Source organism: Pseudoalteromonas sp. KG3 (assembly GCF_030436385.1).
Classification (GTDB): Bacteria; Pseudomonadota; Gammaproteobacteria; order Enterobacterales; family Alteromonadaceae; genus Pseudoalteromonas; species Pseudoalteromonas prydzensis.
On record NZ_CP098523.1, the window covers coordinates 1,061,160 to 1,118,830 of the forward strand.

Annotated in this window: 47 protein-coding genes, 1 other RNA gene and 4 pseudogenes (2 of these 52 cut by a window edge); 28 read left to right on the plus strand and 24 right to left on the minus strand. The window is 42.0% G+C overall.

Annotated features, from left to right (window positions below; translation table 11 throughout):
* On the minus strand, positions 1-708 hold the 5' portion of the coding sequence (locus NDQ71_RS05105) for an RDD family protein (RefSeq protein ID WP_192540751.1). 282 nt of this gene lie to the left of the window's left edge; only the first 708 of its 990 coding nucleotides appear in the window; it begins with the start codon at positions 706-708; the stop codon falls past the left edge of the window.
* Between the two features lie 64 nt (positions 709-772).
* A complete protein-coding gene (locus NDQ71_RS05110; protein WP_192540750.1) occupies positions 773-1,489 on the minus strand; it encodes an enoyl-CoA hydratase/isomerase family protein in 717 nt (238 codons plus the stop codon).
* Positions 1,490-1,700: 211 nt separating this feature from the next.
* Here NDQ71_RS05110 and NDQ71_RS05115 point away from each other — a divergent pair, with 211 nt between their 5' ends.
* Positions 1,701-2,351, plus strand: a complete 651-nt coding sequence (locus NDQ71_RS05115) for an NAD(P)H-binding protein (RefSeq protein WP_064667515.1) — start codon at positions 1,701-1,703, stop codon at positions 2,349-2,351.
* Between the two features lie 118 nt (positions 2,352-2,469).
* On the opposite strand, the gene NDQ71_RS05120 is transcribed toward NDQ71_RS05115, so the two are convergent.
* Both NDQ71_RS05120 and NDQ71_RS05125 read right to left on the minus strand, forming a co-directional pair.
* Complete coding sequence (locus tag NDQ71_RS05120) at positions 2,470-5,712, minus strand: S41 family peptidase (RefSeq protein ID WP_301562370.1); 3,243 nt, start codon at positions 5,710-5,712, stop codon at positions 2,470-2,472.
* A gap of 119 nt (positions 5,713-5,831) precedes the next feature.
* Positions 5,832-6,548 (minus strand): hypothetical protein, encoded by a 717-nt coding sequence (locus NDQ71_RS05125; RefSeq protein WP_301562371.1) that lies wholly within the window; start codon positions 6,546-6,548, stop codon positions 5,832-5,834.
* Between the two features lie 84 nt (positions 6,549-6,632).
* Here NDQ71_RS05125 and NDQ71_RS05130 point away from each other — a divergent pair, with 84 nt between their 5' ends.
* Positions 6,633-7,160, plus strand: a complete 528-nt coding sequence (locus NDQ71_RS05130) for a CIA30 family protein (protein WP_283710485.1) — start codon at positions 6,633-6,635, stop codon at positions 7,158-7,160.
* Here the strand turns inward: NDQ71_RS05130 and NDQ71_RS05135 are convergent.
* Positions 7,157-7,672, minus strand: coding sequence for a hypothetical protein (locus tag NDQ71_RS05135; RefSeq protein WP_301562372.1), 516 nt, complete (start codon positions 7,670-7,672; stop codon positions 7,157-7,159). The two genes, NDQ71_RS05130 and NDQ71_RS05135, sit on opposite strands and share 4 nt — an antisense overlap.
* Before the next feature lie 357 nt (positions 7,673-8,029).
* On the opposite strand from NDQ71_RS05135, the gene NDQ71_RS05140 reads away from it, so the two are divergent.
* A complete protein-coding gene (locus tag NDQ71_RS05140) occupies positions 8,030-9,469 on the plus strand; it encodes a sugar porter family MFS transporter (RefSeq protein ID WP_225736486.1) in 1,440 nt (479 codons plus the stop codon).
* A 47-nt stretch (positions 9,470-9,516) separates the two neighbouring features.
* Here NDQ71_RS05140 and NDQ71_RS05145 read toward each other — a convergent pair whose 3' ends face one another.
* The 3 genes from NDQ71_RS05145 to NDQ71_RS05155 all read right to left on the minus strand — a co-directional run bounded on the left by NDQ71_RS05145 (position 9,517) and on the right by NDQ71_RS05155 (position 12,943).
* The gene (locus NDQ71_RS05145) at positions 9,517-9,993 is read right to left on the minus strand and encodes an FKBP-type peptidyl-prolyl cis-trans isomerase (protein ID WP_192540746.1); all 477 of its coding nucleotides are present in this window, start codon (positions 9,991-9,993) and stop codon (positions 9,517-9,519) included.
* A gap of 2 nt (positions 9,994-9,995) precedes the next feature.
* Positions 9,996-12,404 (minus strand): Lon protease family protein, encoded by a 2,409-nt coding sequence (locus NDQ71_RS05150; RefSeq protein WP_064667521.1) that lies wholly within the window; start codon positions 12,402-12,404, stop codon positions 9,996-9,998.
* An 80-nt stretch (positions 12,405-12,484) separates the two neighbouring features.
* Positions 12,485-12,943 carry a zinc ribbon-containing protein gene (locus NDQ71_RS05155; RefSeq protein ID WP_064667522.1) on the minus strand — a complete coding sequence of 153 codons (459 nt, stop codon included), beginning with the start codon at positions 12,941-12,943 and terminating at the stop codon, positions 12,485-12,487.
* A gap of 185 nt (positions 12,944-13,128) precedes the next feature.
* Between NDQ71_RS05155 and leuS the strand changes: the two genes are divergently transcribed.
* The 13 genes from leuS (at position 13,129) to lipA (ending at position 26,226) form a co-directional block, all read left to right on the plus strand.
* Positions 13,129-15,717, plus strand: coding sequence for a leucine--tRNA ligase (leuS, locus tag NDQ71_RS05160; RefSeq protein WP_192540745.1), 2,589 nt, complete (start codon positions 13,129-13,131; stop codon positions 15,715-15,717).
* Between the two features lie 2 nt (positions 15,718-15,719).
* Positions 15,720-16,214, plus strand: coding sequence for an LPS assembly lipoprotein LptE (gene lptE / locus NDQ71_RS05165; protein WP_064667524.1), 495 nt, complete (start codon positions 15,720-15,722; stop codon positions 16,212-16,214).
* The gene (holA, locus tag NDQ71_RS05170) at positions 16,214-17,251 is read left to right on the plus strand and encodes a DNA polymerase III subunit delta (protein ID WP_064667525.1); all 1,038 of its coding nucleotides are present in this window, start codon (positions 16,214-16,216) and stop codon (positions 17,249-17,251) included. The genes lptE and holA overlap by 1 nt, the downstream gene beginning before the upstream one ends.
* Positions 17,252-17,267: 16 nt before the next feature.
* On the plus strand, positions 17,268-17,903 hold the full coding sequence (gene nadD / locus NDQ71_RS05175) for a nicotinate-nucleotide adenylyltransferase (RefSeq protein WP_301562654.1): 636 nt from the start codon (positions 17,268-17,270) through the stop codon (positions 17,901-17,903).
* 53 nt (positions 17,904-17,956) lie between these two features.
* The gene (gene rsfS, locus NDQ71_RS05180) at positions 17,957-18,274 is read left to right on the plus strand and encodes a ribosome silencing factor (protein WP_064667527.1); all 318 of its coding nucleotides are present in this window, start codon (positions 17,957-17,959) and stop codon (positions 18,272-18,274) included.
* A 36-nt stretch (positions 18,275-18,310) separates the two neighbouring features.
* Entirely contained in the window at positions 18,311-18,781 is a 471-nt protein-coding gene (gene rlmH / locus NDQ71_RS05185; RefSeq protein ID WP_182718128.1) for a 23S rRNA (pseudouridine(1915)-N(3))-methyltransferase RlmH, read from the plus strand.
* Between the two features lie 9 nt (positions 18,782-18,790).
* Entirely contained in the window at positions 18,791-20,671 is a 1,881-nt protein-coding gene (gene mrdA / locus NDQ71_RS05190) for a penicillin-binding protein 2 (protein WP_192540744.1), read from the plus strand.
* Positions 20,668-21,774 carry a rod shape-determining protein RodA gene (gene rodA / locus NDQ71_RS05195; protein ID WP_192540798.1) on the plus strand — a complete coding sequence of 369 codons (1,107 nt, stop codon included), beginning with the start codon at positions 20,668-20,670 and terminating at the stop codon, positions 21,772-21,774. Before mrdA ends, rodA begins: the two co-directional genes overlap by 4 nt.
* A complete protein-coding gene (locus tag NDQ71_RS05200) occupies positions 21,774-22,553 on the plus strand; it encodes a septal ring lytic transglycosylase RlpA family protein (RefSeq protein WP_064667531.1) in 780 nt (259 codons plus the stop codon). Before rodA ends, NDQ71_RS05200 begins: the two co-directional genes overlap by 1 nt.
* A gap of 113 nt (positions 22,554-22,666) precedes the next feature.
* Complete coding sequence (locus NDQ71_RS05205) at positions 22,667-23,827, plus strand: serine hydrolase (protein WP_192540743.1); 1,161 nt, start codon at positions 22,667-22,669, stop codon at positions 23,825-23,827.
* Between the two features lie 485 nt (positions 23,828-24,312).
* Positions 24,313-24,591 carry a DUF493 family protein YbeD gene (ybeD, locus tag NDQ71_RS05210; protein ID WP_064667532.1) on the plus strand — a complete coding sequence of 93 codons (279 nt, stop codon included), beginning with the start codon at positions 24,313-24,315 and terminating at the stop codon, positions 24,589-24,591.
* Positions 24,592-24,610: 19 nt separating this feature from the next.
* Entirely contained in the window at positions 24,611-25,264 is a 654-nt protein-coding gene (gene lipB / locus NDQ71_RS05215) for a lipoyl(octanoyl) transferase LipB (RefSeq protein WP_084448221.1), read from the plus strand.
* Positions 25,261-26,226: a lipoyl synthase gene (lipA, locus tag NDQ71_RS05220; protein WP_064667533.1), complete on the plus strand. Its 966-nt coding sequence runs from the start codon at positions 25,261-25,263 to the stop codon at positions 26,224-26,226. Before lipB ends, lipA begins: the two co-directional genes overlap by 4 nt.
* 337 nt (positions 26,227-26,563) lie before the next feature.
* Here lipA and NDQ71_RS05225 read toward each other — a convergent pair whose 3' ends face one another.
* Both NDQ71_RS05225 and NDQ71_RS05230 read right to left on the minus strand, forming a co-directional pair.
* Entirely contained in the window at positions 26,564-27,058 is a 495-nt protein-coding gene (locus NDQ71_RS05225; RefSeq protein WP_192540742.1) for a YdcF family protein, read from the minus strand.
* A 164-nt stretch (positions 27,059-27,222) separates the two neighbouring features.
* A pseudogene (locus tag NDQ71_RS05230) lies at positions 27,223-28,121 on the minus strand (IS982 family transposase).
* Between the two features lie 108 nt (positions 28,122-28,229).
* Between NDQ71_RS05230 and NDQ71_RS05235 the strand changes: the two are divergent.
* Together NDQ71_RS05235 and NDQ71_RS05240 are read left to right on the plus strand one after the other, a co-directional pair.
* Positions 28,230-28,643 carry a copper resistance D family protein gene (locus tag NDQ71_RS05235; protein WP_301562373.1) on the plus strand — a complete coding sequence of 138 codons (414 nt, stop codon included), beginning with the start codon at positions 28,230-28,232 and terminating at the stop codon, positions 28,641-28,643.
* 45 nt (positions 28,644-28,688) lie between these two features.
* Positions 28,689-29,216 carry a DUF411 domain-containing protein gene (locus NDQ71_RS05240; RefSeq protein WP_283710475.1) on the plus strand — a complete coding sequence of 176 codons (528 nt, stop codon included), beginning with the start codon at positions 28,689-28,691 and terminating at the stop codon, positions 29,214-29,216.
* Between the two features lie 273 nt (positions 29,217-29,489).
* Here NDQ71_RS05240 and NDQ71_RS05245 read toward each other — a convergent pair whose 3' ends face one another.
* Both NDQ71_RS05245 and NDQ71_RS05250 read right to left on the minus strand, forming a co-directional pair.
* Complete coding sequence (locus NDQ71_RS05245) at positions 29,490-31,991, minus strand: heavy metal translocating P-type ATPase (protein WP_283710474.1); 2,502 nt, start codon at positions 31,989-31,991, stop codon at positions 29,490-29,492.
* Between the two features lie 49 nt (positions 31,992-32,040).
* A pseudogene (locus NDQ71_RS05250) lies at positions 32,041-32,274 on the minus strand (integrase core domain-containing protein); the annotation flags it as partial.
* Positions 32,275-32,541: 267 nt separating this feature from the next.
* On the opposite strand from NDQ71_RS05250, the gene NDQ71_RS05255 reads away from it, so the two are divergent.
* Positions 32,542-33,722, plus strand: a protein-coding gene (locus NDQ71_RS05255) for an IS3 family transposase (protein WP_192543254.1) whose coding sequence is annotated in 2 segments (ribosomal slippage) — positions 32,542-32,800 and positions 32,800-33,722 — 1,182 coding nt in all. Because the reading frame shifts where the segments join, the coding sequence is not laid out codon by codon here.
* A gap of 6 nt (positions 33,723-33,728) precedes the next feature.
* Positions 33,729-34,940: pseudogene (locus NDQ71_RS05260) on the plus strand (IS66 family transposase); the annotation flags it as partial.
* A 163-nt stretch (positions 34,941-35,103) separates the two neighbouring features.
* Here NDQ71_RS05260 and NDQ71_RS05265 read toward each other — a convergent pair.
* From NDQ71_RS05265 to NDQ71_RS05275, 3 genes are read right to left on the minus strand one after another with little or no spacing between them, the layout of a single operon-like run.
* Positions 35,104-35,523 carry a hypothetical protein gene (locus tag NDQ71_RS05265; protein WP_301562374.1) on the minus strand — a complete coding sequence of 140 codons (420 nt, stop codon included), beginning with the start codon at positions 35,521-35,523 and terminating at the stop codon, positions 35,104-35,106.
* A 42-nt stretch (positions 35,524-35,565) separates the two neighbouring features.
* Positions 35,566-36,060, minus strand: a complete 495-nt coding sequence (locus NDQ71_RS05270) for a Panacea domain-containing protein (protein WP_301562375.1) — start codon at positions 36,058-36,060, stop codon at positions 35,566-35,568.
* On the minus strand, positions 36,041-37,036 hold the full coding sequence (locus NDQ71_RS05275) for a hypothetical protein (RefSeq protein WP_301562376.1): 996 nt from the start codon (positions 37,034-37,036) through the stop codon (positions 36,041-36,043). Before NDQ71_RS05275 ends, NDQ71_RS05270 begins: the two co-directional genes overlap by 20 nt.
* 261 nt (positions 37,037-37,297) lie before the next feature.
* Between NDQ71_RS05275 and NDQ71_RS05280 the strand changes: the two genes are divergently transcribed.
* On the plus strand, positions 37,298-37,756 hold the full coding sequence (locus NDQ71_RS05280) for a phage integrase N-terminal SAM-like domain-containing protein (protein ID WP_301562377.1): 459 nt from the start codon (positions 37,298-37,300) through the stop codon (positions 37,754-37,756).
* 127 nt (positions 37,757-37,883) lie between these two features.
* Here the strand turns inward: NDQ71_RS05280 and ffs are convergent.
* Positions 37,884-37,980: signal recognition particle sRNA small type (gene ffs / locus NDQ71_RS05285), an RNA gene on the minus strand.
* Between the two features lie 131 nt (positions 37,981-38,111).
* Positions 38,112-38,990, minus strand: coding sequence for a DUF3014 domain-containing protein (locus tag NDQ71_RS05290; protein WP_301562378.1), 879 nt, complete (start codon positions 38,988-38,990; stop codon positions 38,112-38,114).
* Positions 38,991-39,161: 171 nt separating this feature from the next.
* Here NDQ71_RS05290 and NDQ71_RS05295 point away from each other — a divergent pair, with 171 nt between their 5' ends.
* Positions 39,162-40,307: a patatin-like phospholipase family protein gene (locus NDQ71_RS05295; RefSeq protein ID WP_301562379.1), complete on the plus strand. Its 1,146-nt coding sequence runs from the start codon at positions 39,162-39,164 to the stop codon at positions 40,305-40,307.
* A 13-nt stretch (positions 40,308-40,320) separates the two neighbouring features.
* Here the strand turns inward: NDQ71_RS05295 and NDQ71_RS05300 are convergent.
* Positions 40,321-42,229 (minus strand): annotated as a pseudogene (locus tag NDQ71_RS05300) (cation:proton antiporter).
* Positions 42,230-42,379: 150 nt separating this feature from the next.
* Between NDQ71_RS05300 and NDQ71_RS05305 the strand changes: the two are divergent.
* A complete protein-coding gene (locus tag NDQ71_RS05305; RefSeq protein WP_064667576.1) occupies positions 42,380-43,276 on the plus strand; it encodes a GGDEF domain-containing protein in 897 nt (298 codons plus the stop codon).
* 48 nt (positions 43,277-43,324) lie between these two features.
* On the opposite strand, the gene NDQ71_RS05310 is transcribed toward NDQ71_RS05305, so the two are convergent.
* From NDQ71_RS05310 to lpxB, 6 genes are all read right to left on the minus strand, one after another.
* Entirely contained in the window at positions 43,325-43,672 is a 348-nt protein-coding gene (locus NDQ71_RS05310; RefSeq protein WP_301562380.1) for a hypothetical protein, read from the minus strand.
* Positions 43,669-44,976 carry a tRNA lysidine(34) synthetase TilS gene (gene tilS, locus NDQ71_RS05315; RefSeq protein WP_301562381.1) on the minus strand — a complete coding sequence of 436 codons (1,308 nt, stop codon included), beginning with the start codon at positions 44,974-44,976 and terminating at the stop codon, positions 43,669-43,671. Before tilS ends, NDQ71_RS05310 begins: the two co-directional genes overlap by 4 nt.
* A 182-nt stretch (positions 44,977-45,158) precedes the next feature.
* The gene (gene accA / locus NDQ71_RS05320) at positions 45,159-46,115 is read right to left on the minus strand and encodes an acetyl-CoA carboxylase carboxyl transferase subunit alpha (protein ID WP_301562382.1); all 957 of its coding nucleotides are present in this window, start codon (positions 46,113-46,115) and stop codon (positions 45,159-45,161) included.
* 16 nt (positions 46,116-46,131) lie between these two features.
* Complete coding sequence (gene dnaE / locus NDQ71_RS05325) at positions 46,132-49,623, minus strand: DNA polymerase III subunit alpha (RefSeq protein ID WP_192542252.1); 3,492 nt, start codon at positions 49,621-49,623, stop codon at positions 46,132-46,134.
* Entirely contained in the window at positions 49,623-50,219 is a 597-nt protein-coding gene (gene rnhB / locus NDQ71_RS05330) for a ribonuclease HII (protein WP_192542251.1), read from the minus strand. The genes dnaE and rnhB overlap by 1 nt, the downstream gene beginning before the upstream one ends.
* Complete coding sequence (gene lpxB / locus NDQ71_RS05335; RefSeq protein ID WP_192542250.1) at positions 50,209-51,366, minus strand: lipid-A-disaccharide synthase; 1,158 nt, start codon at positions 51,364-51,366, stop codon at positions 50,209-50,211. The genes rnhB and lpxB overlap by 11 nt, the downstream gene beginning before the upstream one ends.
* 379 nt (positions 51,367-51,745) lie before the next feature.
* On the opposite strand from lpxB, the gene NDQ71_RS05340 reads away from it, so the two are divergent.
* The 5 genes in view from NDQ71_RS05340 to cydC are tightly spaced (at most 12 nt apart) and all read left to right on the plus strand, a layout consistent with a single transcriptional unit that may run on beyond the window.
* Complete coding sequence (locus NDQ71_RS05340) at positions 51,746-53,344, plus strand: cytochrome ubiquinol oxidase subunit I (RefSeq protein WP_192542249.1); 1,599 nt, start codon at positions 51,746-51,748, stop codon at positions 53,342-53,344.
* Positions 53,341-54,480 carry a cytochrome d ubiquinol oxidase subunit II gene (gene cydB, locus NDQ71_RS05345; RefSeq protein WP_064667584.1) on the plus strand — a complete coding sequence of 380 codons (1,140 nt, stop codon included), beginning with the start codon at positions 53,341-53,343 and terminating at the stop codon, positions 54,478-54,480. Before NDQ71_RS05340 ends, cydB begins: the two co-directional genes overlap by 4 nt.
* Before the next feature lie 12 nt (positions 54,481-54,492).
* Positions 54,493-54,645: a cytochrome bd-I oxidase subunit CydX gene (cydX, locus tag NDQ71_RS05350; RefSeq protein ID WP_064667585.1), complete on the plus strand. Its 153-nt coding sequence runs from the start codon at positions 54,493-54,495 to the stop codon at positions 54,643-54,645.
* Positions 54,635-56,422 (plus strand): thiol reductant ABC exporter subunit CydD, encoded by a 1,788-nt coding sequence (gene cydD, locus NDQ71_RS05355; RefSeq protein ID WP_192542248.1) that lies wholly within the window; start codon positions 54,635-54,637, stop codon positions 56,420-56,422. Before cydX ends, cydD begins: the two co-directional genes overlap by 11 nt.
* Positions 56,415-57,671, plus strand: partial view of a thiol reductant ABC exporter subunit CydC gene (gene cydC / locus NDQ71_RS05360; protein WP_192542247.1) — the 5' portion only. Its footprint extends 477 nt past the window's final position; the window shows 1,257 of its 1,734 coding nt (coding positions 1-1,257); the start codon lies at positions 56,415-56,417; its stop codon lies off the right edge, out of view. The genes cydD and cydC overlap by 8 nt, the downstream gene beginning before the upstream one ends.

The window sequence follows — 57,671 nt, forward strand, 5'->3', positions numbered from 1 at the left end:
GAAGTACACTGCAGCCCAGCCAAAGCCAAGGCCTAAATCTTGAATAATGCCCTTGCCCCACTGCAGCACACTATTTGAAGGCTGCGTTTGCGTAATCTCGGGTTCCAGATCTAACGGCTCACCATCAGCTGAAACCATTATTTGCAATAGCACCCGCGTCAGCTGTTGGTTTTCAAATTCCTCTATTTCAGCAAGGCGCGGTACTTGAGCCCGTAAATTAGTCAGTGCCTTGTTTTGGCAGAGTTGGTCGCAATTTTGCGCAGTGTCAGCTAAATACGCTTGGATAAGTTGCTTTTCGTCGATCGCTAAAGGTAGGTCGTTATTAATCTTTATACCTTGCATTTGCACTGCGCTATCGTCCTCAAAAAAATCAATAGCGAGGGAAAGTACGGCCAACGAACTTACAAATAATATACTCGCCGCTGTGACTTTTAGTACTCTACGCCAAAACATCGACATTTTCGGTAGATGCTTTTGCGCTGTGCCTTTATAAAAAGCCATTGCAGCCACAAAGGCAATTAACGCTGCGCTGAGTTTTGCTGCTACAAAAATCAACATTACATCGATTACCATCGCGAGCGCGCGGCGAGTCGGTGAAGCAAGTGGCAACCCCAATAACGCTTGATCAAGCTCAAACGCATAAGGGGTAATAACTTCCCTGCTTTCAGCACGCGTTAACCCTAACTCTTCTATTTGTTCGACTTTCATTTATGCTCTCGTCCTTAAACATTATTCCGCGCTGTTACAGCAGCTTTAACAAATTACTTTTTTATCAAACCATTAAAGCCAAATTATCTATAAAGGGTTTATTTTCTTCATCAATGATTTGAATTATCTGTTTGTGTAAGCGTTTTTTATGCTCGGCAAAAATAGTGCGTTTTTTATCAAACGTGGCCGCAAATGCCATCGCATCGCTAAGTAAGCTTTGCTGATCGGTTGAGGCTTTTTCAATAACGTGATCAATTGCCAGCTCTGCTCCAGATACGCGACGCCCTGTTAGTTTCATTTCGTTAAAGCGGTAGTAAGGCATGGCTTTTTTTACAAAAGCTATCATGCCAGGTAAAAATGGGATTGATAAATCCACTTCAGGGAAGCAAAAAAAGCCGCGATCGCCGCGCATAAATCTAAAGTCACAGGCGCAGGCTAAAATAGCCCCATTACCAAAAGCATGGCCATTAATAGCGGCTATCACTGGCATAGGGAAAAGCAGTAAGGTTTTAAATACATCGTCCATGTCGTACATAAAACCACGTATTTCATCAGCCTTTTTTGCTTGCATAGCAGGTAACAACCAGTCGGTGTCGATGCCTAAACTCCAACACTTCTCATCATTTGAAGTGATCACTAGCGCTTTGTGGTTTTGGTTTGCAGCAACTTCTGCAAGTGTTTGTTTTAGTTGTTTAGCAAACTGTGGATTTTGACGATTTTCACCGTTTGTTAGGGTAATAACTGCAACGCTGTCTTGAGTCGTTAATGTCATAATGCTCATGTAAGTACCTTGATATTTTTATTGTCATTATTTGATAAGGCTCCCCTTTAATCTACTGAGGAAGATTAACTTATAATGCCATGATTAATGTTTAAGTTACTAGCTTTGCTATTTAAAAAATTGCTCTCGTGGAAAACTAATAGATTGTTTTAAAGGTAAATATCCATAACAATGCTTACTCAACTATTTAATCAAACACGGTGAGATACGTATAGGCAAAACCGCAATCGTTATTGGCGCAACAGGCTTAGTCGGCAGCCAATTAGTTAAGCAACTCGTTGACCAAGCACATATCAGCCAAGTAATTACCCTCACTCGCCGCCCTGCACCATACAAAAATGAAAAAGTGATTAATCATGTGGTTGATTTTGATCACTTAGCCCAGCATGCGCAACTGTTTAAAGCAGATATTTTATTTTCATGTTTGGGCACCACCAAAAAAGCCGCGGGCTCTATTGCCGCTCAACGTAAGGTGGATTTTTATTATCAATTAAAAGTCGCTGAGCTTGCTGTAAAACATGGCGTACAACATTATTTGCTCGTGTCCTCCAGTGGTGCAAATGCCAATAGTGGTAACGCCTATTTACAAATGAAAGGTGAACTGGAACAGACGGTTAAAACTTTAGCATTTGATCAAATTAGCATTATTCAGCCATCGTTATTACTTGGCGAGCGTAATAATGAGTTTCGTATTGGTGAAAAGCTAGGCAGTGTATTGTTGCCAATTTTATGTATGCTACCTGGTTTAAGAAAATACCGCCCTATCACGGGCAAACAAGTTGCAGCAAAAATGTGCGCGCTGAGTGCTGAGTCAGGCTCTGGTGTAGCGTATTTTAAATTAGATGAGTTGTTTAAAGATTAAATTAATGAAGTATATTTAATACAATTTTCACTATCCGTTGCGACCTACAAAACTTCAGTGTAAAAAATAGATAAAAAAGCCAGCAAACGCTGGCTTTTTAGTAATAACAATTGACTGATCACTTACCAAACTCGGTTGGTGCCAGTGGCACAACCAATGGTTTTTTCGAGTTCGCGTTTAGTTCTTTAAGTAGCTCTTTAACTGCACGCTCAACCGAAGGATCTTGTCCTGCATGAATAAGCTCTGGACGGTCAATCACTTCAATATCTGGGCTTACGCCTTCATTTTCGATGATCCAATTACCGTCGTTATCGAGTATTCTAAAGGTAGCGGCAATCACAGAGCCACCATCAACAAGACTTGGATTACCTGAGATACCAATTAAGCCACCCCAAGTACGAGTACCAATGAGTTTACCTAAGCCAGCTTGGCGAAAGTAATACGGCAATGCATCACCACCAGAACTTGAGTAGCCATTGATCAACATGGCTTTTGGTCCATCATGCGCAAACTGTGGCGTTTTAGTCGGTTCAACACCACGACGTTTCCAATAATTAAGCGGCTTACGTGCCAGCCAAGTGATCATATGTTCAGGAATAAAACCACCGCCGTTGTAACGATCATCAATGATCATGGCTTCTTTCGTTGTTTGCGGTAAGAAGTTTTTAAACAGTGACCGGTTACCTTCGTAATGAGTATTCGGTAAATGCACATACCCTATTCGGCCATTAGAGAGTTTATCTACATAGTCAGCGCGACTTTGCGTCCATTGTAAATAGCGTAAACCTGTTTCGCTTGCCACTGGTTTAACTGACACTTTCCAGCTATTTTTAACACTTGCTGACTTACTGAGTAATAACTCAACAGGTTTGCCCTGAGTGTTTTCAAGTAACTCATAAAAGTTAACCACCTCTTTTACTGAGCGACCATTAACCGCAATAATATAGTCGCCAACACTTGCGTCAACGCCCGGCTCGTTTAGTGGTGAACGGAAGTTTTCGTGCCAGTTTTCGCCTTTAAAAATGTTCTCAATTTTCACAAAGCCTGATTTATGCGCGCTAATTTCTACGCCTAATAAGCCATGCTGTAAACGAGTAGCCGTTGGCATATCGCCAGAATTGACATAAATATGCCCAGAGTTAATCTCGCCGGCAATTTCGCTTAGCACATAGTCAAGGTCGGCGCGGTGTGCAATTGCATCCGCCATTGGCTGATAACGTTTTAAAATCGCATCCCAATCTTGGCCATGATGATTTTCGTCATAAAACCAATCACGTAATGTCCGCCAGCCTTCGCGGTACATTTGTGCCCACTCAGTTTGTGGATCAATTTTCAGTACCATGTCGTCAAGGTTAAGTTGCGTAGCTTTTAAATCTTGCTTTGTCGCAGGCACAATAACACTGTAGTTATCGCCAGCACGCGCAATAATATGCTCGCTATTTGTTGACACTTTATAGCTACTAACACCACCAGCAACAGTGGCAATCTCGCCATCAACGGCATTGGGGATAAGCTTTAACTCATCGCCAGATAAGGTTAACACCCCATCTTTAACACCGCTTAATACGCCGTAGTTACTAGCGGGCGCATTGAGTGCCACCGCACGCTGCATAAAACCTTTACCATCAATATGATTACTCGGCGCTTTAGATGAGGCCTCGTCTTGCTTGTCCTCCACAATACTGGTTTCATCAGTCAACGGGGCATTCAACGGTTTGATTTTATTGTTTACTGCAACCGCGTAAATTCGCGTGGCATTATTAAACATATAATCAAACTCATAACTGCTAAAAGTTAAGTTAAAGTCCCGCTCAGAGGTAAAATACAATTGTTGACCATCCGGCGAAAACGCAGGGTTTCTCTCACTGCTCATATCGTCAGTCAAGCGAGTCAGGTCTTTTTCTTTGATATTGTAATGCCACAGTGATGCATAACGGTTCTCGTTATTTTTAACAAACACAATATCTTCACTATTTGGTGACCAAATATAGGTGGTTAAACCGTCTTCTTCATACTTTGCGGTATCAATTTTATGCTGCTTGCCGGTTTTTATATCAAGCCACCATAAGCTGTGATTTAGATCGGCAAACATTAATTTTTTATTATCTGGAGACCAAACTGGCTCAAAACGCCAAATAGTGCCATTACTGGTCAGTTGTTTTACCTTGTTGTTATTGGCTCGGTCTTGGATATAAATTTCGTATTCGCCGCTTTCATCGCTCATATATGCCACATAGCGACCGTTTGGCGACCAAGAAGCTGCTATCTCTCGTCCTTTTGGCGTCTGGCTTAAATTACGGGTTGGGCCATTTTTAACAGGCACTGAAAACAACTCTCCACGGGCACTAAATAACACGCGTTTGCCATCGTGAGATACATCCATTGAATCAATAAAACCGGCTACATTTTTGCTATAAGGCATAGTGTATTCACGGTTACCCTGCACATTAATAGTCAGTTTTTGTGTTTGTCCAGTGGCATCATCAAAGCGATATAAATAACCGCCATTTTCATACACTATGGCATCAGGCCCTGCCGATGGCCAAAGTACATCAAACTCGCTGTGGTTAGTGACTTTTACAGGCGCTTTACCGTCTTGGTGTTTATATAAGTTTAAGGTGTATTCTTTATCAGAAACATAGTAAATGTTGTCGTGCACCCAGGTCGGTTGCTGCTCAGTAGCAGGACCACTGGTTAGTTGTTTTGAGGTATTATTTTCTAAGTTATAAATCCAGACATCTTGCGCACGACCACCACGGCTGCGTTTCCAAGTACGAAACTCGCGGTCAATGGGGGTGTATAAATACTGCTTGCCATCAGGCGATAGCATGCCGCCGCCCGTTTCAGGTATGGCCAATGGCTGCTCTAAGCCACCATCAGCAGGCACCATGTAAGGACGTCCGACACGCTTACCGTATGGTGTCCGATTAGCTCTGAATACGATATGCTTACCGTCTGGCGTCCAATCAAGCACACGATAGTCAAATCCGCCACGCGGTGGCATCACACCCACATCATTGTAGTAAGTTAACTGTTTTAGCTGTGAGCCGTCGCGGTTCATTACATACACTTGGCGGCTGCCATTGTATTGCGCTGAAAAAGCAATTTTACTGCCATCAGGAGAAAATTTCGGGAAGGTTTCAAAACCAATATGATCAGTTAAGCGCGTGCTGTTACCTGTTGTTATATCTGCGATATAAATATCACCGGCATACACAAAGGTGACTGATTCTTTATGAATATCAGGGAAACGCAATAAGCGCGTGTCGTGTGTTTCGTAAGCTAGAGCCACCGATGAGATTGCCGGTGACACTGCTACTGCTATTGCGGTTAAAAAAGTACGTAATTTCAACTTAACCATCCTTATGTTGTTATTTTATATCATCATAACAACATAAAAATGGATTGCAGCTTTGTTCGACAAATTACTGTAACAGAGTGTAAATAACGTTCATGAGCAATAACAGTTAGCCGCTATATTTAGCCTACTTTAGGTAGCTGCCTTTTATCAATCACTTTAAATGTAGTTAAATCAACGAGCATTGAAAACACGTCAGCATTATCGATAAACAACATAAACATATCACCTTGTTCATTAACAGTGTACTCAAGAATGCGGTCGTAGCCTGTGAGAACCTCGCTATAGCCACTGCCATCAATTTTGCTTAACGCAAAAGTGCTTTTATCTTCGTTGCTTAAAAGGCCGTCGTTATTTGTGTCGTTTTTAATAACATGGTAGGCAATACCCGCCGCTTTTGACTGCGAATCAAATTCAGATAAATACAATGGAGAAATATCAGTAATCAACTGATCTGTCGTATCAAAAAGCCAATTTGCATAGTTTGTTTTACCATTGATAAACATCACATTTTTTGAGCGTGTTGGCTTGTATTTCGAAGAGAACATTGCACGAACCTCCGCTTCAGCTTGAATGCTTGCTTCAACCGTTAACTTTTCAGACTCAAGCTCTATATAATAAAAGTCCGTTTCTCCTACTCTTCGCGGGTAGCCCAAACGCCACTTTTCTTCTTCGTTCTTATCATCTGCTAAATTTAATGCCGGTGGCTCAACGTCGTTATCATTAAATACTGTTGTAACAAGTTGGACTGAAATTAACGCAGTAGCAATTAAAACCCCGACTAATAAAATAATTCCATTTAAGTTCCATACCCATTTAAAAAATTTATCTGAATTCATGCTTTCCCTATTAAAAAAATGATCAATTTATCTAAACATACGTATTATTGAGCTTATCTATAAAACAAAGCTTTGCGATAAAAAATGAAAACAAACCCTACAACTAGTTTGCTGTTACTATCAGGTTCCGGCGATTTAACTCTGCATTGGCAAATAGTTAATGACTCAGTCATGGGAGGTTTATCGACCAGCCAAGCTTATGAGAAGGATAATAGCTTAATTTTTACAGGCCACGTTTCTCTTGAAAATAATGGGGGCTTTGCTTCAATACGCACAACAATAAACACCAATAAAGAAAACGCCAATCTCATATCTTTACGGTTAAAAGGAGATGGTCAAACGTATCAACTTCGCTTAAGAACGAGTCAGTTCCTAGACGGACCAGCGTATACAACCTCATTTGCAACATTAAAAGATCAATGGCAAGTCGTTACATTCTCACCAACTGACTTTAGTCTCACTTACCGTGGTAAAATCTTAGAGCAGCAAGCAACGTTACATTTTAATGATATTCAACAGTTAGGCCTGATGATCGCAAAGAAACAACAAGGTAATTTTAAAATAGAGTTAAAACAAATAGCGTTTACTAATAAAGCAACAGCTGCAGATTAAAGTTTATATTCTTCGTTACCTCGCTTTTTGAGCTCAGTAATAACCATATCCATCATCTGTTGCTTAACTTCTGCTTGCTTAGATTGCAGTTCATTAAGCTGGTGCAGCAAGATATCTACTTGCTCTTGTTGCTGGGATTCTCTGTAGCGCTTGACGCCGGTGTGCTCAGGTTGAATATTTAAACTTTGCTGTACTTTGCTTTGTTCAGGTTTAACCACCTCTGCAGTGCCACTTTCTAGCTGCAGATGGCGTTGGATTGGGTTTTGTTTGAGCTTACTAATTTGCTCTTGCAGCACATTAATCTTTTGCTCTAAATCGTCGTATACTTTTTCTAAGTTTTCATATTGGCCTGCAAAACTGGCATCTTCATCGCTGTATTGTTGTGCTTTGGCATCTAAAAACTCAGACAGCGTATATTTAGGCTCATCATCTTGGGATTGCTGTAATCGCTTATCACTATTCGTTTGAAAGCCCTCAGCTTTAGGCAAATTTATGGCTGGTGATATTTTCATTATTTCATCCTGAAATGGTCCTAATAAAGGTATCGGCATAAAATAAAAAAGCTTAAGCACTATTTCATCAGCCTCATCCATTGCTGTATGACATAACCAACTCCTTAATTACCCAAAGACTAAAAGCGGCTAGTATACCCAAGATGCGGGGTTAGCACCTTGAGATGACTTGGGTATATTGGGCTTTAATAATGAGCGTTTAAATATGTACAAGTAACCAGCATGGTCAAACTTGCGAACTGACAGGTTTACTTGAAGTGCTTAATAATAACTTTAATATTAGTTATGAAAGGGTCAGCTCTGATAAAATCATTTTCAACAATATAATTCGCAACAACAATAATCAGGTATATCACCATGACAACACCTTTATCGTCGGGCAAGATCAATAGCCCGAATCATACTTCACCAACAAGCTGCCATTCTCTACTTTATGTTATATTCATATCTGGCGTTGCAGCAATTGGTGGCTTTTTATTTGGCTTTGACTCCGGAGTTATCAACGGAACGGTGTCGGCACTTGGAAAAACGTTTAACTCAAGCAGTGTAGCAACAGGCTTTAATGTTGCGTCGGTATTACTGGGTTGTGCACTTGGTGCGCTCGCTGCGGGCCCACTTGCTGATAAATTTGGCCGCCGCTCAATCATGATCATCACTGCAGTTATATTTGCCATTAGCGCGTTTGGTTCGGGCATTGCTGACAGCTCCGCAGAATTTATTTTTTATCGTCTATTTGGTGGCTTAGGTATTGGCGCAGCATCGGTGTTAGCGCCCGCTTACATCGCTGAAGTCGCACCGGCGGCTTTACGTGGACGCTTAGCGACGTTGCAACAGTTAGCGATTGTACTTGGCTTATTTGCTGCTTTTTTAAGTAATTACTTGATCGCTTCGGCGGCAAATGGCGCTGAAGGTATTTTTATTCTTGAACTGGCGGCTTGGCGCTGGATGTTTTGGGCTGAGCTAGTCCCTGCGGGATTATTTCTGCTGGGGGTATTATTTATACCTGAGTCGCCGCGTTATTTAGTTGCCCAAGGCCAATTAGATAAAGCCAAAGCGGTATTTGGTAAAATATCCAATGAGGATGCTCAATCACAAATAGACGATGTTAAACAGTCACTGCATGGCGATAAAAAACCGAGTATTCGTGACTTATTTATTGATGGTAAAAAGAAAATACACCCAATCGTGTGGGTCGGTATTGCCTTATCTGTTTTTCAGCAATTTGTGGGCATTAATGTGGTTTTTTATTACGGCTCTGAGCTGTGGCAAGCAGCGGGTTTTGATGAATCGCAATCTTTATTTATCAATGTATTAGCAGGTACTACCAATATTTTATCTACTTTTATTGCAATTGCACTGATAGATAAAGTCGGCAGAAAACCATTATTACTAGTAGGTAGTATTGGTATGTTTATTAGTTTAAGCGCATTGACTTATACCTTTGGTAGCGCAGGCCTCGATGCAGCAGGTAAACTGGCACTAAGTGAAAACATGGGCACGTTCGCACTCATTATGGCGAATCTCTTTGTGGTGTTTTTTGGCTTAAGCTGGGGACCTGTTGTATGGGTACTGTTAGGCGAAATGTTCAATAACCGTATTCGTGGTGCTGCTTTAGCTGTTGCAGCAAGTGCACAATGGCTTGCCAACTTTACCATTACTATGACCTTCCCGATTATGCTCGGTAGTATTGGATTAGCGGGTGCCTATGGGTTTTATGCCTTATCGGCCTTTATTAGCGTATTTTTTATTGTTAAATATATAAAAGAAACACGCGGTATCAAGCTAGAAGCCATGTAAACGGTGTTTAAAATGGCGAATGTATTTATTTCGCCATTTATTTTCAACTAAGACTCTATTTTAAGTAATTCAACTTCAAATATAAGTAACGAGGCAGGAGGTATACTGCCAACTCGCTTTTCGCCATAGGCAAGTTGATGAGGGATGTAAAAAGTAAACTTATCCCCTTCACTCATCAATTGCAGGCCTTCAGTCCAACCTTTTATCACTTGGTGCAAGCCAAAGCTGATCGGGCTATTACGTTCAACTGAACTGTCAAACACAGTGCCATCCACTAAAGTGCCATGGTAATGCACGTTCACCATACTCGTTGGGCTAGGTTTAGTTTCATTGTCACTGCGGTGCACAACTTTATATTGCAGGCCCGATGCCGTCTCAAACACCCCATCAACCTGGCTATTCGCACGCAAAAAATCCGCTTCAATTTGTGCGTTAGCAAGTGCTTGTTGTTTTAATTTCTTACTATTTTTAAAAATTAAAAAACATAAAATGGCGATAATTATCGCCAAAACAATATTGATCATAATCACTCTTTCTCGTGTTCTTTTTCGTCGTTATCGCCATTAACGATATCGGCAATTTCACTTAATCGCGCTAAAGCAATCCCATTGACTGAATTTTCTGGGTATTGTCCGTCTTTAAGTTCACCAGCGGCTATATCCATCAATAAATTAAGCGCTTGGTCAACTGTTTCAACAGCGTAAATATGGAACTTACCTAGCTCTACCGCGTTAAGAATTTCATCATCTAGCACTAAGTTAACTTGGTTCGATTTAGGGATGATGACGCCTTGCTGTGATGTTAAACCACGCATTTTACACAGCTTAAAGAAGCCTTCTATTTTTTCATTCACGCCGCCAATGGCTTGTACATCACCGTGTTGGTTAATTGAGCCGGTCAGCGCGATTGATTGACTGATAGGTAAGCTTGTAATAGCAGAGATCAATGCACAAAGCTCAGCTAGTGATGCGCTGTCACCATCAATGTAACCATAGCTTTGTTCAATGGCGATATTAGCACTGAGCGTTAAACTAAACTGCTGTGCATATTTATTACCTAAATAACCGGTCAGTAGCATGACACCTTTGGAGTGAATGGCTTTGCCGAGTTCGGCTTCGCGCTCAACATCAATTACGCCATCGGCGCCAGCATATACCGTGGCAGTTATGCGTGCCGGTGTACCAAATGACGTATCACCAATGTGCAATACCGTTAGACCGTTAACTTTACCGACCGCATGACCTTCGGTGGCAATTAACGTGTGCCCTTCTTTAATATCACTGAGCATGTTTTCACTTATTTGCCCAGTGCGATATTGCTTACCTTCAATAGCTTCATCAATATGATGCGCATCAATAAGGCTTAGGTTATCTTGTTTGGCATAAAAGCTTGCTTCTGCAACTAACTCTAATACATCGGCAAAACGCGCTGATAATTTATTATGGTGCTCCGCTTGGCGATAACTAAACTTAAGCAGTCGCGCCATCGCAGATTCCGTTAAGCTGCACTTTAGCGTGCCTTCACAATACTCAAGTACTTTAGTGATAAATTGATACTGTAATTTATCACTGCTTGGTAAGTAATAATCAAAATCAGCGAGCACTCTAAATAGCTCAGCAAATTCTTCGTCGTACTCGCCAATGGTGTAATACAATTCACGTGAGCCAAGCAAAATAATTTTCACATCAAGCGGAATTAACTGCGGGCGTAGAGTAAAACTGCTGCCAACGGCACTGTCTTGATAGGGTAAATCATTTTTAATTTGGTGGGTTTTCAGCGATAGCTTTAAACCATCCCACACTTGCGGGTTAGCCATCACTTTTTCGGCGTCCATGATCAAATAACCACCATTCGCACGATGCAATGCACCAGGCTGAATTGAGCGGTAACTGGTGATCAACGAGCCTTGCGACGTCGCATACTCTATTTTGCCAAATATATTGCCAAAGGTCGGATTTGGCTCGTATACCACAGGTGCGGCATCACCTTCTTTAAACTCAACTAAAATATTAGGCGCAAAAAAATCAGTCAACATACCTTTACGGTCAAAGTCTTCTTTGTTTTCGTCGCTGACATCTTCGTCATCAAGCCACTCAAGCACCGCATCGATAATTTCTACGCGAATATCTTTTAAATAACGCAGTACGCCAATATGGGCGGCGTATTTGTGTTCAAGATCTTTAAGTAATGGTTTGGTTGCCAGCTCTGCGGTGGATTTTTTTAAATTGCGCAGTTTTTCAGAAGATTCTCGCTTCCAACGTGGTAACTCAATCAGTGCTTCGATTAATGCATCTTCGAGCTTTTCGATCACTTCGTAAAATTGTTCACGTAATTCATCATCAAGCTCAGCAAATTCAGCATCACTTAACTGTTTGCCATCAATAAGCGGGGCAAACCCCACCACACTTTTTTCTTCTATTAGGGCAACGCTTTGTTCCAAAGCTGCTATTTCAACTTCGGTAATTGCACTATCGTAGGCGTCGTTAAATTCACGATCGATTTTTTTCTTTTTCCGCTGATAGGCTGGATTATCAAACGCTGCCGGAAAGGTATCCAGTACTTCGTCGATAAATGAATCAATGTCATCGGCAAGTTGCTTACTTTGACCTGCTTGCATGAATAACGCGATTGGTTCACGGTGGTCGTCATAATTATTTACGTATAACCATTCGTTTGGTGTTGGCCGACCTTTGCTGTGTGCTTCAAGCTTGTCTTTTACTAATGTAAAACGACCATGAGCGGCCTCGCCCATTACATATACGTTGTAACCAGGTAGTTCCATTCCCAGTGAAAAATCAAGCGCACTTTGTGCACGTTGTTGGCCAATGAAGGTCAGCGTTTCTGGGTATGGATTGTTCATGCACGTTTGCACATGATTAAGTGAAATTGTCGGCGCAAGGGCCGACACAGATAATGGCAGCAGTTTTTTCGTCATTCTAACTTCTTTTTATACCAACATATTCGTTGATGTTAGGGTGGTGTCAGCGCACATAAAACGCACTGCTCACTATGTATTTATGGTTGTAATGCCTTGCGGCTAAAGTAAATACCACCACATTCAGAGCAAGCTGTAATTTGCGTTGCGTGGTAAATATCATAACTATGTTGGCAATTCTTACATACTAATGTGCCCATGGCTATCCATTCACCTTGGTGATAAACCCCATTGTGCTTAAAATCTTGATTTAATGCGTGCCACTCCAGTTGAGTTTTGTCTTCAATGTGCGACAGCTCAAACCACAAAGACTCTTTAAGTTCTTGCCATGCAAGAGAATCATAGTGTTGATCATGCTCTTGGATATGGTCAATATCACGCTTTAAATATTCTCGGTATAAAGTTAGTTTTTCTTGCCCTAAATCTTTGAGGGCCTGCTCAGATTCAATGAACTTGTCCATTGCATCCTTGAGCTCATGTTCTTTTACATCTTTTAACCATGTACTCAAGTCTGTTAACCACGTTTTATAATCAGCCATTGTGTGCTCCTAGAAAAATGATGAAAAATCAACACTCAGATTAGATCAGTATAGGTTAACCTGCCCTGAAAACTAATTTAGTTGCGAATTTATAAAAAGCGCCAATTTGGCGCTGTGAATAGCGCTTTTTTTGGGGTATCCTATCGACAATTTTTTATTAGTTTGCAAGAAGTCTGGAATCGTAGATGCAAGAGCAATATAACCCACAAGACATAGAGTCAAAAGTCCAAGCCTACTGGGAAGAAAACCAAGTATTTAAAGCCACTGAAGATGAGAGCAAAGAAAAGTATTATTGCCTTTCTATGTTCCCTTACCCAAGCGGCCGACTCCACATGGGTCATGTTCGTAACTACACTATCGGTGATGTTGTTTCTCGCTTCCAACGTTTACAAGGCAAAAACGTCATGCAACCTATGGGTTGGGATGCGTTTGGCTTACCAGCTGAAAATGCTGCAATTAAAAACAAAACAGCACCAGCAAAATGGACCTACGAAAACATTGATTACATGCGTACCCAACTTAAGCAATTAGGTTTTGGTTATGACTGGGATCGTGAAATTGCGACCTGCCACCCAGATTACTACAAATGGGAACAATGGTTTTTCACTAAGCTGTATGAAAAAGGCCTAGTGTACAAAAAAATGTCTACGGTAAACTGGGATCCGGTGGATCAAACAGTACTGGCTAATGAGCAAGTAATTGATGGCCGCGGTTGGCGCTCTGGCGCTGTGGTTGAACAAAAAGAAATTCCACAATGGTTTATTAAAATCACCGACTACGCGCAAGAGCTACTAGATGACTTAGACAAACTTGAAGATTGGCCTGAGCAAGTTAAAACCATGCAACGTAACTGGATTGGCCGCTCTGAAGGGCTAGATATCGAGTTTACTCGCACAGATAACAACGAAAAATTCAGCGTGTACACAACACGTCCTGATACTTTCATGGGTGTGACATACCTTGCAGTTGCCGGAGCCCATCCTATCGCGCAAGAAGCGGCTAAAAACAGCGATGCAGTAGCACGCTTTGTTGAAGAATGTAAAAACACCAAAGTTGCTGAAGCTGACATGGCAACCATGGAGAAAAAAGGCATTGCGACTGGCTTTTATGCTACTCACCCATTAACTGGCGAGCAAGTACCAATCTGGGTTGCAAACTTTGTATTGATGCATTACGGCTCAGGTGCGGTTATGGCAGTACCTGCCCATGACCAACGTGACTATGAATTTGCGACCGCTTACGGTTTAGATATCAAACAAGTGATTGCTCCTGCTGCAGGCTCAGAGCTTGAAGTTAATTTAAAAGATGAAGCATTCACTGAAAAAGGCGTATTAGTAAATTCAGGTGAATTTGATGGCCTTGCTTTCGACGACGCATTTAATGCTGTTGCCGATAAGTTAGAAGCACTTGGTGTGGGTGAACGTAAGGTAAACTTCCGTCTGCGTGACTGGGGTGTTAGCCGCCAGCGTTATTGGGGCTCACCAATCCCAATGTTAAGCGATGAAGACGGTAATGAACTTGCAGCCACTGAAGATATGCTACCAGTACGCTTGCCAGAAGACGTGGTAATGAACGGTGTAACCTCACCAATTAAAGCAGACCCACAGTGGGCTAAAACCACTGTAAACGGTGCTCCTGCGTTTCATGAAACCGATACCTTTGACACCTTTATGGAGTCATCGTGGTACTATGCTCGTTACTGTAGCCCTCGCCATGACGAAGGCATGCTTGATCCAGCAGCTGCAAACTACTGGTTACCAGTAAACCAATACATCGGTGGTATTGAACACGCAATTTTACACTTATTGTATTCACGCTTTTTCCATAAATTATTACGTGACTTTGGCTTAGTAAACTCAGATGAGCCATTTGAGCGCTTACTATGCCAAGGTATGGTACTTGCTGAAACTTTCTACCGTAAAGATGAAAAAGGTGGCGATATTTGGATTTCACCAAGTGATGTTGAAACCGAAACTGACGACAAAGGCCGCGTAACTAAAGCATGGCATAAAACCGATGGTGAACCTGTGTTCTCATCTGGCATGAGCAAAATGTCAAAGTCGAAAAATAACGGTATCGACCCGCAACAAGTTATCGCTCAATACGGCGCAGATACAGTACGTTTATTTATGATGTTTACCGCGCCACCAGAGCAAACCCTTGAATGGTCTGACTCAGGTGTAGAAGGCGCACATCGTTTCATTAAACGTATTTGGAAATACGCAGTTGACGTAAACATGGTTGGCTTCCAAGCGCTTGATAAAGCAGCCTTGAACAATGAGCAAAAAGTGTTACGTCGTGAGCTACACAAAGCCATTGCTAAAGTGACAGATGATGTTGAACGTCGTCAAACATTTAACACGGCAATTGCAGCAATCATGGAAATCTCTAACAAATTGTTAAAAGCCCCTTTAGCTGACAAGCAAGATGTTGCGATTGCCAATGAAGCACTGGAAGCATTGTTAATTATGCTTGCCCCAATTACCCCGCATTTGTCACATCAATTATGGCAAGAGCTTGGTAAAGAAGGTGATATTTTAGATGCGTCTTGGCCTGTGGTAGATGAGTCAGCTCTTGTTGAAGATGAAAAACTAATCATCGTACAAGTTAACGGTAAGCTACGCGCTAAATTAACTGTGTCAGCCGATGCAACTAAAGAGCAAGTTGAAGCGCTTGCCTTTGCTGAAGCCAATGTTACTAAGTTCACTGATGGCGTTACTATCCGCAAGGTTATTTACGTACCAGGTAAACTACTTAACGTGGTAGCTAACTAATTATGGCTGCTATTCGTGCCATTAAAAACGGACTAGCCTTAGCGCTAGTCTGTTTTTTATTATCAAGCTGTGGCTTTCATCTTAAAAAAGCATCAAGCCTGCCTGATGATTTAACCACCCTAACGTTAAGCGGTGATGATGAGAAATCAGCGTTATTCGCGATGCTTGAAAAAGAACTCACATTAAGCAAAGTAGAGTTACTCGACACGCCGAAGAAAAACATAGCGCAACTGTATTTATATAAAGATCGTTTAGAGCGTCAAACACTGTCATTATTTAAAAATGGCCAAGTTGCTGAATACGAGCTAGCTTATAGTGTCCGTTACCTACTCAAGCGCCCAGGTAAAGATGCCGTTGAGCAAAGTTTTGAGTTGTATCGTAATTACCAAGACGATCCTGATAACGCACTTGCTAAAGCGAAAGAGTTAGAACTATTACTTAATGAAATTCGTATGCAAGCCAGCCGTCGTATCACCAGAGAGCTGTCGCAACTGTAATGCGCTGTTATGCGAATCAATTACCTAATGAATTAAAAAAAGGCTTACAGCCTTTTTATTTAGTGTTTGGTGAAGAACCCTTTCAAGTGGCGCAATGCGCCCAGCAAATTCGCCAAACAGCTAAACAGCAAGGTTTTGATGAAGTCGTTAAATTGACTTTAATGCCGGGCTTTGATTGGCAAGAACTGATAGCTCAATATCAGAGTATGTCGTTATTCAGTGCCCGTACGTTAATCGAGCTGGACCTTAATTTCCAAAAACCAGGAATTGCGGGTAGTCAAACATTCAAGCAATTATTGGATTTGAATAACCCTGATACTGTATTGATAGTTAAAGGGGCCAAAGCAAGCCAAGATATCCAACGCAGCGCGTGGTTTAAGTCACTTGATAAACTGGGTATTTTTGTGCCTTGCTACCCGCTCACCGGTAATCACCTTAGCCGTTGGTTAGACGAGCAATGTCAGCGTTTGCAAATAAATATGCAAAACGATGCAAAACGTACTTTGATCGATGCCACCGAAGGTAACTTATTAGCTTGCTTTCAAGAACTCGAAAAGCTGTCGTTATTACATGGCACTGCACTGATCGACCAACAGCAAGTATTACAAGGGCTTTTAAATCAAGCCAAGTTTGATATTTTTGATTTAAGTGATGCCTTACTGCAAGGTAATAGCCGCCAAGCCATTAAGGTATTAAACAAACTCGCAGGCGATAATACCGAAGCGGTCAGTATTTTATGGACCATAACTAAAGAAGCAAACACCTTACTTTCCCTACAGTTAGGTTTACAGCAAGGTGAGCAACTAGCGACTTTATTTAAGCAAAACGCGATCTGGAAAAACCAGCAAGGGCCAATCCAACAAGCGCTTAATCGTTTATCAATTGCAACGCTTGAACAAATAACCCAACTTTTGGCCCAATTTGATGCCAGTTATAAGCAAGGTAATTTAGTCAAACCGTATCAAGCACTTGCACATATTTGTTTAGTATTTTGCCAACCATTGGCGTTTCCTTTGCCTGCGCATCCGCTCAACTAATTATTAGGCGTTTATGATGATTGCACTGTTTGGTGGGACTTTCGACCCCGTTCATTTAGGCCATATCAATATGGCTAAGCATTGTGTCGAGCATTTTAATTTAACAAGTTTATACTTTATGCCCTGTGCAATCCCAGCTCATAAAGCAGCACCAGGAATAAGCACGCAACACCGCGTTGCGATGCTCAATGCTGCCATTGCACCTTACCCTTATTTTCAGCTCGATTTACGCGAGCTGCACCGCAGCGGCCCTTCTTATTCACTGTTAAGTTTGCAAGAACTGCGTGTGCAATATCCTCAGCAGCCAATCTTGTTCTTAATTGGCATGGATTCATTTAATAACTTAGATAAGTGGTATCAGTGGCAAACAATTACTCAGCTGTGCCATATTGTGGTATTTCAGCGTCCAGGTCTTAAGTGCAGTGCCCGTGGTGAATTAAAAGCCTATCAACAAGCAGCCGAATGTAGCGATAGCACAGAGCTTGCAGCACATACTGGCGGCAAATTATACTTTTTAACTGGCGAAGAACTCGCCATTGCCTCTAGCGATATTCGTGATGCGATAAAAAAGGGTATAAATTACAATGAACTTCTACCCAGTGCCGTGGGTCAGTATATTCAATCACAGCAACTTTATCTAAGTGATGAATAAATACTGGTTGCGTGATAAAATAACAGCTATTCACTTTTAAATGAGATAACACCTTGGATACGAAACAACTACTTGCCTTTGCAATAGACAAAATTGACGATATGAAAGCACGTGATGTGGTTAATATTGATGTAACTGCAAGCTCAGACATCACCGACTTTATGGTGGTATGCTCTGGCACGTCAAAGCGTCATGTATTATCAATTGCAGACCATTTAGCAAAAGAAGCTCGTCACGCAGGTCAAGAACCGCTTGGTTATGAAGGCCAAACAGATGGTGAATGGGCACTGGTTGATTTAGGCGATGTAATCGTACACGTAATGCAAGATCAAGCACGTAGCTATTACGACCTCGAAAAACTATGGAGCTAATTGCTCACTAATTTTATTAGAGCTTGGATGTAATACGTGAAAATACAGATGATTGCCGTTGGCACCAAAATGCCAGCGTGGGTAGAAACGGGTTTTGCTGAGTATCAGCGTCGCTTTCCAAAAGATATGGCGCTGGAGTTAATTGAAATTCCCGCAGGCAAACGTGGTAAAAATGCAGATATCAAACGAATCTTGCATATTGAAGGTGAAAAAACCTTAGCCGCAATCCCTAAAGGCAATCGTATTGTGACGCTTGAGGTAACAGGCAAAGCGCTTGATACTCACCAATTAGCAAAAGACATGGAAAAGTGGCAACTGGATGGCCGCGATGTCAGTTTGCTAATTGGCGGCCCTGAAGGTTTAGCACCAGAGTGCATAGCAGCTTCAGAACAAAAATGGTCACTATCAAATTTGACCCTGCCCCATCCATTGGTGCGTATTATTGTTGCTGAAAGCCTTTACAGAGGCTGGAGCTTAAACAATAACCACCCGTATCATCGCGAGTAACACTTACTTATGCGAAAACACAGACCCACAATTAGAGACCACTCAGCAGAAGCGAATCTGTTTGCTCGTCGTGCTTTTGTGGGGTTTGTGTTTGTTACACTTTTAGTCGCGGTATTACTTTCCAATTTATACACTATTCAAGTCGATGATCATCAAGATTATCAAACTCGTTCTAACGACAACCGTATTAAAGTGATCCCAATTGCGCCTAATCGCGGCCTTATCTACGACCGTAATGGCGTGTTACTCGCTGAAAATAAACCCGTTTATAACCTAGAGGTTATTCCTGAAGAAGTTGACGATCTTGATGCATCACTGTCCGCCTTAACACAATACATTGATATTTCAGAGCAGCAGAAAAGCGACTTCACTGACGATATCAAGCACAACCGTCGCTTTAAAAGTCAGGTATTAAAAGCCCGATTAACTGAACTTGAAGTGGCCCGTTTTTCAGTCAATCAACATAAATTCCCCGGATTTAGCATTGAAGCGCGCTTAGCTCGCTATTATCCGTTTGCAGACACCCTAACTCACGCATTAGGCTACGTTGCTAAACTCAATAAAAAAGAACTCGCTAAACTCGAATCAGAAGATCAAGGCACTAACTATCGCGCTACCCATGATATTGGCAAACTGGGGATAGAAAAATACTATGAACAGTTACTGCATGGCCAAGTTGGCTCACAACGGGTTGAAGTAAATAACCGTGGCCGTGTGATCCGCACCTTAAGTATGACACCACCACAACCAGGGCACGATTTAGTGCTGACTTTGGATATTGGGCTGCAACAAATTGCCCAACATGCTTTTAAAGATATGCGTGGTGCGGTGGTTGTTATGGATGCCAAAGACGGCGGCGTATTAGCCTTGTATTCAAACCCAAGCTACGACCCTAATTTATTTGTTCATGGTATAAGCAGCAAAAATTACAAAGCATTATTAAACCCAGATCGGCCACTGATCAACCGTACAACCCAAGGGCGCTATGCTCCCGCTTCAACAGTCAAACCTCACTTAGCAATCTTGGCACTAGAAGAAGGGTTAGTTACCGAGAATACAACTATCTGGGATCCGGGTTTTTTCCAAATTCCCAATGTTGATCATAAATGGCGTGACTGGAAACGCTGGGGCCATGGCCATGTTGATGTTTACAAAGCCATTGAAGAATCATGCGATACCTACTTTTATGATACTGCCTATCGGTTAGGGATCACTAAAATTAGCGATTTTATGGCGCAATTTGGTTTTGGTGATTTAACAGGCATTGATATTCATGAAGAAACCACTGCAATTCTACCGTCAAAAGAATGGAAAGAAGCGCGCTTTAAAGAGTCATGGTGGCGCGGTGATACCATTTCAGTGGGTATTGGCCAAGGTTACTGGACTGCGACACCAATGCAAATTGCCAACGCACTGAATATTTTAGTGAATAAAGGGGTCAACCGCCCTCCTCACTTAGTTCAAGTCGCCAAGCAAGAGAATCAAGTGGTACAAATTAACAATGAAGAAAAACCACCAGTGATACTCAAGGATCCAAAACATTGGCAAATTGCCTTAGATGCGATGCATAATACAGTTAAAAAAGTAACCGGTACTGCTCATAAAGCATTTAAAGGGGTGAACTATGACCCTGCTGGTAAAACAGGCACAGCGCAATTAGTTAGTATTGCCCAAGGTGAGCGTTATGATGCAAAATCGCTAAAAGAGCGCCACCGCGACAACGCAATTTATGTTGGTTTTGCACCTTATGATGACCCACAAATTGTGGTATCAATCGTTGTTGAAAATACTGGCGGTGGTAGTACTGTGGGCGCACCAATCGCCCGTCAGCTAATGGATTACTATTTCTCTGCTAATCCCGTTAATATCGCACGCAATGAGGCGCCATAATGCAGCTTGATGATAAACGTTCTATCTGGGATAAACTGCATCTAGATCTGCCATTATTACTGGCATTATTTACCTTAATGGTCGCCAGTTTAGCCATTGTATACAGTGCCAGCGGCCAAGATAACGCCATGATGATCCGCCACGCCACTCGTATGGCTGGTGCAATTATTGGTATGTTTGTATTAGCACAATTTTCACCTGCCACACTCAAGCGGTTAGTTTTTCCACTGTATTGTGTTGGTTTATTGATGCTTGTTGGCGTGTTAATTTTTGGTGTCAGTTCAAAAGGAGCACAGCGCTGGCTCGACTTAGGAGTTACTCGGTTTCAACCTTCAGAGCTGATGAAAATTGCCGTTCCTATGATGGTCGCTTGGTATATTGGCCGTAATCATTTACCACCAAGAGCAATGCATTTGGTGGTTGGCTTTGCCATTGTAATGATCCCAACACTGCTTATTAAAGAACAGCCCGACCTAGGCACCTCAATACTAATCGCCAGCTCAGGTGTATTTGTGTTGTTTTTATCTGGTTTAAGTTGGCGCTTAATCGGCTTTTTAAGCGCTTTAGTGGCACTCGCTGCCTGGCCTTTTTGGCACTACGGCATGCACGATTATCAAAAGCAACGAGTGTTAACCTTATTTAATCCTGAAAGCGACCCGCTTGGCTCTGGTTATCATATTATTCAATCAAAAATAGCCATTGGATCGGGTGGTATTGAAGGAAAAGGTTGGTTGCAAGGCACTCAATCGCAGTTAGAGTTTTTACCTGAGCGCCATACCGATTTTATCTTTTCAGTATTAAGCGAAGAGTTTGGCTTATTTGGCGTGTGCTTATTATTGTGCATGTATTTATTTATTGTTGGCCGCGGCTTATATATTGCGGTAAATGCGCAAGACGCTTTTGGTAAGCTATTAGCCGGCGCTCTTACTCTCACTTTTTTTGTTTATGTATTCGTAAATATCGGCATGGTTTCAGGACTACTGCCAGTTGTTGGTGTACCACTTCCGCTGATAAGTTATGGCGGTACTTCCATGGTTACGCTAATGGCTGGATTTGGCATTATTATGTCTATCGCTACGGATAAAAGGATGTTACTAAAATAATGCAGTACTTAGTAAAATTAATCTCACTTAGTTCTTTAATGCTAGTATTGGCTGCGTGTAGCAGCTCTGGCAGTAAAACAGATCACAGTAGCCGCTATAGTATGCGCCATGATGCGGCACCGCTACGCGTCCCGACCGAATTAGAAATGCAAGATGCGGTGGTTGTGCCGGTTTCCAAAAGCGCCAGCGCAGGACGCCCATACACAGTACTTGGCAAAAACTACACACCTATGCTGGATGAAACAGGGTATACCGCTGAAGGCACTGCCTCTTGGTATGGCCGTAAATTTCATGGTTATCACACCTCTAATGGTGAGGTTTATGATATGTTTGCGATGACCGCAGCGCATAAAACACTGCCGCTACCTAGTTTTGTAAAAGTAACCAATACCAGTAACGGTAAATCCGTGATTGTGCGTGTTAACGATCGAGGCCCATTTCATGATGATCGCTTAATCGATTTATCTTACGCAGCGGCTTATAAACTGGGCTACTACCACCATGGTACAGCCAAGGTTAAGCTAGAAGCCATTACGATGGCGGATTCGACTGAGCGTTTGAGTTATATTCAAGTCGCGGCTGGCAGTACCTTAAAAAATATTGAAGCATTAGCGTACACTTTGCGCCAGCAATACCATTTACCCACAAATATTGTGGAAAAAGATGCAATTTATAGGCTGCGTTTAGGGCCAATTAAAGACGCTGAACAAGCTCAGCAAGTGCTTGAAAAATTAAAACTGGATCAATTTCAAAACGCGTTCTTACTTTACAGTCAATAAGACTAAGGCCCAAACTACGCCCAGAGAGTTTAAAAACGATGCTCGCATCTCGGGGGCGTTTGGGTATAGAATAGAGTAACGCGAATCTTTAACTTTAACCATTAATGAGTATGATGAAATCTATTAAATACAAAATTCTCAACGGTGTGTGCGGCTTAGTATGCTCTGCTGCCATTTTCTCAGCGACCGCCCAAATCATCCCTGCCCCGCCTCAAGTTAATGCAAAAGGTTATTTTCTTGTTGATTTTACCACTGGCAAAGTAATCGCCGAAGGCGAACCAGACACTCGTTTAGCACCTGCAAGCTTAACTAAAATGATGACCAGCTATGTGATCGGCACTGAGATCAAAGCAGGTAACATTGCACCGACCGATATGGTGACGGTTAGCGAAAAAGCCTGGGCGAAAAACTTCCCTGAATCATCAAAAATGTTTATCGAAGTGGGTAAGCAAATTAGTGTTGATGATTTAAATCACGGTATTATTGTGCAATCAGGTAACGATGCCTGTGTTGCAATGGCTGAGCATATCGCCGGCAGCGAAAGCGCCTTTGCAGACTTAATGAACGCCCATGCTGAAAAGCTTGGAATGAGCAATACTCACTTCATTAATAGCCACGGCTTAGATACTGACGCGCACTTCACAACACCACGCGATATGGCAACTTTAGGAGCTGCTCTTATTCGTGATGTACCGGATGAATACGAAGTTTATGCCAAAAAGTCATTTACTTTTAATGGCATTAAACAATATAACCGTAACTCACTGTTATGGGATGAAAGCTTAAACGTTGACGGGATTAAAACTGGCCATACATCAGAGGCAGGTTACAGCCTTGTCAGCTCTGCAACAAAAGACGATATGCGTTTAATTGCTGTTGTAATGGGAACCACAAGCGAACGTGCCCGAAAAGTAGAAAGCAAAAAACTACTTAACTATGGCTTCCGATTCTTTGAAACAATTACACCATACAAAGCAGGCGACAGCTTTGCTGAACAACGTATTTGGATGGGTAATAAAGAAAACGTATCGCTAGGTATTTTAGAAGACACACCAATCACTATTCCACGTGGTCAGCGTAAAAATTTAAAAGCGGACTTCACACTTGATAAAGTATTAGAAGCACCACTAGCTAAAGGCTCTAAGGTAGGCACTTTATCTTTACAGCTGGAAGGCGAAGTAATTGCCCAGTATCCACTGGTAACGCTTGAAGAAGTTGAAGAAGGTAGCTTCTTTAGTAAAATTTATGATTACCTACGTTTACAAATAATGTAATACCCAAACAACCTCAAGATCCGAGTTTCAGTTGGAATTAAAAGCGATTTAGGCAAGGCATTGATTGCAAATAATAGTGGTTCTATTGTTAAAATCAATAACGCAGTATAAATCGCTTTTAAACCAACCCGTTGGGCGTTTCACAGGCACTTACTCTCATCGTTGTTACTTCTTAAAAGGGATTGCCATTCTTGCAAAGTAACGCCTTGATATTAAGCACCTGTGAAACGCTGAATTCTGTATCTTGAGGTGGCTTGGGTATTCATACCCAAATAATATAAGCGCCTTGCAAAGCAAGGCGTTTTTTTTTGCTTTAAAAATGGTAGAATGCGCCCCATATCTAACCGACACATAATCTGGCTAGCAATAATAACGGCAAAAAGTGCAGTTATTCCATTGTTATCACAGTCGAGAACAGATTATCGAAGCGGTTTATTGTTTAGTAAAAAATACTAAGCACACATTAAGTATGAGGAGTCAACGTCGTGGCTACACCGGTAGAAAATACTAAATTTGATGAATATTTAGAGTACCCTTGCCCATTCACATTTCGCGTAATGGGGTTGGCAAACGTCAACTTAACAGATCAAATTCTAACTAAGTTACAACCTATTGCACCTGGCGACTATGCTCCTAAAGTAAAACCGAGTAGCAAAGGCAATTACGAGTCAGTTAGCCTAGTAGTTACCGTTACCAGCGGCGCTCATATTGAAGAAATTTACAACGTGATCAGCGCAATTGATGACGTACGACACATGCTTTAAGCGCTAAGCGGAGTCAGCTGTGAGCGAAAATACCTTAATCGTCCGTCAACTTGGTAGACAGCGTTACATGCCTATTTGGCAAAAAATGCAAAACTTCACCGACGTGCGTACTGAGCAGGATGCCGATGAAATCTGGCTTGTTGAACATGAGCCTGTATTCACGCAAGGCCAAGCAGGTAAAGATGAACACCTACTTGCCCCAGGCGACATAGAAGTGATCAAAGTAGATCGTGGCGGTCAAGTAACCTATCACGGACCTGGTCAGCAAATGATGTATGTATTATTTAACCTACGTCGTTTAAAAATTGGCGTACGAGAACTGGTTACATGGCTTGAAGAGTGTATTATCGATACTCTGAATGAGTATAACATTGCAGCCTACGCCAAAGCAGATGCACCAGGGGTGTATGTTAACGACAGCAAAATAGCATCATTAGGGCTTCGCGTTCGTCGCGGTTGTTCTTTTCATGGTCTAGCACTGAATGTAAACATGGATATGAGCCCATTTTTGCGCATTAACCCTTGTGGTTATGCAGGCATGAACATGGTGCAAACAACCGACTTAAACGGCCCAGAAGACCTTGCGCAAGCAGGTGCTGGACTCGTAAAACACATGATCAAAAAACTTAATGCAACAGCCGTTAAGTATACTGAAGGGTTTGAAAACGAATGAATAAACCAGTCAAGATGGAACCAGGGGTAAAACTGCGCGACGCTGAAAAAATGGCGTTGATCCCAGTTAAAGTATTACCAACTGAAAAAAACGAGATGTTGCGTAAGCCTGAATGGCTAAAAATTCGCTTACCTAAATCAACCGAGCGTATTGATGGTATTAAACAAGCCATGCGTAAACATGGCCTGCATTCAGTATGTGAAGAGGCTTCATGCCCTAACCTATCAGAGTGTTTTAACCACGGTACAGCAACCTTTATGATTTTAGGGGCAATTTGTACACGTCGTTGCCCATTTTGTGATGTTGCCCATGGCCGCCCATTAAAGCCAGACGCTGCTGAGCCTGAAAAACTCGCATTAACGATTAAAGACATGAAGCTTAGCTATGTAGTGATCACCTCAGTGGATCGTGATGATTTACGTGATGGCGGCGCACAACATTTTGCAGATTGTATTCGCGAAATTCGCAAGCATAACCCTAAAATCACCATCGAGATTTTAGTGCCTGATTTTCGTGGCCGTATGGACCGCGCACTCGAGATTTTAATTGAAACGCCACCAGATGTTTTCAATCACAACCTTGAAACCGCACCACGTTTATACAAGCTTGCCCGCCCAGGTGCTGACTACAAATGGTCATTAGAACTACTGCGCCGCTTTAAAGAAGCACACCCAGAAGTGAAAACTAAATCAGGGTTAATGGTTGGTCTTGGTGAAGAGATCAGTGAAATCGAAGAAGTGTTACGTGATTTACGCGAGCACAACGTCGACATGCTAACTGTAGGTCAATACCTACAACCTTCTAAGCATCACTTACCAGTAAAACGCTACGTGCCACCAGCAGAGTTTGATGGCTTAAAAGCCTATGCAGATGAAATTGGCTTTACTCATGCAGCCTCAGGCCCATTTGTTCGTTCAAGCTATCATGCTGATCAACAAGCCGCCGGTAAAGAAGTGAAATAATTGCTTCTTATATAATTTAAAAAGCCGTTAGTAATTCATTACTAACGGCTTTTTTGTTTCGTACGAATCGGTTTTAACTGCGAATAAGAATTTTATTAGAAAATAGTCATTTCCCTTCGCTAAGCGCTCTAACTCACTAATTAATCTTCACCTTTAATGTTTTCTTAACTTTCTGCTGTTGAACTGTTCAATATAAGTGGTGTCGGCACTGTGGCTGGTGAGTTAATTTCATATCACTTTCCATTCAACAATCGCTGACGTTTCATTACTACTCGCACCTAATAACGTTGCAACAAGCACGATTCAGGCAAGTTTAACGCTGCTCACCTGCACTGTTTTATAGTTTTTTCACATTAACTTTTTCACGCTCCATAGCATGTTCTTCGTGGGCGACCAGTTGTTCAAGTTCTGCCTTTGGTAATGGCGTAATTGCAGCTTCGCAAATAAATTCAATGTGCGGAAAAACATGAGAAAATACATAATGTACACGTGCTATGTGAAATTCAGAGCTAACTAATATGGCCTTTTTGGCCCCAGCGCTTGCTAGAATAGGCTGAGCAAGTGTCGCGTCTTCAAATGTAAAACGGCTTAACGCAACTGGCAAAAAAGCACTTGCAGGCACGCCAAGTTTGATCAAGTAAGCTTTAGTTAAATCGCCATGTGCGATATTAGTGGTATTGAAATGTGCGCCAAAACCACCGGTGCAAAGCAATTTGCAATATGGCTGCTGTAAAAAAATTTGATACGCCTTATCACATCGGCTTTTGGCAATCGCCGTTAAACTACCATCGCTATTATTGGGGGCGCCTAAAAGAATAATTACGGTGTTCATATTCACCCTGTCAACTAAAAATAAAAGCAAATTAAAATAATAACTTAACGTTACTTACTAGCACTCTTGTAGCACATTTAACAATATCAACTAATTGATTTCCCTACATCAAAAAGTGCAGACGTGCTGCACTTTTAATTGAACGTACTTAACCTGAGATCTGGTTAAGCCAACATTAGATTATTACTCTCTAAAATTTCAAGTTCTTGCGATGTTAAATCTAATGACGGCTTTTCCTCTTTTAGGCAATAGGCAATTAATCCACCAAGTAAATTTAGCATAAAGCCATGCATACTGCGGTGTCTAGAGTGTTCAATGTAAGAAATGTTTTTCAATTGATCATTCACCGTTTCGATTATAAATCGTTTTTTCAATAAAGCCCTGTCCCACAATGAAATAAATTTTTTCTTCATATTCTTTCGAACCGTCGTGATTAACTCGACACCTTTTTCTAGTAACTCACCAGAGAGCGCTTTGCTGATATAACCTTTGTCGCCATAGAGTTTTCCGAAGATAGAGTCCGCCATATCAGAAACAGGCTCTCGATCATCCACATTGCCCGTTGTGAGCTTTAGCGCCACAATCTCACCTAAATGATTAATTATTAAGTGTAGTTTGAATCCATATGACCAACCCATAGTGCCTTTTCCATGATGAGCAACGCCTTCAAACACTTTATTTCTTTTAGCTCTGATGATGTGACACACTTCTATTTTAGTGGAGTCAACAAATTGTATACCTGTGGGCTTGCCAAGTTTTGATGTGAGGTAACTGCACATCGGAACCACCACACTAGGCATAAGCGCGAGAAACCTTGTGTAACTCAGCAACTCTGGAAAATAGGCTTTAAGTTGACGGCAAACATAGTGAAGGTAGTAGTTTTTGAAATCTCTGAATGTGACTGGTGAAAATGGATGATAATAGTCATCACCTCTGACGGAGATAAGCGGCATGCTCTTCGACGTTTAATTTCACCATTTTCGAGCAATATACGCTGCCAGCTTGGGAAAAATAACTTTAAAAAATCATCGACATCACAGTACGTTTCAACTAACTTGTTCATGCTCGTTCCTTTTTGTTCTAATCACTCTTGGTCGAATGATCGGATCATGGAACGAGCATTTAGTTCCTTTAAATTAGTAATTTCTTATCCGAAGCTCAGGTGGTGTTAGTGTTGCATGTACTTGCCATGGCAGCGTGGGCTGGCTCTTTGTGGCCCGTGCATCAAAGTTGTAAAGCGTTGCCAGCCGATAGTTTAGTGACATTAATGGCATACTTTGGCAAGGTAGCGGTGTTTTTTGTTTCAATATTAATCGCCTGTGGTGTGCTGTTGTTGTTGCAACTTGTAGATCCCATTAGCAATTTATTCACTACCAATTATGGTCAGTTTTTGATGTTAAAACTGATATTTGTCAGTGCCATGTTGCTGTTAGCGGCTTGGCATAAACTTAAGCTTGTTGCTGAGCTGGTGCAGCATAAAAATGTCCAACCGCTGCGGCTGTCAATTTTTATTGAAACGCTATTGGTGGTTTCAGTATTAGTGACGACTAGCGTGTTTACGACACTTGTTGGACCACAAAGTTAATCTTAGCTTTATTTATTATTAAGACTTATTTTTTAGGAGAACCCTGTGCCAAAATTGACAACTTTAACTGCCTTATTTGCAGCAGTATTTTTGCTAACAGCATGCTCTGAACCCGCTGTAACTAATAATGATCCAAAAGTTACGCCAGAGCCTGTGGTGAGCCAACAACAGAGCGTGCCTTTATTAACTGTTTATAAAACAAGTAGCTGTGGCTGTTGTAAAAAATGGATATCGCATATAGAGCAAAATGGCATAACAGCTATCGCAAAAGACTATGATGATTTAGGTTTTATCAAAAATCGCTATGGCATTCAGCCAAATCATATCTCATGCCATACAGCAGTATCTGAGAGTGGTTATGTATTTGAGGGCCATATTCCTGCTAAATATATTCATATGTTTTTAGCTAATCCGGTGCCAGATGCTATAGGTCTTTCAGTGCCAGCTATGCCACTAGGTTCACCGGGTATGGAAGTGGGCGACCGTTTTATGCCGTATCAGATATTAGTGTTACTTAAAGATGGTACTAGCAAAACCTACGCAAAAGTTGATAGTTACAATATGCAGTTATAATTAAGACACACCCTGAAAATCAAAAAGCGTTTAAGTTGTTATTTTTTAATTGCTTACAATATAATTACGTGTCTAATCTGAGTGTTTATGGTGCATGGTCAAGTGGTATGAGCATATCCACAAGGATCTATATGTTTTGTATCCAGAACAAGCTGTGCCGTTAATTAAGCGGCACAGCAATATTCGAATGGCTGCATAGCACCGATTACACTATGCTATTTATTTTTTGCGCTAAGTTTTCTGAACCCATCTTTTTTCTAGTTCTGATAGATATTAATTAATTGATTTTGTTTTTAAGCGTAGTGCATTCGCAATTACGGAAACTGAGCTAAAGCTCATAGCTAGTGCTGCAATCATAGGCGATAATAATATGCCGAAAAACGGGTATAATAAACCTGCTGCTATAGGAATACCTAGTGCATTGTAAACCAAAGCAAAAAACAGATTCTGTTTAATGTTGCTCATCACGGCATGACTTAAATTCTTCGCTTTTACAATGCCGTGTAGATCTCCTTTTACGAGTGTTATCATTGCGCTCTCAATTGCAACATCAGTTCCCGTTCCCATGGCGATACCTACATCACTTTTAGCGAGTGCCGGCGCGTCGTTTATACCATCACCTGCCATTGCAACAACTTTTCCTTGCTGTTGTAATTTTGTGACTTCTTTGAGTTTGTCTTCTGGTAACATTCCAGCTTTAAAATCGGCAAGACTAAGCTCACTAGCTACTGCTTGGGCGGTGTCGTGATTATCTCCAGTGAGCATTATCACAGCAATGCCTTTATCTTGTAGCGCTTTAATAGCCTTGGCACTGGTAGCTTTAACTTTATCGCCAATAACGACATACCCAGCTACCTCACCATCTATAGCTAAATAAGAAACAGTTTTGCCTTGTTTTTGAAAAGACTGTGCTTCGGCTGTCATTGCGGAATAAATAGTCGCATTTGCATGCTCCATCATTTTGGCATTACCTAAACTAAGCTTTTTGCCATCAATGGTTCCTTCCACTCCTTTTCCGGTTACTGCACTAAAGTTTTCAGTTTTTGAAATATCGACTTTCTGCTGCTTACCATACTTTACTGTTGCAGCAGCAAGTGGATGCTCGCTGGCACTATTTAGCGATGCAATAAAATGTAGAACCTCGCTTTCGTCAAAATTTGAACCAAAAACACCTATTTTCTCAACGGTTGGTTTTCCTTCGGTAATTGTGCCTGTTTTATCGACAATAAGCGTGTCTACTTTGTCTAACTTTTCAAGCGCTTCGGCATTTTTAATCAATACGCCATTTTGAGCACCTTTACCAACACCCACCATAACCGACATAGGCGTTGCTAAGCCTAATGCGCAAGGACAAGCAATAATTAATACCGCTATAGCATTTACTAGGGCAAATACGTACGCGGGCTCTGGGCCCCACATTGCCCAAACGGCAAACGTGATTAAAGAAATTATCACAACAACTGGCACGAAATATCCTGAAACGGTATCTGCTAATTTTTGAATAGGAGCACGACTACGACTGGCATCGTTTACCATATGGATGATTTGAGAAAGTAAGGTATCGCTTCCTACTTTTTCGGCTTTCATTAAAAAAGATTGATTACCATTTATAGTGCCACTGTTTACCTTATCGCCTTGTGTCTTATCGACGGGTATAGGTTCACCAGAAATCATAGATTCATCAACAGTGCTTTGCCCTTCGGTAATTACGCCGTCTACAGGAATTTTGTCACCTGGTTTAACCCGTAAAATATCTCCTTTTACAATTTTATCAATGGAGACTTCTTCCTCAGTGCCATCGACAACACGCACGGCTTTGTTAGGTGCAATTTTTAGCAACTCTTTTACTGCTGAATTCGTTTTGCTGTGTGCTCTTGCTTCTAAAACCTGGCCCATTAGTACTAACGTAAGAATTACCGTAGCCGCTTCAAAGTAAACGTGTACGGCGCCAGCTGCAGTTTTAAATTGAGCTGGGAAGAAGTCTGGAAATAATATGCCAAAAACACTAAATAACCACGCCACGCTGGCGCCAATGCCAATGAGCGTGAACATGTTGAGGTTCCAGGTTTTTATACTTTTATAGGCACGCTCAAAGAACATCCACGTAGCATAAAATACAACGGGAATTGACAAGGCAAACTGAATCCAATTCCACCCTTTTTGTTCCATCACATCGTACAGTGGATTATTCGGGATCATTTCGCTCATTGCGATCAAAAAAATCGGTAAGGTAAATCCTAATGCTATCCAGAATTTGTTTAAGAGCTTTTTATACGTTTTCTCTTCGGAAGAAGTATCTGCTTGCAAGGGCACTAAATCCATACCGCAAATAGGGCAGGCTCCCGCTTCGTCTTCCTCAATTTCGGCATGCATTGGGCACGTCCACTGTTCACTTGAAGATGCTGATAAATTTTGCTCTTCCACCAAATCCATTCCGCAGACAGGACAATCGCCAGCTTTGTCATAAGTTTTATCGCCCTCACAGTGCATAGGACAATAAAAGGTTCCCGTTCCTTTTCCTTTGGGTTTTTCCGTTTTGGCTTCTAGTGCTTTAGGTTGTTCTCCAAGTTTATAAATGCTATACCGGCCGCCGTCCTGTTCCATCGCTTTTTGCAAGGTTTCAATAGGAATATGAGATGCCATCTCGATAGTTGCCTGTGCATTTTCTAAATCGACTGACACCTTGGTTACACCTTCCACTTTAGAGAGTGTTTGCGCTACGTGATTACGACAACCGTTGCAGGTCATTCCGTGTATATCGTAGGTGTGTTTCATTTTTTTTCCTCATCAACAGAGTAGCTATGGTAGGGTAATCCCCCCATTTTTAATGGAGGTTAGTTGTAGAACTTCTGCTTCGTAATTGTTTTAATCGTTGTATTGGCGTTATGCCACCTAGCCCCATATTAGGCCGCTCATTATTATATGTCCATAACCATTGTGTTGCTTTATCTTGTAACTCACTAATATCACTGTAGATATAATGGCTCAGCCAATCATAGCGTACCGTGCGATTAAAGCGCTCTATGTAAGCATTTTGCTGTGGGTTACCTGGCTGAATGATGTCGTGCACAAACACTTCGCGTGAAAATGAAATGACACCCATGATAATTATTTTTGGAAACAAAACAATAAACACATTCTGTGAGAGTGACTGCGAGTGTTCAATACACCATAAAACAACCACTTTGTTCACTTGGGGTCAGTGCATAATCATTCTATCCTGTATTGCACGCATGGAGGAGCTTGCCTGTAGTGGTACAGTGATTTTGGCCACCCATTAAGAAAGAAATGTTATGCTAATAAGCATACAAATTTGGGTGAAAAAATGACGAAATTAAAACGCGCAACGTATTCTGCGGCAATCAAATTAGAAACGGCTCAGCTTGTAGTCGACCAAGGTTATACGCAAGAAGATGCAGCCAAGGCTATGGGTGTTGGTAAATCAACCGTAAGTAAGTGGGTTACTCAATTAAAGCAAGAGCGTAATGGTCAGTCACTATCGGCTTCACCAATGACGCCCGAACAAATTGAAATTCGTGAACTTAAAAAGCAAATCCAACGCATTGAATTAGAAAAGGACATATTAAAAAAGGCTACCGCTCTCTTGATGTCCGACTCCCTGAACAATTCTCGTTAATCGAGAAGTTAAATCAACGAGAGCATTATCCCATTAGCGTGCTATGTGGCGTATTCGATGTGCATCGCAGCAGCTATAAATATTGGGCTATACGCGATACAACGCCGACACCTGAGCAAGTAAGGTTAGAGGCTGAAGTTAAAGCAATACATAGAATGAGTGGAGGCTCAGCAGGTGCAAGGACAATAGCTACAATAGCGACAAACAATGATTTTGAATTGAGCCGTTATCGTGCTGCTAAGCTAATGGTTAAGTTAAAGCTTGAAAGTTGCCAAATTCCTCAACATTCATATAAGCGCGGTGGTAATGAACACCTTGAAATCCCAAACCTGCTTGATAGGCAGTTTGATGTTATTGAACCGAATACTGTGTGGTGCGGTGATGTAACGTATATTTGGACAGGCAATCGCTGGGCTTATTTAGCGGTCGTTATTGATTTATTTGCGCGTAAAGTGGTTGGTTGGGCAATGTCGTTGTCGCCAGATACTAATTTAACACTAAAGGCGCTTGAACTCGCTTATGAAAGTAGAGGTAAGCCAAGTGGGTTGATGTTTCACTCAGATCAAGGGAGCCATTATACGAGCTTGAAGTACCGCCAACGTTTATGGCGCTATAAAATTACACAAAGTATGAGTCGACGCGGAAATTGTTGGGATAATGCGGCTATGGAGCGATTTTTTAGAAGCTTTAAAACGGAATGGATGCCAAAGGTTGGATATGAAAACTTTAAAGAAGCTAAATATAGCGTAAGCGATTACATAAATGGATATTACAATAATGTTAGACCGCATCATTATAATGCTGGTTTAGCGCCAAATGAATCTGAGGTTAGATACCAAGATTCTAAAACTGTGGCCAAAATTAGTTGACCACTACAAATTGAGGTGGTTGTTGACCTCGAAGAGGATGACAAAATGTGTGATTGCTGTCAAAGCCCCCTTCACAAAATGGGTGAAAGCAGCAGTGAAGCACTCGAGTTTGTGCCAGCGCATATCAAAGTAATCAAAACCATTCGCCCTAAATATACGTGCCGTCACTGTGAGCGTGAAGGCATTGAAAGTGTGGTAAAAACCGCCCTTATGCCCGCAACAGCCATTCCAAAAAGCATCGCAACGCCCAGCTTGCTGAGCCAAATAATCATGTGTAAATACCAGTTTGGCTTACCACTTTATCGCCAAGAAACCATGTTAGGCGATATTGGTATTGAGTTGAGCAGACAAACCATGTCGAGCTGGATGTTGCGCTGCGCAGACCTGTTGTCCCCTCTGTATCAACGCTTAAAAGACGTGTTGCTATCTCAACCGGTTATTCACGGCGATGAAACCCCGTTAAACGTCATTAATGCAGATAAAGCAACCAGCTATATGTGGCTGTATTGTTGCGGCGATGATAAACCGAGTAAAGGCACCAATATTGTCTTGTTTGATTACCATAACAGTCGCGCAGGCCAATGTGCGGTTGATTTCCTTGATGGTTACGAAGGCTACATGCACGTCGACGGCTACAAGGCTTACGAGCAAACGAATGCAACACTGGTTGCGTGCTTAGCCCATATGCGCCGTAAATTCATCGAGGCTAAAGGCAATAATAAAAAAACCGTCAAAGCAGATGTAGCACTAAACCTTATTCGCAAGCTCTACGGTATTGAGCAAGCCATCAAAGATAAATCGCACGATGAAAAATTCAAGATTAGGCAGAGAAAAGCCAAACCAATCGTTGATGAATTGTATCAATGGTTACTCAAGCATAAAGATAAAATCCCACCAAAAATGGCGTTAGGTGAAGCAATTACCTATGCGATAAATCAGTTTGAGAAATTTCGGCGATACCTAGATGATGGCAGGCTCAATATTGATAACAACCGTGCAGAGCGAGCCATAAAACCATTCGTAATAGGGCGAAAAAACTGGTTATTCTCAAATACCTGCAATGGTGCACATGCCAGCGCCATACTTTATAGTCTTGTTGAAACAGCAAAGGCAAATGGCCTTGTGGTGCATGACTATATCTCTACTTGCTTACAGCGCCTTGCTGAGCAGCCAGATAACCTTGAGCCACTGCTACCTTGGAACATTAAGCAAAGCTAGGTGTCGTTAGCTATACGCTTACCTTCCATCTGGTGTAAATGCCCCTTGCTCTGATATTCCTACTCTCGTTTTTTCCGCCTCTTCAGTAGATATATGCGGATTAGCTTTAGGAAAATTTAGTGTCAATTCAGACGCAGAGTGAACGACAAGCTCTGTATTATCTTCACTCATCATCATCTCCAAAGTCATCGTCCACGAGAACTTCATAAATACTGAGTAAGACCTTCATTGCTTGATCACAGCCCCCCTTATCACTTGCAACTTTCTGAGCGAGTGACTTTTTCCATTTATTTGCCAACGCTTTATCTTCATAGTGTTGGTCAGTTATACCTAGAGCTTTATTTCTTTGCTTCCCTTCTAGCTTGGTTAAATAGTAAATGTATTCTTGCTGTTCAGATACAAATGGGCCAATCATTAGATCTGACCATTTACATTTAAGTGTAATAATAAGTTTAAGCAGTTCTTCACTACTATCAACTTCAAACTTCAAAGGGGATACTAATTTTTCAAGATCTCGCTTCAAGTTGGATGACTTTTCATACTCTTGAATATCATTTAACGTATTTATTTCAGAAATTTTCAAATTTACCTCCTATAGTGCTACGTGAAAAAGCTAACGCCGCGTTCACCGGCTTGTCCGGTGCAACGCTTTGTTAGCCAATACTTCCTTCTGCGCCATTTTCGGAAGATCTAACACAGAATATCGACTACTTTCTTTTACAGGATAAGTCGAGTAGACATGATCTATGAAATCGTTGAAATACAGAGAGTCAGTTTCACGAACAATTTCTTCGATAACCTGAGTCTCATCAGAATCGATGGAGCTACATTTTTTTATATCGCCAACAAATTCAATTTGTTCTTTTAAGCTTCCATACGGATTTCGTGTAATAACCACATTAAAGTCGGAACTATCTCTTGCGAGATTCACAACATCATCCACATATGGACCATAGTGATTGAAAAGCCACTCTATATTCGAGATAGTTCGACTATGTCTTTGACTCATTTTCCAGTCTGCGAGATATACCAACTTAGTAAACCTAGCCTTGGATAAGTCAGCCTTATGGGTTATTTTTGAGTAAAGAAATGCCATGAGATCATGCAACTTTTTGTTCATCAACCTCTCCTTCGCTTCTTTCGTCATCTTGTGCTGGCAAAGGTCTCATATCTCGTGACGATGCATCTGATATGAATTCAACCAATCGGTGGTTCTCTCTTTTTACCAGATCTCTTAGTCTAGAATCATCAAAGTCATTCTGATCTTGGCTTTCAAAAATTATTACACCTATATGATGGCCGTGAGCATCCTCAATAGCAAATCCACCAATAGTGCAGCTCTTCATTCTCAGTCGAGAACTAATATCTCTTGAAAAACCGTAATTATCTTCAAGGTATTGATAATAGTTAGTATTTTTCCGGTTAAATATAGGAATCTTTTTTTCGAAATACTCACCCTCGGCCCACGCCTCCCCAATTACACCTTGGTTTCTTGCAAAGAATGGTCGGCCAGGCTGATTGAATTCATGGTTTTTTGCAAATCTATCAAGAAGAACAAGATTTTTCTTATCAGCATCTAAGTAATATATAGATATTCTATGCTTAACAGTGAATGCCATTTCATTAAATATTTGGCATGTCCAAAGATGCGCGATCTTCTTGAATGAACTAATCAGCTCTTCTGCTAATACGTAATTGTTTTCAATCTCTGTTCTCAATCGGTTTTCCCGATCTAAAACCTCTCTTCTTAGCTTCTCGCTCCCTAGCTTAAGGCTCGCTATTTCGTCGGCACTAGAGTCATTGGTAGCTTTAAGTGCTCGAAGGTCTTTAGCCTGACCAACAGCGCCCCACAATGTTAACAAAAGGAAAGATATTGATCCTGAAATTGGATTCCATACGAAAAATTTGAGTGCTAACAAGAATTCCTTGAAAGAAGATACAGACCCTAAGCTGTTTCCGCTCCACCAATCAACGACGAATGTTAGGAAAACTGCCACTCCTAGTGGCCCTAGAGCATTCAATATAACAAAGCCGTGATCTTCTATCGCGCCAACCACTTTGCTAATAGGCCTTGAACTACTACTAAATCCTGCCAACTACTATTTACTCCTTAATTAGATAGACCAAATAGCTAACATTTTTATAGTGCGCGCGTCGCGCATCTTTCTGCCGATGTCACGCTCATGTATCTAATAAATCTATTATTAACAAATAACTTAATGCATTGCCAACTATAATTTTTTATTGGTACTAAAGATATTCAGAAAAGAGAAAATGCGCTCGTCGCTCATTTTCTTGAATATGGGAGCAAAACAACTAAGCTGTACATTTATACAGCACTTTGTATTGGTGATGACATGAAAACGCGCTCCCCATTTTTAAATTATATCGCTGATTATATGTTGGTACGTCAGTATTCATTACGTACCGTGGACACGTACCTGAGGTGGATTGCATCTTATATCCATTTTCATAATAAGCGCCACCCCGCCTCAATGGGAGACAATGAAGTCGAACGCTATCTAGAACACTTAGTGTTAAAGCAAAATGTTGCACCACGAACGCAAGCCACAGCACTTAATTCATTGTCATTTTTATACAAGCACATAATAAAAAGTGAACTATCGTTAAACTTAAATTTTGCCCGCAGTAAAAAACAAGCAAAACTGCCTGTCGTAATGACGCCAGAAGAAGTTAAGCTGCTTATGACTCATTTAAATAAGCGCTATTATCTTATTGCAGGCCTTATGTATGGTAGTGGTTTAAGAGTAATGGAAGCGGTGCAATTAAGAGTGAAAGATATTGATTTTGATTAAAAAATGATGCCATTACAATTTTGATGAGGATTCACCATAAAGCGCATTGTGAGAACATAGTATTGGTGATTTTTAGATAATTAAAAGGGAAAATTTATGTCACCCAAATGAGGAATTTGGGTGGCAGTCTTACCAGCCACATCTCGGCACACACGTCACAAACTGTGGCTGCTCCCTTCCGGGCCTGACCAGGTTCGCCTGCTAGTGTTGCGAGAGGACCAATAAGACTACCATTGAGGGCCTTGGTTGGCGCGGGAAGGATTATCTCTACTTTTGTTGTGTTATTCAAGGGTAAACACAAAAAGAAAGTGCGATTGCATGTTAAACATACAATCACACTGTTTTTTAAACGATTTTATTGTTTCTCTAACTCTGCTTTTACGCTACGCAGTACTGCTTTTACTTTTTTCATGTTTTCTGGGCCCATACGCAGCAGTTGCTTTTGAGCGGCTGGTAGACGTTCCCATTCTGAGTAAGCATATTGATAAGTTACTGAATCACGTAGCAACGGCATATCCCCTTTTGGCTCTGGAGTATCCAGTAATAGCTCTATCGCTTCTTCAAGTGTTTGATTAAACGCATCGCCTTGATAGCCAATTTCTGCATACGCATCATTGATCAGCGGTTTGTATTCATCGTATAAACGCACGATTTGCGCTGCGCTCATGCTGGTGAATATTTTTACATAAGGGGTATAACGCTCATAGCTGTTTGGATCTATGGTAAGAATATCACCTTCGATCACGCTAAAGCTTTCTTCAGGGCGTTCCACCGGTGCATGCTTTGCAACAACTTTACCTTTGGCTAAGTTATCAATAAATACCACACCACGGCGAATAACATCGTCTGTTATTAGTAAGCTCATTGCTTGATCACTTAAGTAATCATCAATGCTGGCCACAACTACGGTGTCACTTTCGTTAAGTGTTGGTAAGGGTGCAACTTCAGGCTCTGGTTCAACCTGTCTTTGCTCTGGACGCGTCGCGACTTCTGGCTCAGGTAGCGTTTCAGGCTCTGTAACCTCGGGCTCTGTAACCTCGGGCTCTGGAGCTTGATATTCTGTCATAACTGGCTCGTCAATTGTTTGCTCAATAATTGGCTGTGGCTGTTCTTTTGGGCTGAGTAAAACATACCCTGCTACGCACGCGATGATAACTAACACCCCGATTGCAAACAGCAAATTATTATTTGATGGACGTTTTTCGGTATCTGGCTGTGGTGATTGATCTGACATACGAACTCCATAAAAAATTTAAATGCACAACACTTAGAGTCAACTAAGTTACTATAATTCATTGCTTAGCGATAATTTTATTCTCAGAGCTAAGGTATCCTTTGATTCTTCTAGCTTAAAGACTTACAGTTAATAAATAAAGTAAAGACGCTCAACGGTTTAATTGCAACTATGAAAATCAAGCAGGTCAATCAAGATAAACCTAAAGTCGCGCTGCTACTAACAGGCGGTGGCGCGCGTGCGGCCTATCAAGTAGGAGTGCTTAAAGCCCTTGCTCAGAGTATGCCACGCACAGCTCCCTTACCATTTACTATTATTAATGGCACATCGGCAGGAGCAATCAACTCTGCTGCGTTGGCAAGTTATGCGTCGTGTGCGCATTTGGCGGTACGAAAACTGGAATCAGTCTGGAAAAATTTTTCGACTTCAATGGTTTATAAAAGTGACTTTATCAGTGTGTTTGGTCATTTAACCCGTAATATATTAACCAGCTTTCAATCTGAGCATATTAACCATCCCCCCGCGAGTTTATTGAATAATCAACCTTTGCGGGTGTTGCTGAATGAGATTTTGGATTTATCTCGCATTGAGCGTAATTTGCATCGTAATTATTTAGATGCATTGTCAATCACCGCGTCCAGTTATACCACCGGTGATTCTGTGGCATTTTTTCAATCCAATACACAATCGCCTTGGCAGCGCGCTAAACGTGAAGGCCAAGCAACCCGTATTAATGTTGAGCACTTAATGGCATCCAGTGCTATTCCTATGGTGTTCCCGAGTGTCAATGTGCATAACCACTACTTTGGTGATGGCTCAGTTCACCAATTGTCACCTCTGAGCCCGAGTGTGCATTTGGGGGCTGAGAAAATATTTATTATTGGTGTTGAGCAACCTAAAGAAGCGCATCCACCAGGTTATTTACCTCATTTTCCGGGGTTATCGTCTATTGCAGGTCACTTGCTCGATAGTGTATTTACCGACACCTTACAGTCTGATCTAGAGCGCTTAGAGCGTATCAATCGCACTTTAGGGTTGCTGCCAGCGCATGACAAACACCAAGAACTAAAACAAATACACAGTTTTGTGGTCAATCCATCTGAAAACTTTAATGCCATTGCCGCGCAATATTATGATGATATGCCGCTGGCAATTAAAGTGTTGCTGCGCATGATCGGAGTTAAGAAACGTTCACAATCGAGTTTAACCAGTTACTTATTGTTTGAAAAACGCTACACCCAACATTTGATTGATATAGGTTACAAAGATGGTATTGCTAAACTACCGCAAATACGCGAGTTTTTAGAACTCGATTAGAAAGCATTAACCGCTATTCACTGCCGTCTAGTAAGTAACGCTCTGCTCGCTCTACGCGACGAGGTTTACCTTGTAGCACTAGAATATCGCCAGCGAGTAATACAATGTTCATTGATGGACTCTCAATTTCGCGGTCTTGGCGGCGCAATGCCCGTACCGATACGCGGCGTTTTTCAAGCCCTAATTCGCCGAGGTTTTTTGCTACAACAAAAGCATGATCAGGCAATGCGATTACGTGTAAATATTCCAGTCGCTCGGCGTTACTTTCTTCACTATCAAATTGATCTCCGGCAAAAAAACCATGTAAAAATTGGTAGCGATTACGCCGCTCTTTACTAACCCGCCTAACAATACGTGACATCGGCACGCCCGACATAGACAACACATGCGACACCAGCATTAAACTTGCTTCGAGTGTTTCTGGTACCACCTCGGTTACGCCTAGCTCTTTGAGTGCTTCGAGCTGACTATCATCTCGCATCCGCACTAATATTTTCACTTGTGGGGCTATTTGCTTGATAGCATCAATAACAATTTGTGCATGTTCAAAGTCAGTAAACGTAATGATCACTAATCGCGCTCGTTCAACCCCTGCTGATTTTAAAATATCTTTTTGTTTTACGTGGCCAAAAATAATCGGCTCACCAGCTGCTTTAGCTTCTTGTACAAGAATCGGATTACTTTCAACAGCGACATATTCGATTGCTTCGGGTTTTAAAAAACGCGCTATCGTTTGTCCAACTCGAGAGAAGCCACAGATCTCCACATGGTTTTCATACAAGGTGCTACTGTTGGGTTGCTGCATCCATTCACTGTGGGGAGTTTTTAACAGGCCAAACTGTTTTAATAACCAAGGCGTGCGCTCAATTAAATAAGGGGTCAACCCCATCGACATAACGGCAATGGCAATTAAAAATGAAGCATGATCTGAAGCCAATAATTGATGCTTAGTGGCAAGGGCAATTAATACAAAACCAAACTCCCCCATTTGCCACAGCATAATTCCGGCGGCAACGGCATCTTGTTTGCGCTCGCCCATTAACTGCGCTAAAAAAGTAATTACGCCAATTTTTAGCGCCAACATTAACGCCAATGCCGCGACAATCCAATACCATACACCCAATACAAATAAAACATCGAGCTGCATGCCTACGGTGACAAAAAACAACCCCATTAAAATATCGCGAAATGGCCGAATATCGGCTTCTAATTGGTGCCTATACTGGCTTTCGCCTAGCATCATCCCCGCTAAAAAAGCCCCTAATGCCATTGATAAACCAAATAAATAAGTTAGCCTGCGGTAAATAAAGCAACCAATAAGGTGGTTAACACAAATAATTCTTCAGTGCGCATCAACGCCACTTCACTAAACACTTTGGGTAGTGCCCAGGCAATACCTTCTGAACCACTGCTTTGTGCAAGTAGCGGCAAGGTAATGAGTAAAGGAACAACGGCAATATCTTGAAATAACAACATACCAATGGCAAGTTGCCCACGCCGCTGTTTAAGCTCGCCAGATTCTTTTAATAATTTAACTACCACCGCTGTGGATGACAGCGCCATTAGCGTGGCAATAGTAAAACTACTTAATACAGATAAACCCATGAGCAATAAAATCAGCATAAACACAACTGTAGTGATCACCACTTGCAGTGTGCCTAAACCAAATACAATATTACGCATTGCCATTAAACGAGCAAAAGAAAACTCAAGCCCTAGGCTAAACAATAAAAAACGATGTCCAGCTCGGCAACAAAATGCATTTCATAACTTTGCGCCATCCAGCCAATACCATGGCTTCCGGCTAAAACGCCCGTAGCAAGGTAGGCAAGGATTGGCGGTAAGCCAATGCGTTTAAAAAGCCATACCAGCACCACAGCAGCCAGTAATAAGCCAAATATTTGGGCCAACATACTTTGCAAACACACCTCCCCTTTATTTCGTGAAAAACCACCAAAATTTTAGCTACTTCAAGATTAACTATAGCAACTATCTGTTTTTCAGCCAGTTTGGAATAGTGGCACAAAAATCGCTTAATAAAAGCAACAACACACTCCTAGGGGGAGAAAACCGTGGAAAATGTCCATATTTTGACGCAACGGATCTCAGCACGTGGCGAGTTTCTGCCGTTTTCGGCAGAGCATTACCGTAATAATGAGCCTACTGCTATTCATCGCTTGCTTGAAAAATTGCAAACGACCTTGAATTTAGAAGAGCTGCTCGCTATTTACGCTGCGCATGCAAAACAAATAATTAATTTTTCGGGGCTGCAGTTTCAGTCATCCCTTGGTGTGGCTCAAATTACTGATAGCGATAACAGTAAACCGCCTTACTCATTTGATTTAGAAATAAATAATGAACATTTAGGTCAGCTTATCTATTTTTGTCAGTATCCGCTGACAGGCAATATTGAGCAAAAGTTAATTGGCTTACACAACGCATTGGTCTATCCGTTACGCAATGCGTTAATGTATAGTCGGGTACTTAAACTCGCGACTAAAGACACCTTAACAGGGCTTAATAACCGCAGTCAGTTTAATGATATTTTGGCGCAAAAATTAGAGCGTTGCCGCCGCCAAAACCGGCAATTTAGTTTAATGTTGTTAGATTTAGATAACTTTAAACAAGTTAATGACAACTATGGTCATAAAATTGGCGATGATGTACTACAAGAATTTGCCAATGTGTTGTGTAGCAGTATTCGTGGTACTGATTCGGTGTTTCGTTTTGGTGGCGATGAGTTTGCGGTGTTAATTGATGATCCTGAATTTACCACTAACAAAGTGATAGCTCAGCGAGTCATGCGCTTAGTGGCTGAATCAAATTTGATGAAGCAATACCAAGTAACCACCAGCATAGGTTATACACTCGCAAGTAGCCAAGACTGTGAAAATAATATTTTTGCCCGTGCCGATAAAGGTCTCTACAAAGCAAAGGCCGCTGGTAGAAATTGCGCAAGAGCTTATTAATTAAAGTAAAGCCTAGTTCCCCCGCTAAGCCTTACTTTGATACTTAAACTAACTTTTTAACTTGGCTAATAACTTATAGCCTAATAGTGCTAAGCAAAAACCAAAAAAGAAACCACTAATTAAATACAATAAAGCAGCCATTGTTGTTAATGGCATGACAATAACCATTAACAGTGGAATGCTTACCCCAGCAATAAAAAATATCCCGCCTTTACCCAACCAATAAGCAATTAATATCACCGCGCAAAGTAATCCACCCGCACTGGCATAGCCAAGTGTTGAGAGCGGTAATTCAAACAAAAATGTCGCAGCTATCGCGATAAGTGTTGTGATCACAAGTCCTAATGGTGCTTTGTTTACAAGCGATAAGCCAACATGGGGCTGTGGCTTACTCATGTCTTTATGTTCCAAAATATACCTTCTTGTTGATAGTGTTCAGCACTTATAAAATGCCCAACAACATAAACTAATTGTTCATTATAAAAAATTAGCGGTACATTAGCACGCAGCCAAGGTGCTACTTTAGCGTCTTTAAACCAATGTTTGAGCGTATTATGGCCCGGTTTTTTAAGTGGTTTAATACGTGCTTGTGGGCGGTTAAAATGCACCGTGACCTGTTCATTAGGCAGTGGCTTTCTTATCCCTTCACCCGTTAATTGAACCAAACTGCGTCCATCAGACAGTAACAGCTCTGCATCGGTTACTAATTGGCTTTGTGGCACTTCGGTATCACACACAAAATATAAAAACTGTTGATGACGACGCACTTGTCCGTGCGCTAACTGAATAAGTAACTGGGCATCAGCTTGTGCGGTTAGACCTTGGTTGAGTATTTGTAAGGTTTGCTGTTGCGATGGCATCAAGGCTGTAAATTGCTCAAGCCAACAACGCAACACATTGGCTTGGCGCGCAGCACTGTAGTTTGCAAGCGCTAAACAACTTAAACCTTGCTGGCTATTTTGGCATCGTTGTAAATCTAATTGGCTGTATTCGTCGAGCAGGTCTTGTTGCTGTTGTAATAACCCCACACTGCGCACGGCGCTTTTTTCAAACCCTTTAAAACGCTCACTCAATAGTGGCATAATTTGCTGGCGAATAAAATTGCGGTCAAAGCGTTCATCACAATTTGAGTCGTCAGTAATATGTTCTAAGTTAAAATCTGCTGCGAATTGCTCAATATTTTGACGAGTAACATTTAGCAGTGGCCTTAAACATTCTCGACCAGAGCTAAGCATACGCGTTTGCCGCATTGCAGTTAAGCCTTGCAAACCAGAGCCGCGCTTTAGGCGCAGTAAAAACGTTTCGAGTTGATCATTTAAGTGTTGCCCGAGCAAAATAATACTGCCACTTGGACTGAGTTGATCAAGTGCTTGGTAACGAGCGTCACGTGCTTGCTGTTCTAAACTAGTGCGGGTTTTGCGGTCAATTTTTACCTGTGCAGCATAAAATGTAATAGCAAGCTCATTACATAGCTGTTCACAAAATGCCTGCCACTCATTAGCGTGCAGGCTTAAACCATGATGCACGTAGACAGCGGTTAATTGCAGTTGCGGTATTTCTGCTTTAAGCGCATTCATTACATGCAGTAATACCACGGAATCCACACCACCGGAGAGCGCCACTGTAAATGCGGTTTTGTGCTCATCGATATAAGGCGTAATGGCATTTTTTACTTGTTGATATAAAGACGTTGCATGCATTAATTAAAATCGCTAAATAGATGATTGGTTAGCTCCTAGCTCCTAGCTCCTAGCTCCTAGCTCCTAGCTCCTAGCTCCTAGCTCCTAGCTCCTAGCTCCTAGCTCCTAGCTCCTAGCTCCTAGCTCTCAAGCATTCTAAAACAAAAAAGCCGCAAAAGCGGCTTTTTTTCATCAATGAGCTATTAACAATAACCAAATGACATTAAACGTTTGTAGCGTTGATCAAGCATTTCATCAAGTGATAGTGCCTGTAAATCAGCTAAGTCACGCTTAAGTTGACTTTTAAGGTTACGCGCCATACCGTCGTAGTTACGGTGTGCGCCGCCTAATGGCTCTTCAACTAAGCTGTTGATCAAATCAAGCTCTTTAACACGCTCGGCGGTTACGCCCATTGCTTCTGCAGCTAGAGGCGCTTTGTCGGCGCTCTTCCACAAAATTGATGCACACCCTTCTGGTGAAATCACCGAGTAAGTGCTGTACTGCAACATGTTAACGCGATCACCTACGCCAATGGCAAGTGCGCCACCTGAGCCACCTTCACCAATAACCGTACAAATGGTTGGCACTTTTAATGCCGCCATTACTTTAAGGTTACGTGCGATTGCTTCAGATTGGCCGCGCTCTTCAGCGCCAACACCTGGGTATGCACCCGGCGTGTCGATAAAGGTCATGATTGGCATTTTAAAACGCTCAGCCATTTCCATTAAGCGTAATGCTTTACGGTAACCTTCAGGCTTTGGCATACCAAAGTTGCGTTTGATTTTTTCAGCGGTATCGCGGCCTTTTTGTTGACCAATAACCATCACTGGTTGGCCCTCAAAACGTGCAACACCGCCTAAAATTGCCGGATCATTTGCAAAAGTACGGTCGCCAGCAAACTCATCAAATTCCGTGAAAATACGCTCGATATAATCTCGAGTATAAGGACGCAACGGATGACGGGCTAACTGAGAAACCTGCCAAGCACCTAACTTAGAGAATATTTCCTCTTTCATTTTGGCACTTTTCTCTTTTAATCGGCTGACTTCCTCTTCTAATTCAAGGTCTAAATCGCCAGCGCGGCTTATATTTTGTAACTCTTCAATTTTTGCTTCTAATTCTGCGATTGGAAGCTCAAAATCAAGATAATTGAGGCTCATGCTCTAAACTACCTAATTAGTTAAATTCTAGTTCTACATCTTGCGCCGCCATTAACGATAACTTATGAATTAAGTCATCACTAGGCGTAACACACCATTCTGTCCCGAGAGTTAACTGTGCCAGCGCATCTGGACGCTGGTAGTAAACCTTAATCGGACAAGTACCAAACTTATAAGGTTCGAGTACTTTTTGTAAATTATCGAAGAAGTTCGCTTCGATTTGCACCATATTCAGCGTCATTTTAATCGCTTTAATCCGTTTTTCTCGCGCTTGCGCGATGGTGCATATGTCTCTGGCGGTCATTGTAATACCACCGGAGAAGTTATCAAAGCTGACCTGTCCAGATATTACCAAGATATTGTTGATTTGCAGCATATCTTGGTACATTTCAAACTGTTCTGGGAATAAGCGTACATCAATACGGGCACTCTTGTCATCTAAAGTTACCAGTCCCCAACGATTTCCCTTTTTATTGATTAGTGTACGTGCTGCTATTACAAGGCCTGCGGAGGTAGATTGCACGTCCCGATTTGTTGGTTGTAAATCCACTAATCGGCCACTGGTGTAATATCTCAGCTCTTTTCGATACTGATTTATCGGATGCCCCGTTAGGTATAAACCTAAGGTTTCTTTTTCACCATCAAGCCATTGATTATCAGTCAGTGGTGTGGCTTTTATAAAGGCTTGTTCAACTTCATCAGGCTCTGTAGCAAGTAGACCAAATAAATCGCTTTGCCCTAGCGACTCTGCTTTTTTATGTTGATCTGCCGCACGCATAGCATCTTGTAAGCTTGCTAATAACGTAGCTCGAGCTGGCTGTGTTTTTTCAGGACCGAGTTGATCAAGTGCCCCTGCATAAATCAGTTTTTCGGTTACGCGCTTATTGATACGCTTTAAATCTACCCGCGCACAAAAATCAAACAGGTCTTTAAATGGCCCACCATTGCTGCGCGCTTCTAAAATTGCGTCTACAGGTGCTTCACCGACCCCTTTGATCGCGCCAATACCGTAAACAATTTCACCTTTAAGGTTTACAGTAAATTTATACGCACCGGCGTTTACGTCTGGCGGTAATAATGTGAGCTTCATATTCTCACATTCATCCACTAGGGTAACGATTTTTTCGGTGTTATCCATATCCGCAGACATCACCGCCGCCATAAATTCAGCAGGGTAATGGGTTTTCATCCACAACGTTTGATACGACACTAACGCATAGGCTGCTGAGTGAGATTTGTTAAAACCGTAACCTGCGAACTTCTCTACCAAGTCAAAGATTTTAATCGCTAGTTCGCCGTCAATACCGTTATTTCGCGCACCTTCTTCAAAGGTTGAACGCTGCTTGGCCATCTCTTCTGGTTTTTTCTTACCCATTGCACGACGAAGCATGTCGGCGCCACCTAGGGTGTAACCTGCTAATACCTGTGCAATCTGCATTACTTGTTCTTGATACAAGATAATGCCGTAAGTCGGCTCCAAAATCGGTTTTAAGCTTTCATGTTGGTACTGCGCATCGGGGTAAGAGATTTCTTCGCGACCCAGTTTTCGGTCGATAAAGTTATCTACCATGCCCGATTGCAAAGGTCCTGGTCGGAACAAGGCAACCAAGGCTATCATATCTTCAAAGCAGTCGGGCTTTAAGCGCCTTACTAAGTCTTTCATACCACGGGATTCGAGCTGGAATACTGCGGTAGTTTCGGCTCTTAGCAGTAGGTCGATACTTTTTTGGTCGTCCAGTGCAATGGTGTTGATGTCTATCGGCTCTTTTCCCTCTCGGGCTAAGCGCTCGTTAGTCATATCAACGGCCCACTGTAAGATGGTCAAGGTCCGCAGACCTAAGAAGTCAAACTTAACTAAACCTGCTGTTTCAACGTCATTTTTATCAAACTGGGTAACCGGAAACTTACCTTCATCGTCACAATACAGCGCAGCAAAATCAGTAATGGTAGTCGGTGAAATAACCACACCACCGGCATGTTTACCAGCATTACGCGTACACCCTTCGAGGATGCGACACATATCGATTAAATCTTTAACCTCTGAGTCGCCATCGTAGGCTTCTTGCAGACGTGGCTCTACATCAAACGCTTTTGCCAGCGTCATGCCAGGGTCGCCCGGGATCAATTTTGAAATACGGTCAACAAATCCATAAGGGTGACCAAGCACCCGGCCAACATCGCGTATTACCGCCTTCGCCGCCATAGTACCAAAGGTGATGATCTGTGATACCGCATCTCGGCCATAGAGCGCAGATACGTGATCAATTACTTCATCACGTCTATCCATACAGAAATCGACGTCGAAATCCGGCATTGATACCCGCTCAGGGTTCAAAAACCGCTCGAAAAGTAAATCAAATTCAAGCGGGTCGAGATCGGTAATTTTCAGCGCATAAGCCACGAGTGAACCTGCTCCTGAACCACGCCCTGGCCCTACAGGAATATTATTATCCTTACTCCACTGGATGAACTCCATTACGATCAAGAAGTAACCGGGGAAACCCATTTGGTTGATTACATCGAGCTCGATTTGTAAACGCTCATCGTATTCAACGCGTTTTTCTGCACGGTCTGCTTCATCGGGGAATAAAAACTGTAGCCGCTCTTCTAGGCCATCTTTTGAAACTTTAACTAAGAAGTCTTCAATTTTTAATGAGCCTGTTGGGTAATCAGGTAAAAAGTACGTCCCTAACTGCACCGTCACATTACAACGCTTGGCGATTTCCACACTGTTTTGCAGCGCTTCTGGGATATCGCTGAATAGCTCAGCCATTTGCTCTGGGGTTTTTAAGTATTGTTCTTCAGAGAAACGTTTTGGCCTGCGCTTGTCATCGAGCGTATAGCCGTCAAAAATTGCTACGCGGATTTCGTGAGCTTCAAAGTTTTCAGGCTTTAAGAACACCACTTCGTTAGTCGCCACTACTGGCAGTTGCTCAACGGTTGCAAGCTCAACCGCCAAGTGTAAATAGTCTTCTTCTTGCGTACGTTTAGTTCGGATCAGTTCAATGTAGTAGTTATCACTAAAATGCTGTTTATAAAAACTAACTATCGACTCAACGGTGGCAGGATTACCTTTTAATAGCGCTTTCCCTAAATCGCCGTCTTTTGCACCTGAGAGTAAAATTAGCCCCTCTTTGTGCTCAATCAGCCACTCTCTGTCAATCACTGGGCGATGAAATAAATGCCCGCGTTGGTATGCTTTTGAAATTAGTAGTGTGAGATTTTTATAACCGACGTTATCTTTGGCTAAAATAACTAACCGGCAAGGCCCTTCAGGAAATTCAGGACTGTGCAGCCAAAAATCAGCACCTACAATGGGCTTAATACCGGCATTATGGGCACTATCATAAAAACGCACTAAGCCACATAAGTTCATTTGATCGGTAATTGCCAATGCAGGCAATTGCAGCTCTTGCGCTTTAGCTACTATGGGTTTAGTTTTCGCTAAACCATCGACCATTGAAAAGTCAGAATGAACCCGCAGGTGGACAAAATCTGGCGCTGCCATTACTGCTCCTGCATCGCCAGCACACGTTGCACTGGTTTAAAACTTTTACGATGTTCGCTAATAGCACCGTATTGTTCAAGGGCAGCAAAGTGCGCTTTGGTTGGATAACCTTTGTGACCGGCAAATCCATATTCTGGATAGCGTTTGTCAAGGGCGAGCATTTCGTCATCACGGGCTACTTTTGCAATAATAGAAGCTGCTGAAATTTCTGCAACTAAGCTATCGCCTTTGACTACGGCTTGCGCAGGCATAGATAAAAGCGGCAAGCGATTACCATCGACAAATACAAATTCCGGCGTGGTGCTTAACCCATCAACCGCGCGAGTCATTGCTAGCATAGTTGCGTGGAGAATATTTAATTCGTCTATTTCTGTCGGGCTACAACGACCTATTGACCAACACAGGGCTTTTTCTTTAATTTCGATTGCTAGTGCTTGGCGTTTTTTATCGGTCAATTTTTTTGAATCAGCAAGACCTGCTATCGGGTTTGCTGGGTCCAGTATCACAGCGGCAGTTACTACATCGCCGACTAATGGGCCACGGCCTACTTCGTCAACACCTGCGATAAGCGCGAGGTTAGGTCGTTCAATTTGCATTTATAATCTCCGCAACAGCCGCTGCTGCTTGCTCACTGGCGTTTAAGCGTATTTGTTGATGGATAGCTAAAAAGCGAGCTTTTAATTCTTTATTATCACTATTTAGCATCGGTTCAAGAGCATTCGTAAGGTTTTCAACACTGCAATCATGTTGCATAAACTCAGGCACTAACTCTTCGTCTGCTAATAAGTTTGGCAGTGAAAAGTATTTAATATTAAAAGTGAATAAGCTTTTAAATATCCAGTAACTGAGGGCTTTTATTTTATACCCGACCACCATCGGCTTTTTATACAGCATGCCTTCAAGGGTCGCAGTACCTGAAGCAATTAAAATAACATCTGCCGCTTGCATAGCAAGGTTTGATTGACCATCTAACAATTGAATATTCAGTTGTGGCGCTGTCGCTGCCAAAATAGCTGAAAACTGCGCTTTACGTTGCTCGTTTACTAACGGTACAACGATTTTTAAATCAGGGTTTTTAGCTTGTAAGCCTGCTGCCGTTTTCAGGTAAGTTTCACTCAGCAAGCCTACTTCAGAGCCTCGACTACCTGGCAATAATGCCAATACTTTATCATCTAGCCGTAAACCCAGCTGCGCGCGTGCTGCGCTGTCATCATGTTCAAGGGCAATATCATCAGCGAGTGTGTGACCGACAAATGTACACGGCACATTGTGCTTATCATAAAAGGCTTTTTCGAATGGTAATAACGCCAATACCATATTAGTCGCGGCGCTAATTTTATGGATACGCTTTTCACGCCATGCCCACACTGATGGACTTACGTACTGAATCGTTTTAATTCCCGCCTCTTTGAGCGGTTTTTCAACCCGTAAATTAAAATCAGGGGCATCAATGCCTATGTAAACATCTGGTGGGTTATCAATAAAATGTTGGACTAGTTGTTTGCGGATTTTTAATAACCGCGGTAACCGGCCTAGCACTTCAACTAACCCCATTACGGCAAGCTCTTCCATATCGAATAAGCTGTTACAGCCTTGCGCCTGCATTTTTGGCCCTGCGATACCTTCAAAAATGGCATCCGGGTAGCGTTTTTTTAACGCTTTAATTAGGCCCTCGCCTAAAATATCGCCGGAGAGCTCTCCAACTACAATGACAATACGCAGAGGTTGTTTATCTTTATTCATGGGTGTTTTTTATTCGCAAGTCAACAAGACAGTCATACGCCTTAGTCTAGCGTGTTTTTTAATGCGATTAAATGACACAGCTTGAATAAAGTATAGAAACATTCCTAAGTGTACCTTTACTGATACAGCCAAAACTATTTGTCTGTTTTTCAAACATAAATTGGCAAATATTTAAACTCTGTGTTTCACTTACTAAAGCTAACAAAACGCGTCGCAATACTCACAAAGGGAGAGTGGATTTACCCATTGTTTGATTGACAATAAATAACTAAAAGTGAATACTGTACAAACTTTCAATAATTACTGAAAGCTTATTAAATTACTTTTGCTTACTTTATTTGTTTTGTGACTCGCCCGCACATACAAGGAGCTATAAAAAATGATAGATGAAACCTTTGTGGATCTATCGCGATTACAGTTTGCTGTCACCGCCCTGTTTCACTTTTTATTTGTACCACTGACCCTAGGAATGACTTGGATCTTAGTGATCATGGAGTCGGTCTATGTGATGACCGGTCGAGAGATCTACCGAGATATGACCAAGTTTTGGGGTAAACTATTTGGCATTAACTTCGCCATTGGGGTCGCAACTGGCCTTACCATGGAATTTGAGTTTGGTACTAACTGGTCTTATTACTCTCATTATGTGGGCGATGTATTTGGCGCTCCCCTTGCGATAGAAGGGTTAATGGCATTCTTTTTAGAATCGACCTTTGTGGGTATGTTCTTTTTAGGCTGGCAGCGACTCAGTAAACGCCAGCATTTAGGTGCCACCTTTTTAATGGCTATTGGTACTAATATGTCTGCGCTGTGGATATTGGTCGCCAATGGTTGGATGCAAAATCCGGTCGGTGCTGAATTTAACTATCAAACAATGCGTATGGAAATGACCAGTTTTGCTGAACTGGTATTTAACCCCGTTGCGCAGGTTAAGTTTATACACACGGTGTCTGCGGGTTATGTTGCTGCGTCTATGTTTGTACTGGGTATAAGTAGCTGGTACATCTTAAAAGGGCGCGATCTCGCCTTTGCGAAACGTTCATTTTCTGTTGCCTCTGGTTTTGGTTTAGCGTCAATTCTGTGTGTTATTTTACTCGGTGATGAGTCTGGTTATGAAGTAGGCGAAGTACAAAAAGTAAAACTGGCAACCATAGAAGCTGAATGGCACACCGAAGAAGCCCCCGCCGCGTTCACGCTAGTGGGTATTCCTGATTCTGATGAGCAAGTAACTCATGCCGCCGTTAAAATTCCCTATGCGCTGGGGTTAATCGCAACTCGCTCGCTAGATAAGCAAGTCATCGGCATTAATGATTTAGAAAAACAACACGAAGTGCGTATTCGTAACGGTATGATTGCGTATAAATACCTTGAGAAGCTGCGCGGTGGTGATGATACGCCAGAGAATATTGCTAAGTTTGACACCCTCAAAGGCGATTTAGGTTACGGACTACTACTGAAACGTTATACGCCAAATGTAGTTGATGCGACCGAAGCACAAATTCAACAAGCGGTGAAAGATTCATTCCCTAAAGTTGGCCCGATGTTTTGGTCGTTTAGAATTATGGTTGGCTGCGGAATGATTATGTTAATCGTCTTCATCTTGGCATTTTATTACAATGCACACCGTGTTATTGAACAAAAGCGCTGGCTTTTATGGGCTGCAGTGTGGAGTATTCCTCTGCCATGGATAGCCATTGAGTTTGGTTGGATAGTTGCAGAGTATGGTCGCCAACCTTGGGCAATCTCAGAAATACTGCCGACCTTTTTGGCCACTTCGTCACTGACTGTCAATGATATATTGATTAGTTTAACTGGCTTTATCGTATTTTACACCGGCCTTGCGATTGTTGAAGGCTGGCTGATGCTGCGATTTGTGAAGCTAGGCCCTAGTTCATTGCATACTGGTAAATACCATTTTGAACATGATCAACATATAAATCATGACCAACTAACTGACGAGCAAGGAGCAAAATCATGATTTTCGATTATGAAACGTTAAAGTTACTTTGGTGGGTGATCATCGGTGTACTACTGATTGGTTTTGCTATCACCGATGGTATGGACATGGGTGTGGCTATGCTTATCAAACTCGTAGGTAAAACCGACAGCGAACGCCGTGTGGTGATCAATACGGTAGGCCCACATTGGGATGGTAACCAAGTATGGTTTATCACCGCCGGTGGTGCTTTATTTGCAGCTTGGCCGATGGTGTATGCAGCTGCATTCTCGGGTTTTTACTTTGCCATGATGTTGGTGTTATTTGCGCTCTTTTTTAGACCGTTAGGTTTTGATTATCGCAGTAAAATCGATTCACTACGCTGGCGTAACAATTGGGACTGGGGCTTGTTTGCCGGCAGTGCCATTCCTGCACTGGTATTTGGTGTAGCCTTTGGTAATCTATTTTTAGGCGTGCCGTTTAGCATTGATGAATACCTTAGAACCACTTATCAGGGCTCTTTCTTTGCATTATTAAATCCATTTGCCTTACTCGCCGGTTTGATCAGCATCTCTATGTTGCTTGCCCATGGCGGCATGTGGTTGCAACTGCGTACTGATAGCGATGTAGCACGTCGCTCGGCGCAATATGGCCGTTATGCGCTCCTGGTATTTATTGTGTTATTTGCCCTTGCTGGTATTTGGGTTGCCAATCTTGATGGTTATCAAATTGTTTCTATGGGCGATAAACAAGGCTTTGCTAATCCACTTGATAAAACAGTTACCACGGCAACTGGTGCTTGGTTAAATAATTACCAAGCTATCCCATTAAGTATTGCATTCCCTGTCATTGCTTTTGTTATGGCCGCCGCGGCGTGGTTATTATCAAAAGCAAACAAGCCAGCTTTAGCGCTCATTTGTACTAGCTTGATGCTTGCTGGCGTCATTTTAACTGCGGGCATGTCACTGTTCCCGTTCATTATGCCATCAAGTAACTTCCCTGATATTAGCTTAACAATTTGGGATGCCGTATCGAGTCATATGACCTTGAATGTGATGTTTGTTGCGGTTGTTATTTTTGTCCCTATTATTTTATTCTACACCACGTGGTGTTATGTAAAAATGTGGCGCAAAGTAACCGTGAAAGAAATTGAAAATAATAGCCATGGCAGTTACTAAGGAGATTTAACTATGTGGTATTTTGCTTGGATACTCGGTGTTTTATTAGCCTGTACATTAGGTGTGATCAACGTTATGTGGTACGAATTTGGTCAAAACAAAGACAGTATCGCTGACGACGAACAAGAATTACACGATAGGCTTAATCGCCAAAATGACGACTAACCCCCGACCAAATCGCGCGCAACAAACTACGTTGCGCGCGTTTTTAAAAAACCATTCTGATCACGCCGGTAGTCTGTTAAAAATCAGTATTGCATTAGGCACTTTTAATACCCTATTGATGATTGCCAGTGCTTACTTGGTGGCCCGCTCGATTCATTTAGTGATGTTTCAACACGCGGATTTAGCGACCATCATCCCTTTACTTTGGCCATTAGCAGCACTGATACTCGCGCGCGCGATACTGCTTGGGTTTTCCCAGCGTATCAGTGCCAAAGCTGCGCTTAAAATTAAAACCGCGATGCGCCATACACTACTTGAAAAACTGACACTGCTTGGACCAAGCTATATTGAACAACACGGCCATGGCGCAACCTTAAATACCTTGCATAATGGTGTTGAAGCGCTGCACGATTATTACGCTAATTATTTACCCAGTGTGGCTTACAGTGCATTGATCCCTCTAGCTATCTTGATGGTGATTTTCCCCACTGACTGGAAAGCCGGTTTGATTTTTTTATTTACCGCACCGCTTATTCCGTTCTTTATGATTTTAGTTGGCCACCAAGCTGAGCAGCTTAATCAACAACGCTGGCAACAATTGGCTGTGTTAGGTAATTACTTTTTTGATAGACTTCAAGGGCTTACACAACTTAAACTCTTTAATGCCACAAAGCGTGAATTAAAACAAATCGCCAAAATCTCCGATGATTTTCGCCATGCGACGTTAAGTGTATTAAAAATTGCATTTTTGTCGTCCTTTGCGCTGGAATTTTTAGCCACGATAAGCGTTGCCCTAGTCGCTGTGATCATCGGTTTCCGGCTATTTTTTGGCACCTTAGACTTTGCTACTGGTTTTGTCGTGTTATTACTGGCACCTGAGTTTTATTTACCGCTGCGTCAATTGGGTAGTCATTACCATGCCAAGTTAGAGGGGATAAGTGCTGCGGCTGATATGCTAAAAATATTGAATGAGCCAATTCCCGGTAGCGATAATGAATCGTCAACTCGGCACAACGAGTATTCTCCATTAACCCTTGAGCGTATTGAACAACTGCGGATCGACAATTTAAACTTTCATTATCCAGACAGCAATGAAGGCGTTAACAATATTAACCTCACTTTTGCTGGCACCGGCTTATATGCCATCGTTGGTCAAAGTGGCGCTGGTAAAAGTACCTTACTGGATTGCTTATTAGGGTTTCACCCACAAGTGATCGCAGCCATCACAGTTAATCAACAGCAGCTCACCCAATCTAATATTAGCCAATGGCAGCAACATATTACTTGGATCCCACAACAGCCAACATTGTTGTTCACCACTATCAAGGCCAATTTATTACTGGCAAAACCAGATGCAACGGCCGCACAATTAGCAGCCGCAGCCAAGCAAGCTGGCGCTCTTGAGTTTATTAATGCATTACCAGAGGGCTTTGATACTCACATTGGTGAGCAAGGCGAAGGGCTCTCTGGCGGGCAAAAGCAACGCATTGCGTTAGCGCGGGCATTTTTAAAACAAGCGCCCATTTTAGTTCTTGATGAACCCACCGCACACCTTGATAGCCAAACTGAGCAATCAGTGCAAACGGCCATTAATCAATATGCGCAGGATCACCTTGTTGTGGTGATCGCCCATCGCTTAAATACTATCGAGCACGCCAAACAAATACTGGTAATGAAAGATGGCAGTGTGATTGAACAAGGCGACTTTAAAAGCTTGCTCAATCAGCATGGCGCACTGTTTGATTTAGTTAATGCAAGGAGCACACAAAATGACTGACTTTATGCGTTTGCTTAAATTATGTAAGCCACACCTAGGCGCGATGTTACTAGGTGCTTTCTTGGCAACTCTGACCGTACTGGCAAACGTTGCACTACTGGCTATTTCGGGTTGGTTTTTAGCCGCCATGGCGGCAGCTGGGTTAGCCGGCGTACATATGAACTACTTTACACCAGCCGGCACTATTAGATTTTTGGCCATCGTAAGAACCGCCTCTCGTTACGGCGAGCGATTGGTAACTCACAACGCCACCTTTTTATTATTAAGTGAAATTCGTGTCAGTGTTTTTAACACGCTAAGCCAGCTAAGCAATGTTGATTTAGCGATGAGCCGCAGCGCCGATCTATTCAACCGAATGCAAAATGATGTAGAAGCCCTCGATAAGTTTTATTTAAACGTGTTACTACCTATGATTGTTGCGCTTGTAAGCGTGCCAATTGTGCTGATATTTATGAGTGTATATAACGCTAATGTGGCACTGCTGTGCTTTATCGCACTGCTATTGGTAGGTGTGGCACTGCCTTTACTATTAAGTAAGCAACTACAACAAACTGCTGAACTCGAGACAAAATACTCAGCTACATTGCGCGCTGAGTTATCTGACACTCTAAGCGGACTCAGAGAGCTTGCTATTTATCAAGCCACTGAGCAACAGGTTGAACAGTGTCGTACAGCAAGTGAGCGCTATAATCAGCAATTATTTACTCGCCACAATGCCGAGGCAACCAGTAATGGTTTATCACTACTGGTAGTGCAATTGAGCATGCTGGGCGCCATCGTGATAGTTGCGCCACTTGTTTATAACGGCACTATGGTGAATGTTGAATTAGCCATGCTCAGTTTGTTTGTACTTGCCAGCTTTGAAACCGTGTTAACACTGCCCAATGCCTTTATCCAATTGCCAGTGGCACTGAGCGCTGCAAAACGTATTTTTGCTTTAGAAGATAAACTGCGCCCTACGACTAACAACACAAACGAGCTAGTGGCTGTGCAACCTTTAGGGCTGGAATTTAAACAACTTAGCTATTGTTACCATCCGGGTAGCTATGCGCTAAATGATATCAACCTAACAATCTTAGCACTGCAAAAAGTGGCTGTTGTCGGCCAAAGTGGCAGCGGTAAAAGTACCTTGGTTAATTTACTCAGTGGTTTATGGCCACAACAAAACGGAACAATAAACCTAACCTCACCTGATAAAACCATTGCGATTGACACTATTAGCCAGCAAAACCGTTGCGAACTTATTAAT

Excerpts from the sequence above, each read along its gene's own strand:
- NDQ71_RS05110 (WP_192540750.1), bottom strand. The coding sequence starts at position 1,489 with ATGAGCATTATGACATTAACGACTCAAGACAGCGTTGCAGTTATTACC.
- NDQ71_RS05120 (WP_301562370.1), bottom strand. The coding sequence starts at position 5,712 with ATGGTTAAGTTGAAATTACGTACTTTTTTAACCGCAATAGCAGTAGCA.
- NDQ71_RS05125 (WP_301562371.1), bottom strand. The coding sequence starts at position 6,548 with ATGAATTCAGATAAATTTTTTAAATGGGTATGGAACTTAAATGGAATT.
- NDQ71_RS05130 (WP_283710485.1), top strand. The coding sequence starts at position 6,633 with ATGAAAACAAACCCTACAACTAGTTTGCTGTTACTATCAGGTTCCGGC.
- NDQ71_RS05135 (WP_301562372.1), bottom strand. The coding sequence starts at position 7,672 with ATGAAAATATCACCAGCCATAAATTTGCCTAAAGCTGAGGGCTTTCAA.
- NDQ71_RS05140 (WP_225736486.1), top strand. The coding sequence starts at position 8,030 with ATGACAACACCTTTATCGTCGGGCAAGATCAATAGCCCGAATCATACT.
- NDQ71_RS05145 (WP_192540746.1), bottom strand. The coding sequence starts at position 9,993 with ATGATCAATATTGTTTTGGCGATAATTATCGCCATTTTATGTTTTTTA.
- NDQ71_RS05150 (WP_064667521.1), bottom strand. The coding sequence starts at position 12,404 with ATGACGAAAAAACTGCTGCCATTATCTGTGTCGGCCCTTGCGCCGACA.
- NDQ71_RS05155 (WP_064667522.1), bottom strand. The coding sequence starts at position 12,943 with ATGGCTGATTATAAAACGTGGTTAACAGACTTGAGTACATGGTTAAAA.
- leuS (WP_192540745.1), top strand. The coding sequence starts at position 13,129 with ATGCAAGAGCAATATAACCCACAAGACATAGAGTCAAAAGTCCAAGCC.
- lptE (WP_064667524.1), top strand. The coding sequence starts at position 15,720 with ATGGCTGCTATTCGTGCCATTAAAAACGGACTAGCCTTAGCGCTAGTC.
- holA (WP_064667525.1), top strand. The coding sequence starts at position 16,214 with ATGCGCTGTTATGCGAATCAATTACCTAATGAATTAAAAAAAGGCTTA.
- nadD (WP_301562654.1), top strand. The coding sequence starts at position 17,268 with ATGATTGCACTGTTTGGTGGGACTTTCGACCCCGTTCATTTAGGCCAT.
- mrdA (WP_192540744.1), top strand. The coding sequence starts at position 18,791 with ATGCGAAAACACAGACCCACAATTAGAGACCACTCAGCAGAAGCGAAT.
- NDQ71_RS05200 (WP_064667531.1), top strand. The coding sequence starts at position 21,774 with ATGCAGTACTTAGTAAAATTAATCTCACTTAGTTCTTTAATGCTAGTA.
- NDQ71_RS05205 (WP_192540743.1), top strand. The coding sequence starts at position 22,667 with ATGAAATCTATTAAATACAAAATTCTCAACGGTGTGTGCGGCTTAGTA.
- lipA (WP_064667533.1), top strand. The coding sequence starts at position 25,261 with ATGAATAAACCAGTCAAGATGGAACCAGGGGTAAAACTGCGCGACGCT.
- NDQ71_RS05225 (WP_192540742.1), bottom strand. The coding sequence starts at position 27,058 with ATGAACACCGTAATTATTCTTTTAGGCGCCCCCAATAATAGCGATGGT.
- NDQ71_RS05245 (WP_283710474.1), bottom strand. The coding sequence starts at position 31,991 with ATGAAACACACCTACGATATACACGGAATGACCTGCAACGGTTGTCGT.
- NDQ71_RS05270 (WP_301562375.1), bottom strand. The coding sequence starts at position 36,060 with ATGAACAAAAAGTTGCATGATCTCATGGCATTTCTTTACTCAAAAATA.
- NDQ71_RS05280 (WP_301562377.1), top strand. The coding sequence starts at position 37,298 with ATGAAAACGCGCTCCCCATTTTTAAATTATATCGCTGATTATATGTTG.
- NDQ71_RS05290 (WP_301562378.1), bottom strand. The coding sequence starts at position 38,990 with ATGTCAGATCAATCACCACAGCCAGATACCGAAAAACGTCCATCAAAT.
- NDQ71_RS05295 (WP_301562379.1), top strand. The coding sequence starts at position 39,162 with ATGAAAATCAAGCAGGTCAATCAAGATAAACCTAAAGTCGCGCTGCTA.
- NDQ71_RS05310 (WP_301562380.1), bottom strand. The coding sequence starts at position 43,672 with ATGAGTAAGCCACAGCCCCATGTTGGCTTATCGCTTGTAAACAAAGCA.
- tilS (WP_301562381.1), bottom strand. The coding sequence starts at position 44,976 with ATGCATGCAACGTCTTTATATCAACAAGTAAAAAATGCCATTACGCCT.
- accA (WP_301562382.1), bottom strand. The coding sequence starts at position 46,115 with ATGAGCCTCAATTATCTTGATTTTGAGCTTCCAATCGCAGAATTAGAA.
- dnaE (WP_192542252.1), bottom strand. The coding sequence starts at position 49,623 with ATGGCAGCGCCAGATTTTGTCCACCTGCGGGTTCATTCTGACTTTTCA.
- rnhB (WP_192542251.1), bottom strand. The coding sequence starts at position 50,219 with ATGCAAATTGAACGACCTAACCTCGCGCTTATCGCAGGTGTTGACGAA.
- lpxB (WP_192542250.1), bottom strand. The coding sequence starts at position 51,366 with ATGAATAAAGATAAACAACCTCTGCGTATTGTCATTGTAGTTGGAGAG.
- NDQ71_RS05340 (WP_192542249.1), top strand. The coding sequence starts at position 51,746 with ATGATAGATGAAACCTTTGTGGATCTATCGCGATTACAGTTTGCTGTC.
- cydB (WP_064667584.1), top strand. The coding sequence starts at position 53,341 with ATGATTTTCGATTATGAAACGTTAAAGTTACTTTGGTGGGTGATCATC.
- cydX (WP_064667585.1), top strand. The coding sequence starts at position 54,493 with ATGTGGTATTTTGCTTGGATACTCGGTGTTTTATTAGCCTGTACATTA.
- cydD (WP_192542248.1), top strand. The coding sequence starts at position 54,635 with ATGACGACTAACCCCCGACCAAATCGCGCGCAACAAACTACGTTGCGC.